This window comes from Acinetobacter sp. A47 (assembly GCF_000805455.1).
Classification (GTDB): Bacteria; Pseudomonadota; Gammaproteobacteria; order Pseudomonadales; family Moraxellaceae; genus Acinetobacter.
The window spans coordinates 514595-566926 of the sequence record NZ_JSUS01000001.1; the positions used below are offsets into that span (position 1 = coordinate 514595).

A 52332-nucleotide genomic window follows, 5' to 3' on the forward strand; every position below is an offset into this window, starting at 1 on the left:
CAAATTAACTAAAGATTATTAATAAACTTTCAATAATTTATTAATAATCCCCCTAGTGTAGAAATAGACTTCCTTGTATACTCGATTTGATTGCTTTCATTAGAACAATAAGCATATTAATAAATTAAGTTAAGAGGGAAGTCTATGCTAGATCAATTGCGTGCAATGGGGGTCTTTGCCTGTGTTGTTGAAAAAAGTTCTTTTAGCGGCGCAGCAAGAGACTTGGGAATTACAACCAGCGCGGTTAGTCAACAGATCCGTTCTTTAGAACAAGAAATGGATGTCACCTTACTTCATCGTTCAACACGTAAACTGAGTCTGACTGAGGCCGGGCAGGCATTTTTTCTCAGCTGTCAGGAAATGCTGGCTGCAGCCGAGCGTGGTAAAATCCGGATCAATGAATTGCGTGATGATCTGGTCGGCGATTTGCGGATTGCGACAACGCCTGAACTGGGAGCGTTGCATGTGATTCCTGCATTGTCACACTGGATGTCTGCCCATAAGGGACTGGCGATTCATTTTGAAGCAGATCACCGTTATATTGACCTGATTGAAGAGCGGATTGATATCGCTGTCCGGATGAGCTTAAAAATGGATGATCATCAATTATGTGCCGTACCTTTGGCGCGTGTTGATCAGGTACTGGTGGCTTCTCCAAGTTATCTGAATCAGGCCCAACCGATTACCCGCCCTGAAGATTTGCGTCATCATGAGTTACTCCCGGTTACCTTGATGCAGAATTATCAACACTTTGCTTTCCGTCATGGCGTTAGCGGTGAAGTTGTAAATGTAGATATGAAAACCCGTCTGAGTAGCAATAATGTCTTTGTGGCAAAAGCGCTCTGTCAGCAGGGACACGGAATTGCCCGCATTCTATATATGGATATACAAAAAGAACTGGTCAATGGTTCGCTGGTTGAGGTTTTGCCAGACTGGCAATTGCCTGCCTACACTTTACATGCCTTAACTTCCAAGCGTGAACAATATCCAATGAAGGTTCATCGTTGTATTGATGCACTCAAGCAATATTTTGCCCAGTTGCCTGGTGGACGTTCCTTGCAAGGGGTAGCTTAAACAAAAAAGGCCATGTTTTAAGAAACATGGCCTTTTGCCTTATTTAGATTTCTTTTTCTGTTTTGGTGTGAGCGCTTTTGCCTCAACCGTATTGTCTTCCTCGGTTTTTACCTTGACCTCAAGGTCATCTTTCTTGGTTTTTTTACGCTTTTTCTTTTTCTTCGGTTCATCCTCTTCAACTGCTTCACCATCTTCAATCGCCTGCCAGTATTCTAGCTGTTCCATAACAGCGGCATAAATCGAATTTTTGGTATAGCGGCCTTTTTTATCCAGGGTGCCAACCGGGCGTGCCATCAGGATTTCTAAAGCCTGATCAATCGTATCAATCGCATGTACATGGAACAGACCGGCTTGTACGGCTTCAATGACGTCCTGACGTAACATCAGGTGCTGCATGTTCTGACGCGGGATGATCACGCCCTGTTTGCCAGTCAGGCCCTGCAGTTTGCAGGCATCATAGAAACCTTCAATTTTGGCATTGACACCACCAATTGGCTGCACCTGACCCAGCTGGTTCATTGAGCCGGTAATGGCCCATGACTGGTCAATCGGGATCTGGCAAATGGCCGAGATCAGTGCCGAAAGTTCGGCAACGGTCGCACTGTCACCATCAACCTGTCCATAGCTTTGTTCAAAGGCCAAAGCTGCAGAGAAGTGCAGGATCTGTTCACGACCAAAGTGTGCTTTGAGAAAACTCGACATGAGTAGCACACCTTTGGCATGCAGGGAACCACCGAGTTCAACGCTACGTTCAATATCAAGAATATCCCCGCCACCTTGATATACGGATGCGGTCAGGCGAGAAGGCAGACCAAACTCCACATCTGCATAATGGATCACGGAAAGGGCATTGATCTGACCGAGGCGATGACCTGAGGTCTCGATGAGCTGCGTACCCCGGGACAGGTCTTGCCAGTACAGTTCACGTAAATAGCCTAAGCGGTATTGACGGTGATGCAGGGCCTGATTGACATGCTCTTCAGTGACGATCTTGTCACCTGCTTTAAATGCATGATGATGTGCTTCGCGAATGAGGTCACCCAGTGTGGATGCATGCAGAGATAACGAACTTTGGTCTTCGGCCTGACGGCTTGAATCTGTCAATAACGCTGCCAGTGCTGTACGGTCGAAAGGCAAGAGCTTGTCTGCCTGAACATAATCTGCAATCAGCTGCATATAGGCCTGCTCATTGCTGTCATTACGTTGTAATGTATCTGTAAAGTCGGCACGGATTTTAAAAACACTGCCCAGTTCCGGTTCGACTTCCAGAATTTCATAATAAATTTCCGGCTCTGCCAGTAAAACGACTTTAATATCAAGCGGTACTGATGCGGGCTCAATGGAAATGCTACCGGTCAGAGTCAACATGTGCTCTAAAGATGATAGCTTGAGTTGCCCCGATTTTAATGCCCGTTTTAACCCTTGCCATGCATAAGGCTGTTCAAGCAGCTGTTCAGCTTCCAGCATCAGAAAGCCACCATTGGCCTGATGTAATGATCCTGGACGAATCAGGGTAAAGTCAGTGGTAATGGTGCCGTTATGTGTGAGCTGTTCAACATGGCCTAACAGGTTGTAGTGGGTCGGAAAGTCTTCAAAAATGACCGGTGCACCACTATTTGGCTTGTTGGATACAATCACATTGGCCTGATAGCGTGACGGAACACGGTTGAAGAGTGCAGGAGTAAAGTCATCTTCTTCCTGTTCCAGAATCAGCTCGACATTGTCAATAATATCTTCTGCATAATGCTTTAAATATACATCAAGGCCTTGTACGTCCTTATATTTGTTCAGGATTGACTCGACCCGGGGAGTGACCACCTGTGTTGCGATATCACGATTCAGACTAGAGACCTGATCACGTGCATCATCTTCAAGATCACCAAGATGTAAGCCGAGGCGCTCCAGTTTTTTCTCCATATAGCGGATATTTGACGAGATTTCAGCACGCTCCTTGCTGCTGAGCGTATTCAGTTCATTCTGGGTCAGCTCATGATATTCATCATCCTTAAGCTGCATTGGAATAAACACATGTTTGTCATTACGTGAAATCAGTTTTAAATCGAGTTCTTCACCTTCTTTGGTTAGCTCGACCAGCGCCTGTTGCTGTACATTTCCGGTATCTTGACGGATACGCTCGATGCGGTTGTGATAACTTTCGGCACTAAAACGGCGCTCTAGCTGTTTAAGGATAATCTGCCAGGCCTGTTGTAGCACATTCTGGAACTTGGCGCCTTGTCCTGCCGGAAAGCGTAAAGCAATCGGTTGTCTCGGGTTTTTAAAATTATTGACATATACCCAGTCATCCGGAGTCTGCATGTTCTTGGCATGTTGCTGTAGCAGACGCTTGATCATGGTGCGCTTACCCAGCCCCGCTGTGCCGACGGCAAAAATATTATAGCCGGAATAGGGCAAGGCAATACCGGCTTCAACCGAGGCGCGTGCGCGGTCTTGCCCCAGAAAGTTGTTGAGTGGTTTAATACGTTTGGTTGAGCTTGGTATTTCTGCCAGATCTGGAATATGGGTAAGTTGGTCTGCACGTAGTGCCGTTTTTATCAGTGTTGGTTGTATATCCGTCTGTTCAAAAGCGCTTGGAAAGGAATTGATCTTCGCTGTAATTGTGTTTGTTGGTGTTAAAGATAAAGTTGTTGCAGTCATTTGATCAAGTTTTTGGGTCACTGTTGCTATCCAACACATAAACGTAAGTTGAGTAATTAAAGGTATACAGTTTTAGACCTAAAGATCAAGCGAACTTGTGTTTTTTATCGACAAAACAAAACAATGATTGCATAAAGCAACTTGCAAGCCAGGGCAAGAAACGATTGAATAAGCACACTTAATAGATTATTGGAAAATAATAACCAATGACAACGCAAGCCACCGGGTGGGCATCGGCATTTAAAGCCTTTTTAGATCGCCGTGCCCTGATTATGTTATTTCTTGGTTTCTCTGCGGGGATACCGATTTTATTGATTTTTTCTAGCCTGTCTTTGTGGCTTGGTGAAGCCGGTATTGATAAAAGTGCCGTGACCTTTTTTAGCTGGGCTGCTTTGGGCTACTCCTTTAAGTTTGTTTGGGCGCCTTTAATTGATGAATTGCCTGTCCCGTTCCTGACCAGAAGTCTGGGGCGCCGCCGTGCCTGGTTATTGATTGCCCAAAGCCTGATTATCTGTGCAATCTGTATCATGGCTTTTTCTGATCCTGCCCTTGGAAAAAGCTACCTGATTCAAATGGCTGTAGGGGCGGTGTTACTGGGGTTTTCTGCAGCAACACAGGATATTGTCATTGATGCATACCGGATTGAGCTGGCTGAAACCGAAATGCAGACAGTTCTGGCATCTACTTACAATGCCGGTTACCGGATCGGGATGATCGTTGCGGGAGCTGGTGCCCTGTTTCTGGCGGCTTATCTTGGCACGGCCAAAGGCAACTATATTTATGAGGCTTGGAAATATACCTATTTAACCATGGCTGCGGTCATGGCGGTGGGTATCATAACGACGCTATGTGTGCGTGAGCCACAGGTCAGTCGTGTCCATAAACACTACAAATCTACAGATTATTATCGTCTGGTTCTGGTCTTTTTTATTGCAGTCGCTACCTTTGTGGTGAGCTATGTCTACTCGGGCAATGTGACTGAGGCTATTGCAAAATCGGCAGGCATTAAAGATACGGCTACCTTGTTTGGTCTGGAAGCACTCCGCTTTTTAACCGCTACCGCCACTGCATTGCTGATCGGTTCCGGGCTGGTCAAAATAGGTGTGGTAAACCAGCAGATGGCAAAAGAAACTTGGGTCGCGCCTATTCTGGATTTCTTTAAACGCTATGGCGTAAAGCTGGCACTGGTACTGTTGCTGCTGATTGGCTTTTACCGCATCTCCGACATTATTGCAGGAGTGATTTCCAATGTGTTCTATCAGGACCTGAACTTTAGTAAAGAGCAGATCGCGGAAGCGGTGAAAATCTATGGCGTTCTATTTAGCCTGATTGGTGGTTTTCTGGGTGGCCTATTGGCACAACGCATGAACATTATGAAACTGATGTTTGTGGGGGCCGTGCTGGCAAGTTCGACCAATTTGATTTTTATTGGTCTGGTAAAATCAGGAAAGCCGCTGGATCAGGTTGAAGTGCAGGTGGGCGACCAGCATTATCGGGTACAAGCTGATGAGGTGGGTTACTGGAAGCTAGAAGTGCCAAACGAGACCTTGTTAAGTGCCCAGAAGATTCAGGTCAGTACGCAATACCAGCAACAGGCTGAGAGCAAAATTCAGCTTGAGCTTCCTTATCTAATCACTGCGCAGCAGCCGCAAATCCAGTTATTGCCGATTAGTAATGATGACCAGTTAACGCCAAAAGAGTTGAAGCAGAGTCTGGTGATCAAGGGGCAACTGGCAGGGATCAAGGCTGAAGACTTAAATGCAGAACGTCCGGTTATTTTAAAACTGGATGAACAGGAATTTGTTGCCAAGCTAGACTCAAATGGGTTATTTACAGGAGCAGTGGATGGCAAGCTTTTGCAAAGCTCTGCGAGCAAGACCATTACCGCCTTGGCCAATTTGAAAAATGACACAGGCCAGCAATTGCTGGCAGCACGACAATATCGTATCAATACCGGCCCACAGGCTGATGCGCTAGATATCGACATTCAGCCTGTGGCGGTGATTGATCCTGGGCAGGCTGGAACTGTTGAACTCTCCGGTAAAGTGATTAAGAGCTATAGTTCTTTATGGTTGTATCTGGCCATTATTATCGACAATTTAGCCTCAGGTCTGGCGGGCGCTGCATTTATCGCCTTCCTGTCTAGCCTGACTAGCGTATCATTTACAGCAGTTCAATATGCGATTTTCAGTTCTCTGATGACCCTCACGCCTAAATTGCTAGGGGGCTATTCAGGCACAATTGTCAGCAATATTGGCTATCCGAATTTCTTTTTAATGACGACTTTAATTGGTATCCCAATTTTAGTTCTTGTGGTTTGGGTTGCGAAACTTTTACGTGACCATGAAAACCAGACAACACAGCAGAAAGGTGAATAACTATGCGCATGTTACATACGATGCTACGGGTAGGTAATTTAGAACAGTCTTTAAAGTTCTACACTGAGGTGCTTGGTATGAAATTGCTACGCCAGCGAGACTATGAAGAAGGACGTTTTACCTTGGCATTTGTTGGTTATGGCGATGAAAAAGACAATACCGTACTTGAGCTTACGCATAACTGGGATACAGCTAGCTATGACTTGGGTAATGCTTATGGTCATATTGCCATTGGTGTAGACGATGCCTATAAAGCCTGTGAAGAAATCAAGGCGCGTGGCGGTAAGGTGGTACGTGAAGCAGGGCCTATGAAAGGCGGTGTTACCGTGATTGCCTTTGTTGAAGATCCTGACGGTTATAAAGTCGAGTTGATCCAGCAAGATAAAGATGCCTATAACAACTGATTCTTGCCTGATGGGTCGAAGATTTTTGACCTAAAACACTGGCTTTATTGAAATAGCCCAGTATGATGAGTAATTTGATCAAATGGTTGAATTATTCGCCATATTGGGCTTTTTTGTTATTAGCGTGGATAGGGATCGTTATGTTGAAATTACTGGCATTGGATCGTTTTACAATCTTACTGGTTGTGATGGTGATACTGGCAACTTTTTTTCCGGTTTCAGGTCAGGTTGCCCATTATTTTAATATTCTTACAACAGTTGCAATTGCCATCCTGTTTTTCCTGCATGGGGCGAAACTTTCGCGTGAAGCTGTGGTTGAAGGCATGCTGCACTGGAAAATGCATGCGGTGGTATTTGCCTTTACTTTCTTGATTTTTCCAGCAATTGGCTTATTGGCCAAACCTGTTCTGGAGCCGTTATTAGGCCAGCAACTGTACTGGGGTTTCCTGTTTATGTGCTTCTTGCCATCTACAGTGCAGTCATCAATTGCATTTACCTCAATGGCCAAAGGCAATGTGGCTGGTGCCGTATGCAGTGCGTCTTTTTCTAATATTATCGGTATGTTTATTACCCCGGTTCTGGTCAGCTATTTTATTTTAGGTCAAAGTCAGCATGGTTTTGATCCAACCCAGTCCATTATCCAGATTACCCTGTTATTGCTGGTTCCTTTTGTGTTAGGGCAGCTATTACGTCCTTATGTGTTTCCTTATATGGTAAAAATGCCAAGTCTGGTCAAGGCTTTCGATCAGGGTTCGATTCTGATGGTGGTATATGGCGCATTTAGTAGCGCCGTCATTGCGGGTCTGTGGCATCAGGTAAGCGGTCTGACCTTGCTTTATCTGATTCTGGCTTGTTCGGTATTATTAACGGTTGTGATGCTGCTGGCGCTTTATTTGCCTAAATGGTTGGGCTTTACCCGGGCAGACCAGGTGACCATCTTTTTCTGTAGTTCCAAAAAGACGCTGGCCAGCGGGGTACCAATGGCGCAGATCCTGTTTATCGGGCAGCCTTTGGGCATGATTGTATTGCCGATTATGATTTTTCATCAAATCCAGCTCATGGTCTGTGGCATCATTGCGAACCACTGGTCAAAATCAGCCCAAGAATAGTTCGCAAAATTTAATTTATTGGCGTATAATGCTTGCCACTTGTTGGCTTTGCTCTGACCATTAGAGTCTCGGTGAGTCAAAAGAAATGGTCTGTTGTGGTGTTGATCTGCACGTGTGAAGACACGTTGCTTTCCTCGGATTGAGAGTGATCAATTGCGACAACAGCTTAAGCCTTTCTTACTAAATAGGAGCATCGACCATGCGCGCCGATATTCACCCTAAATACGAAAAATTAGTTGCTACTTGTTCATGTGGTAACGTTATCGAAACTCGTTCTGCTCTTGGTAAAGAAACAATTTACCTTGACGTATGTTCAGCTTGCCACCCATTCTACACTGGTAAACAAAAGAATGTGGATACAGGCGGCCGTATCGACAAATTCAAACAACGTTTCTCTGGTATGTCACGTTCTATCAAACGTTAATATCAGGAAAGAAAAAACGGGCAATATGCCCGTTTTTTTATGCCTGTAGATTATTGGACTGAGGAACATTTGCAGCAGCTCCTCAATCCTGAGAAAGGGTTATTGATCCTGTACATCAGTAAGGCGATCCAGTTTTTTCTGGAAATAGTTACCTTGCAAGAAGCGTGCTTCGACATTCCAGGCATTGGCAAACAGGTTCATGTCATTGAGTTCGGTCAGGAAAATTTCAACAGGTTTCTGCCCGATAAAATGCAGGATCTTCTCTTGCAAGGTGGCCATGTCTTTTTCCGAGTTGAGCATTTGGGTCAGTTTGCCGTGCAGGCTCAAGTACTGAACATCAATTTGTTGCAGCATGGAATCACTATAGAGCGAATCGCCAAAACCACGGATAGAAATCTCGGCGCCGTGCTGGCGCAATAGCGCGATTTGTGGCTGTGCCTGTGACAGGTTTTGCTGCAAGGCCTGTTCAGAGAACTGCAAGATTAACGGATGAGCCTGTTTGCTTCCAATAATGGTTAACAGTTTGGCGACCAGTTCAGGCAGCTTTTTATCATTTAACAAGACATGATGGTTCAGGTTTACAATCAGTTTTGCTTTTGGATATTGGGTAATGAAGTTGTGTAACTGTTTGCAGGCTTCCACCAGAATCCAGCGGTCAAGCTGGATGGATAATTCCGGGTCGTCTTTAAGGTCGCCAAGGTCGTTTAAATCCTGCCACTGGTTATTGTAGATAAATCCGCCAGAAACTTCATAACTATGGGTGTGCTGATCCTGCTTGTCATAGAGCTGCTGATATTTCAGATGGATGTCGCCTGTCTCCAGTTTCTTTTTGAGTTCCTGAAGTAGGGTTAACTGTACAGCAACAGGAATATGTTCTGTGGTCAGGCCAATATCGGCATCGATTTTCGGACTGTTAAAGACCGGCAGGGGAACCATAAATGCCTTGGTTAATACCTGTTCAAACCGGACCTCATCGGCAATAGGCTGGGCAATTTCACAATAGCCTAATTTCAGGTGCAGCGGGAAAGTGTAGTGATCGGTCACGACCAGCTGTGGTTTTTGCAAGCTGTTTAAACCCATCAGCAGAGAGTTGAGAACACTTTTTGATTCTGCCTGAAAGAGGGCTACATAGAGACCATGTTCAACCTGGCACACCGGTACATTGATCTGTTCTTTAATAAAATGAGGAATATTGGCGAAATAGGCTCTGGTACCGCGCCAGTCTGTCTGGAAAACTTCACTTGGACAATTGCTTAGGCTGAACAGCACCAGTGCATTGGCATTGGCCGGGTGATTGGTCAGCTGGCGGTTAATATGCTGTAAGGCGGCCGTCAGGCTAGAAACTTTTTCTGTAGTGGCAGGAGCTGACGGAGACGTAGCCGCTTGAGTGCCGGAATTGCATTCAATATTCAGCTGGACTTCATCTTCATTGCCTGAAGGCAGAAATTCCAGATGCAGCGGATTATGCTGAACGGCTGGGTTCTGGGTGCGGAGCTCAAAGCGGCCTTGCTCAAACTGCCCTTGGGAAATCTTTTTAAAACGCAGTTTAAACTGGCTTAAATCTTCCGGCTGCAGTACATCCAGGATAGGTAGCCCGACCAACTCATCGGCACTGGCAAAACCAAACAGGCTGGCATATTCGTTATTGACATGGAGATGGATGCCTTCCTGCAAGATCGCTACCGCTTTATGGCTTTCGGCGACCAGCGATTGTGCCTGGGTCTGTGCAGCTTCCAGTTCATTGAGCAAACGATGTTCTGCCTGTACTAAACGGCTATAAGAAAGCGCACGGATAATACTGATATAGAATGTTTCTGGCGACTGGAGGTTCAGGACATCATAGATGCCTTTATGGATATAGGCCTCATATTGGCTGGCATGATAGTCTTCCGGTTCAAGCAGCAGAACTGGCAAGCTCGGTTGTGACGAGGCCTGAATCAGGGAAAGTGTCTGTTCGATTTTCAGGTCGTAGGCCCGACCGAAAATGACAATATCCCATGGCAGGTTTAACTGCTTTTCAAAGGTTTTGAGGTCATCCAGCAAGGTGGCTTTTATTTGATGATCATGTGCTGTAAACAATGCTGAAATCTGATTATAACGAAGCTGGTTGTCATCAATAACCAATACGCGTGTTTCAGTCCGTTTTAGTTTTTTAGAGAGTAAAGAATTTCTCACTTTAAAGCTTCCCATAAATCTTGATCAATGGTGTCCATATTCTTTTGTGCCATGTATTTCTGAAGAATCGGTTGTTCCTCATCATTCAGCAGTTCAAAATCAAATTGAACAAAACTCTGGGTTATTAATTGTGCGTTTAATAAATACACTTTTACTTCCTCTTTCCCCAATCTTAAATGAACAGCCTGGTGTTCTCGAAAAATTTGTGAACCTGGTAAAATTAAAGTTGTTTTGGTTTCATCCAAATTCTGGTTTTTTAATAAAAGTGTCGGATGATAATTGCTGATATGGCGGTCTGCCTGAACTCGTACCGAGCAGGGGAAGATGTCCTGTGCCAGTACTTCCAGACCGAGTTCCAGACTTTTTTCGGTCGATTGCTTGAGCCAGCGAATGACACCGCCACGCCAATGCCCATGTGATGTTTCCTTAACTAAAATGTATTCACCTGTTCTTAAGTTCTTTGGTGCCTCCCCGGACCATTTGATCCGATAACCGTTTACGCTGATGTCGAGTATGTCTGCCTGATAGATCGCCTTACTTTCACGGCTTAAACGTTGTATGGCAGATTCCTGATTGTCCGATACGTTTTTTTTGTCCCAGGCCGACATAAAGCGTGATTCATTTTGCAGGCCATAACTATGATCTAGCAACAAGGTTTCAGAAAAATTCTTGGCTTTGGACAGATAGAAGTGTGCAGTCAGCAAACCAAAGCAGATATGCAGTTGTGCTGAATATTCATAGCGTTCATGCCGGCGTTCTGCCGTGGTACCAAGAATGGTTTGGACATGGAACTTTAATGCAGGGGTTAAATAGATCTTCTCGTTCTTGGATACATATTCGGCATTTTTATGTAAGGTCGCGGTGACATGATCCAGAAGACTATGGGTACTGATAAAAATATTGGGATTAAAGCCGGAGCTTTGTTTTTTATTATAAATGGGCGGGTGATCTTTGGTCGTGTCGACGACATATTTGGTCAGGTCTGTTTCCTTGGTCAGGATCTGAACCATTTTTGCCCAGTCAAAACTACACTGGAATAAAGCCTGAATCTCGGACTGACGGATTTGATTGGTATTAAAAATATCCATCAGGATCAATTGTGCATAGGCTTGCGAGATATTGCTTAAGGCATTCGGTTTACCTTGTATCTGATCCAGATTGGTGTGCTGATATTTATGGGTTACTGCAGCATCATAAAGCTGATGAGCAATAAGCCATTGGCCGGCAACAGGTTCGCTATACAACATATGTTGTTGATAGAGCAGTTGGGTCAGTTGCTGCAAGGACTGGAAGGTCGCCAGCGTTCGTGCAGTTTGCAGGTTTTTTTTCTGGTTCAGCGCAAAGATGGAAAATTTTTGCTGGTCAAGCTGATCATTACTGCGACGTACAATATTGATGTAGATTGCTGCGAAGTAACACCGCAAGAGCATGGCCAGTTCAATGATGTGTTCATTACGATCCGAGCTGATCACGCCCTGGTTAAAGAAATTCTTTTCCAGGCTGCCCAGTACGTTTTCAATAGTCGGGTGCAACACCTGAATCAGGTCAAAACGCAAGGTTTCAGGGCATTCAAGTTCACTGAGTTCAAGCAGTGCTGCAAATAATGCTTTGGAGGTATCACCCAACTGCATGATGGATAAATTGGAAATCCATTCATTTAGACTTTTTGAATTGGTATCGCAAAAGCTGAGCTTGTCTCTTCTCAAGACAGTTGGAATTTGAAAAATATCCGAAAAAGCATTATTCATCATTGTATTATCAATCTCAGAACGTTTGAACCCCAAAAAGCGGTGTTTTATTTTTCTCGCCCGCAATTTCCCTGACAAGTTTAGGAACCAGATAACCCGGTAAACTTGCTAATACATCGCTGTAGATTTGATCTATCTCTGAAGATCTTAAATCAAAATGCTGAGCACCTTTGACTTTATCCAGAACATGCAGGTAATAGGGCATTACCCGTGCTTCGAATAAACGGAAACTCAATGCATTTAAAGTTTCTGCAGAATCATTCACACCTTTGAGTAAAACCGCCTGATTGAGCACGGTGATATGGTGAAGTGATAACTGCAATAACTTTGAGCAGGTGAAATCATCAAGTTCAGCTGCGTGATTTGAGTGTACCACTACTACAATGCGTAGCCTACTGTTTTTTAATATAGAAATCAGCTCTTCATCAATCCGGTTCGGGATCACAATTGGAACGCGTGAATGAATTCTCACTATCTTGAGCTGGGGGAGAGAAGCCAGGCGTTCCAGCCACAAGGCAATTTTGCGGTTGTTCAGGGTAAGAGGGTCTCCGCCACTGAAAATGACCTCGTTGATCTGTGGATTCTGTTCAATATAAGCCTTGATATTGTGCCAGTCGTCATTTTTCGGCAGATTTTCCTGATAGGGAAAATGACGGCGAAAACAGTAACGGCAGTGGATGGCACAGGCACCGGTCAGGGTCAGTAAAAAACGCGACTGGTACTTGTGCAAGACACCGGCCATCTGGTTGGCTGCTTCTTCGCCAAGTGGGTCGGTAACAAACTCGGGATGCTCTTGCAGTTCCAGATGATGAGGTAAAACCTGTAGCAGCAGCGGATCGAAGGGATCGCCGATGTTCATTTTTCCGACGAATGCACGCGGAACGCGCAATTTAAACTGTTCAGAAGCCAGAATTGCGCCTGATAATAGCTGGTCGGTAGATAACTCAAGCAGATTTAACAGCTCTAAAGGATCAGTAATTAGGTCACTGAGTTGCGTTTGCCAGTTTTGCTCTTGATGTAAATAGTTTATCATGCCATACGTTAAAAATAGTGTTAGCCGCAGCTGTGTGCCTAGTCTAGCATTGGGGCTTGTTTAACGTTCATATATGAATTGCGTTATTGGCTAAAATTTAATCATGCGAGGCGTGAAACGCAGGGAATGGCTATTCCCTTGCCAAGTTTCATAACGAAGTATGAGGAAATTTTAGCCATAACCCTACGGGACAGGGAGATTTTTTGTCGCTACTGCGTTATGTATGGTTCATTTAGAAGAACTAAATTTCACCATCCATGCCTTGTATCGTTGAAAAAATCTCCTCTGTCGCAACCAAATATGAATATTAAACAAGCCCATAAGATTTGAGTTTTAAGTTTGGAGTGCGCCTTTCATGGCCTATTATTCTACAAATGATTTTAAAGCAGGCCTCAAGGTTATGCTTGATGGTAACCCATGTTCAATCATGGAAAATGAATATGTAAAACCAGGTAAGGGTCAAGCGTTTAACCGTGTTAAATTACGTAACCTTCGCTCTGGTAAGGTATTAGAAAAAACATTCAAATCAGGTGATTCTCTAGAAGCAGCTGATATTGTAGAAGTGGAAATGGACTACCTCTACAACGATGGTGAAATGTGGAACTTCATGGATCCTGTAACTTTTGAACAGATCGCTGCTGATAAAACAGCAATGGGCGATGCTGCGAAATGGTTAAAAGACGATTCAAATGAAAAATGTACCATCATGTTGTTCAATGGCGTACCTTTAACAGTAAGCCCGCCGAACTTCGTTGTACTCAAGATTGTTGAAACCGATCCGGGTGTACGTGGTGATACTTCTGGCGGTGGCGGCAAGCCTGCGAAACTTGAAACAGGTGCTGTGGTACGTGTTCCATTATTCGTACAGCAAGATGAAAGCGTTCGTGTCGATACACGTACAGGTGATTACCTGGAACGCGCATAATTGATTGAAGGTAGCTTTGCTACGCAAGATATACAATTATGGAAGGGGATGATGAACAATCATCCCTTTTTTTATGCCAAAGTATTAGATAAATAACTGTAAATAGAAGGTAAACTTACAAAGATATTTTTTCTACAGAAAATATGGAAAGGGAAATCTAATAGGGTTTGCTGACATTTCAGCCATGCATTGCATTATCTTGCACCGCTGTCATCACAGCTCATTATTTAGAGTGGCTAAATCACATTCAACATGGCTTTTGCCATCTAAACGTCCTGTATCCCAGATGGCTTTTGCCGTAATGGAGGCGAGCGCTCGTAAGGTGAAATATCAACGGACCCTAACCACGCGTTATGTATTTGAGAGGTTTTGAATGGAGACAACACAAACAGGGTCAACACTTCCCTCAAAACTCCTTTGGAGTTTGGTTGCCATTGTCGGGGCGATTTCATTTGGGATATTGGCGGTCAGTCGTGGTGAACATGTCAATGCAGTCTGGTTGGTACTGGCTGCGGTCTGTGTATATAGCATTGCTTATCGGTTCTATAGCTTATTTATTGCAAACAAGGTTTTTGAGTTAAATCCGAAACGGTTAACCCCGGCGCATCGTCTGGCCGATGGTCTGGATTATGTTCCCACCAATAAATATGTTTTATTTGGTCATCATTTTGCCGCGATCGCCGGTGCAGGCCCACTGGTCGGCCCGATTCTCGCAGCGCAAATGGGGTATTTGCCGGGAACGATCTGGCTTCTGGTCGGTGTGGTACTTGCAGGTGCAGTACAGGATTTTCTGGTGCTGTTTATCTCGACACGACGCGACGGTCGCTCATTGGGTGAAATGGCCAAGCAGGAACTGGGCACTTTTGCCGGTGTGATTGTAATGCTGGGTACGCTTGGCGTGATGATCATTATCCTCGCCGTACTGGCACTGGTGGTCGTCAAGGCGCTGGCGCATAGCCCTTGGGGGGTCTTCAGTATCGCTGCGACGATACCGATTGCATTATTCATGGGCATCTATATGCGTTATCTGCGCCCGGGAAAAATTGCCGAGGTGTCGATCATTGGTTTTGTATTGATGATGGCAGCAATTGTCTACGGTGGTGATGTTGCGAAAGATCCATATTGGGGGCAGCTGTTTACCTTAAGTGGAACACAACTGACTTGGGCATTGATCATTTATGGTTTTATCGCTTCGGTATTACCGGTTTGGCTGTTGCTGGCGCCACGTGATTATTTATCAACTTTCCTGAAAATCGGTGTGATTGCAGGACTGGCAATCGGGATTATCTTTGCGATGCCGGATTTGAAAATGCCGGCGGTCACGCATTTCATTGATGGCACAGGCCCTGTCTTTGCGGGCAGCTTATTTCCTTTCTTGTTTATTACTATTGCCTGCGGTGCAATTTCGGGTTTCCATGCCCTGGTTGCATCAGGCACAACGCCTAAACTGGTCGATAACGAAGTCAATATTCGCATGATTGGCTATGGCGGCATGTTGATGGAATCATTTGTCGGGATCATGGCAATGATCTGTGCCACTGTGCTTGATCCGGGCGTGTATTTTGCAATCAATGCCCCGGCGGCCATTCTGGGTACAACGGTGGATAGCGCAGCAGAGGCTGTGCGGAATCTTGGCTTTGTGGTGAGCCCGGAAATGCTGACAGTATTGGCCCAAGAGGTAGGAGAAAGCTCAATCCTGTCCCGTACCGGTGGTGCACCGACCTTTGCAATCGGTATGGCGCACATTATTTCAGAAATCTTTAATAGCCGTTCCATGATGGCATTCTGGTATCACTTCGCCATTCTGTTTGAAGCGCTATTTATTCTGACCGCGGTAGATGCAGGAACACGCGCATGCCGTTTCATGGTGCAGGATACCGTGGGGATTGTGGTTCCGGCGATCAAGCAATCAAGCTCGTTCTTTGGAAATCTGGTGGGAACCTTTGTTGCTGTTGCCGGTTGGGGGTTCTTTGTGTATCAGGGTGTGGTTGATCCATTGGGCGGTATCAATTCGTTATGGCCACTGTTTGGTATCGGCAACCAGATTCTGGCCTCGATGGCATTGATTTTGGGTACCGTGATCCTGTTTAAAATGAAGAAAGAAAAATATGTGTGGGTGACCATTGTCCCAACTATTTTCCTGTTCATTACCTCTATGACGGCGGGCTGGCAAAAGATTTTCCATGAAAATCCGAAGATTGGTTTCCTTGCTCAGGCAAATCGTTTTTCTGATGCCATTACACGCGGAGAAGTTCTGGCCCCAGCCAAGACAGTTGCAGAAATGCAGACTATTGTGATGTCGAACCAGATCAATGCAGCGCTGTGTGGCTTCTTTATGGTCGTGGCGATTGTGATGGTGATTGCTTCAATTGGGATTGTACGCCGTGCACTGGCAAGTCCAACAGCCACTGCCAATGAAGCACCGGCAGTTTATGCTGAAACACCAGTGACTGCGAACAGCATCAAGGGAGAGTAAGTATGGATTTTAAAATTGCGCGGCAAGGTGGCTCGGTGATTGTAAAGATCATCAAGTTTACCATCATGTCTCAAAAACACCTGATTTTATCTCCGAAAAACTGGTCACGTATTGCTGTGTTATGGCAGCGTCTGCAACAGAGTTTTCGTTTGATGGTGGGCGTGCCGGATTATGAAACCTATCTGGCCCACATGAAAGCACATCATCCAGACCTCACCCCGATGGATGCAAAGACCTTTTATCGCCATTGCATTGATGCCCGTTATCCGGCAGCAGGGGGTAACATGAAAAAGTGTCCATGTTAGACTATTAACATGGGAAAAATAGCGTATTGAAAGATACGCTATTTTTTTTGCCCGGATAATCGTTTGGACTGAGCCTTTAAACGGGGACAGATTAGGCAATAAATATATGTATATCAAACATTATCTTTAACGATTATGTGCGAATTAATCAATAATTCACCAACTGTAGCAATAAAATCATTTTCCTCTTGACGCTGGTGATAAATCTGCATAAGATGCGTTCCACAAAGCGGATGTGGCGGAATTGGTAGACGCACTAGTTTCAGGTATTAGCGAGTAAAATCGTGGGAGTTCGAGTCTCCCCATCCGCACCACCATACTATGATAAAAATAACTTACATTTGATTGACGCTGATTGAGCGTATTAAACCCAATATATCCTTCGATTCCAGTCTTTTTATCCAGTCTTCAATTCTGGTTTAATCTTTTTGCTAGTCCGGTTAATTTGAAATTTTCATTTCTGTCTCAGGTATTTGATCCTTTGTAAAAGAACTAAAACAGTGTATGTTGAGCTTACACTGTTTTATTTTGGGGAATAGAATAATGTGGGGGATAGAAAATTCATCGCTACAAGAAAAAACACAGCAGAACCGGGCATTACAACAAGACATACAAAGCTTTGCCGGGAAAATTGAACAATTCCTGTTTGAAGTCAACCAGCTTATTTTAGATAAACCACAACAGACCAAGCTGGCGCTGACCTGCTTGCTGGCAGGTGGTCATGTATTGTTTGAAGATTTACCGGGACTGGGCAAAACCACATTGGCCAGTGCTTTGGCGCGTTTGGCCGGACTGCATTTCCAGCGTATTCAGTTTACCAATGACATGCTGGCCAGTGATGTCATTGGCATCAATATCTTTAACCAGAAAGAACATGCGTTCGAGTTTAAGCAGGGGCCGGTTTTTACCCAGATTTTGCTGGCTGACGAAATTAACCGTTGTAGTCCCAAAACACAAAGTGCCTTGCTTGAGGCAATGGAAGAGGGAGCGGTTACCGTAGAGGGTATTCATTATGAATTGCCACAGCCATTCTGGGTGTTGGCCACGCAAAATCCGCTATTTCAAAGTGGTACCTATGCCTTGCCTGAGTCACAACTTGACCGTTTTCTGATGCGGTTATCGTTAGGATATCCTTCTCGACAAGCAGAAAAACTATTGCTGCAGCAAAGCTCAAGACATGTCCTGATTCATCAACTGACTGGTGTTTTTAATCAGGCTGACATTTTACATTTGCGTGAACTGGCCAAACAGGTTTTTCTGAGCGAGGCTGTCCTTAATTATATTCTGGATCTGGCGGCTGAAACACGTAAACAACGTCATGGATTGTCGACTCGTGCAGTATTGGCACTGAAAGCCGCAGCGCAGGCTCATGCTCTGGTTGAAGGACGCAGCTTTGTAATGACAGACGATGTACAAAGTGTATTTGTTGCTGTGGTAGCGCATCGTTTAAGTCTGGGTGAAGCTGAGGCTAGACTGCTGTTGCAATCGGTCGATGTCTTATAGTTGAGAGATGACCATGCAAAATGGATTTAAGCAGCAGCTACAGCAATGGCTTGCGAAGCGCTTTCAGATCGAAGACCGAAAGCGCTTATTGCAAAAGGATGTGCTGGTTTTTATTCATCAACAAGGTTTTTTGTATCTGCTGCTGATTGTCATTACCTTTATTGCAGGAATCAACTATGCCAATAACCTGATTCTCGGGTTTTGCTTTTTAATGAGCGCCATGCTCTGTATCAGCTTTTATCTGACCTTTAAGCAACTGCATGGCCTGCAGATTGAACTGGCGCTTACAGAGGTCGGGCAAGTGGGACAGCCACTGTTGTTGAAAATAGTATTGAAACAAGCGCTTCCCTCAATCCGCTATTTATATGTGCAGTGGCACGATCAGACGCATTTGTTTTATCTGGATCAGGCCCAGCAAAGTCTGGAGCTGGCCGTTTTACCAGAACAACGTGGCAGATATGAGCTGGGCGCATTGAAAGTTTATGCAACCTATCCTTTAGGATTGGTCCGTGCATGGACGTATTTATACCCAAAACAAGAATTCTGGATTGCACCCAAGGCCAATGATTGGCAAAAAGAGCATAAAAGTCAGCCAGTTGCAGTGCAGGACAGTCTGGATGAGTTTAAAGAGCTCAGAACTTTTCAGCATGGGGATTCTTATCAGAATGTGGCATGGAAGCAGGTTGCACGTGGGCAGGGTTTCCTGATCAAGATGTTTGAAACACAGACCAATCATCAACAGCTCGATATTGATTATCGGCAAATTCCAGCGCTGGGTCATGAACAGAAATTAAGTGTGATGATGGGGCTGATTGAACAGTGTGAACAGCTGGGAAATAACTATACGGTGATTTTGCCGCATGTCAGACTGGAAAGTGGGCAAGGACAAAGCCAGTTGATGAAAGCCAGACTTTTACTTGCGCAGGCTTAAACATGACCAAAGCGATCTATTTTTGTGTGTTAGCTGCTCTCGGGCTGATTCTGGTCGGACAGGTGAGCTTTGTGCCTGTTACTCTGAGTGGATTGTGGGGCATTATCTGGCTGGCTTTGCTGTGGCGTTATAACAAGCAAAACATCAGGCCGCTGCCGAAACTGCTTTTGCTGGCATTTATCAGTTTGTCGGTGGCATTGATTTATATGCAGTATCAAACCTTACTGGGGGTCGAGGCGGGTGTGGCATTCTTGACGGCCTGCTTATTTGCCAAAAGTCTGGAAGCTAAAAATACCCGTGATGTATTGATTGTGTTTAACTTTGCCTTATTTGTCGGGGCAAGTTTACTGTTATATAGCCAGGCTTTCTGGATGGCAATAATTGTATTCATGACTTTCATCATGTGCCTGATGGGTTTGTACAGGTTGCAAACCGGTTTATTTCAACAACGCAATCAGGGCAGTAGACAACTAAGGCAAGATACGGCACAGATCCTGAAATTTGTCGGTATTGCCGCACCATTTTTTATTCTGCTGTTTATGTTCTTTCCTCGTTTACCTCCACTTTGGGCGATTCCGGTTCAACAGAAACAGGCAACTACAGGGATCAGTGAGCGGATGTCACCCGGGGATATTGCACAATTATCTCAATCATCTGCCTTGGCTTTCCGTATTATTGCACCGATGCATGATTTGCCCAGCCGACCTGAATTGTACTGGCGGGCTCTGGTGCTAGACCAGTATGATGGCACCACCTGGAGCAGTAGCTTTGAGAATCAGCAATTAAAGCAATACCCGTCATCATCGCGCCGTGTATCTTATCAATATGTACCTGCCGACGATCAGGCCAGCTGGATTATGGGGCTGGAATATTCGATTCCTCAAGAGCGTTATTTACAGCTTTATCAAGATGAGAGTATCCGTCCCGTTAAGCTGATTAAACGCAATCAGCCTTTACAACTGCTCTGGCTGGGCAGAACGGGAGCAGAAGCGGTTCCTTTATCACCACGCCAGATTGCATTGAATACCCGTTTTGATCCGGCGAGAGATAAACAGGCACAGCAACTGGCTCATCAATTATTTCAGCGGCATCAGGGACAGCCGGAAAAATACCTGCATTCGGTGTTGTCCTGGTACAGGAAAAATGGTTTTGTCTATACCTTGACGCCAGGCATATTGGGTGGCGACCGGATAGACCAGTTCCTGTTTGCCAGTCGCAAAGGATTTTGTGAACATTATGCTTCCAGCTTTGTGATGATGATGCGCTATGTGGGGATTCCTGCGCGCGTAGTAACAGGTTATCAAGGAGGACAACTGGCACCAGATGGACAAAGTTGGGAAGTTCGCCAGCTGGATGCACATGCCTGGAGTGAAGTTTATCTGGATGGGAAATGGCAAAGAGTTGATCCTACCGCCATGATTGCACCACAACGGATAGATACCGGGATGCAGGATTATCTGGCACAAGACCGGAATATCTGGGGCGAAGGGCAAACGCAGGCTTGGCGTTTGCAGCAGTTTAAATTTTTGAAGAATGTACGTATCTGGAGTGACTATCTCAGCTATCAATGGCAAAGCAAAGTGGTCGGTTATGATGTAGAAAAACAGAAAAACTGGTTATCCCGCTTGGGGCTGGATTCAAGTTATGGCTATGGGATTGCACTGTTTGTTGGTCTTGGCAGTATTTTATTGATCTATGCGGGCTGGTATGGCTGCAGACAAAGACAGCAGCAAGATCAGTATCAACGCTTGATTAGGCAATTTGAAAAACACCTGCCCAAACATTTGCATAAATTCCCGGCTGAAACCTTTCAGCGCTGGATGCAACGGATCGCAATGAGGGTAGAAGATCGGGCGCCATTTGAACAAGTGACTGTGTTATATCAAAAAATCATATTTTTAGAGCAAAAAGATCAAAAAAATACCAGAGAATTTAAACGGTTGCTTAAAGACTGTTCGGTTGTTCTCAAACAGTCGCAAAAATACTTGTGAAGTAACAAAAAAATGAATATTATGCTTCTCATTCTAGGTGTATAGCTCAGTTGGTTAGAGCGCTACGTTGACATCGTAGAGGTCTCCAGTTCGAGTCTGGATATACCTACCAAAATTATAGCTTTATCAGCTACTTAGAAACCGCCTAAAAAGGCGGTTTTTTTGTTTCGGGGAACTGATTCACGCTCTAATGTGCATGAGTGAGCAAATTCTCCGGATTTAGACTTTAAAAGTTAGTGAAAACTCCCCCCTTTGTAGCTTCGGTTCTGTATCTCCTTCCCGATAGTGCTGTTTTAATTTTCCAGTTAAATGTTTGCTTGGCACCACAGTAGATGGTATTCAAAAAATACGTAGGGCGAAAAGCGTAACAGGACGGTTTCAGTTGTTCCGACTAATCCTGTGATAGCATTGTTGGATGGATTGCTTGTTAAATATTGGGGTAAATACTTCTATAACTGATCTGACAAGATTGGCTTAAAGATAGAGATGACGCAAATTGTCAGAAATAGACAGAACCGTATAGACAGAATAACGCTATAATTTGTAAAATGCCCTAAATTTAAGCGTAAGCCTATAACAAGATGTTGAACAATATATTTCAAGCCTTAGACAGCTTAGGGCTTACTGCACAAAAACGTGCCTTACATATTTTATTTTCAAATCAGGATTTAAATACGCAAGTCTTTTTACAGCGTATTGATGGGCAACACCAAATCAATGCAGGGATTCAAGCCGAACTCATCTGTCTGTCGACCAATGCCACCATTCCACTCAAACAATTTATTGGCAGTCAGGTTGCCGTTGATCAGGTCACAGATACAGGACAACTATTCCGTACCACCGGCATTATTACTCAAGCATTGCAAGGACAATCGGATGGTAGCCTGACGGTCTATAAGCTGACTTTGCAAGATCCGACCGCACTGTGGCATAAACGCCGCAACTCCCGTGTATTCATGAATAAAAGTGTGCGGGACGTTGTTGAACTGGTGTTTAAGGAGTGGCAACAGAAAAGCCCGCTCTTTGCCGCCAGTCTGACGCTAGATTTAAGCGGGCTGAGTCAAGACTATGATATTCGCCCATTTATCATGTCACAGAATGAAAGTGATTATGATTTTCTGACCCGCCTGATGCGTAGCGAAGGGATCAACTGGCTGATTGATGAAGCGCAACTGATAGTACCGAATTCAAATAGCAGCATTCAGCCGCAGCGATTAAGACTGATTGATGACAATGCCCAGTATCAGGCGCTGGATCGTCGTAAAGTACAGTACCATCGTAGTAGTGCAACGGAACAATTTGACTCGATTACCAGTTTTATCGGCAACCGTTCCTTACAACCGACTTCGGTGTATGTGAACCGTTGGCAGCCTGATGCCTTAGACATGGATGAAGGCACCGGTTCGGTCCTTACCACGCAGCAGCATTTAGAACAGCATGATGCAACCCGCTTGGCGCTGGAAGATGCATGGCACTTTAGCCCTGCATGGATGCAAGACCTGAACCAGGAAGATGGTGCAACACCTTCAGGCAATCAGCAGGTTGAACGTTTCAATCAAAATCTCAGTCATTACCATAATGCACAGGCCAAGCAATTTATTGCCCAATCGACGCTACGTGACGCACAGGTGGGCTACTGGTTTGAGTTGCATGACCATCCTGAAATTGATCAGCATGATGGGGCAGACAAGGAATTCCTGATTACAGCCAAGCATTTCTATAATCAAAACAACTTGCCTAAAGATCTGCATCAGCAAATTGACCAGCTCTTGGCACAGAGTCAGTGGCAACCTAAACAGTTCAATATAGATAACACAGAAGAACGCCAAGCCAATCAACTTACCTTACAACGCCGTCAGATCAAGATTGTTCCGGCATACAATCCTCAGCAGCATCGCCCCGAAGCGTATCCGCAACGCGCCAAAGTGGTCGGGCCAAGTGGTGAAGAAATCCATGTGGATGAATGGGGACGCATTAAAGTTCGATTCCTGTTTACCCGTGCAGAAGACCATAGCCATGATGGCGGCGCAGGTGCTAATGACAACGATACTGACTCTGCATGGATCGATGTACTGACGCCGTGGGCAGGTGAAGGCTACGGCGCACGTTTCTTGCCACGTATTGGTGAGATTGTGGTGATTGATTTCTTTGATGGCAATATTGACCGTCCTTATGTGGTAGGGAGGATTCATGAAGCACAACGTAGTCCGACCAAGTTTGACAATGCCGGCAAGCTGCCGGATACCAAAAAACTGGCCGGGATCAAATCCAAAGAAGTCCAAGGCGAAGGTTTTAACCAGTTACGCTTTGATGACACCACGGGCCAGATCAGTGCACAACTACAAAGCAGTCATGCTGCCAGTCAACTGAATCTGGGTAAACTCAGCCATCCCAAAGACAAGGCTGAAAGTGAAGACCGAGGTGAAGGTTTTGAGCTGCGGACTGATCAATGGGGTGCGGTTCGTGCAGGTCAAGGTTTGTTGCTGAGTACGCAGAAACAGGATCAGGCCCAAGGGGAGCATCTCGATGCGCAGCCAGCCAAGCAACAGATCGAAGGCAATCAAAGCAATGCCAAAGCGCTCAGTGAAGTGGCCAAGAACCAGCAAACGGATGAAATTGAATCACTTGATCAGCTAAAAGACTTTGCTGATCAGATTCAGGACAAGATTGCGAAATTTGAAAAAGCGTTATTGCTATTGAATTCACTTGCCGGAATTGGCCTCAGCACTAATGAAGATATTCATCTTTCAGCAGATGGGCAGATCAATCAGATTGCGGGCGATAGCATTAACTTGAGTACGCAAAAGAATCTGGTTGCTCATGTACAGAACAGGATTAGCCTGTTTGCGGCACAGAGTGGCATCAAGCAGGTCGCTGCCAAAGGTAAGTTTGAGGTACATGCCCAATCGGATGGCATGGACTTGCTTGCCAAGCAAGGGATTCAGATTATTTCCACCGAAGACCGCATTGAAATTACCAGTCCAAAAGAAATTGTATTTACTGCGCAAGGTTCGCAACTCAAGCTGAATGGTTCAGGGATTTTTCCGACTACAGGTGGTAAGTTTGAGGTGAAGGCGGGGCAGCATTTGTTTATGGGTGGGGCGAGTGCAATGGCCGAATTTCCAGCTCTACCCATTATGGATAACAATCGATTTATAGAACTTAATTATCACTATGATGATTTGACTCCGATTAAAGGGGCTGCATATAAAGTCATTTTAGAAGATGGCTCTATTTTAAGTGGTGTTCTAGATGATAAAGGTTATGCCAAAGTTGAGGGTGTACCAATGGATAAAAAATATATGGTTGAGTTTGGTGAAGACCCTATCGAGTGGGTTCCACCACCATTAGAAAATATTAAACCGAATGATGCTGAAAAAGAGAAAATGCAGGCAGAATTGAAAAAACTAGAACAAGAATACTATAAGAACGGTGGTTTTGAATGAGTGTTGTAGATGATGCAATTGAATTTTTAGAAGATTTAATTATGGGGGATTTTAAAGAGAATCCCTCAAATATGTCTATTATTGCCAATGCGGTTATTGGTTTGATTCCAATTGCAGATCAGGTTTTAGATGTCCGAGATGTTGCTGGCATGGTTTGCCGAATTACGAACAAAGGACCAGCAAATTGTACAATTGATGATTGGGTAGATCTATCATTCGCGGCTATTGGGTGTATACCAGAAGTTGGAAGCCTATTTAAAGGTGTGTTTAAACCATTATGGAAATCACGTAAAGTCGTTAAAAAAATTGATGCAAAGACCTGGAGTTCTATTGATCGTATGCTTGGTATGAGTAAGGGTAGCTCAATCAAGTATTTAAAAACTTTTCCTTGGGCTCAACGTAAAGCTCAGGCTTTACAGCAGTTGAACATTGCATTTAATTCTTTAGATCAATTACTAGCATATTTGTCTATTCCACGTTGGTGGATACCTGATAACCTTGAGCTATTGGCAAGAAGAATGCGTCCGAAAGTGAAGCAGGTCCGTGATCCGATTAAAAAAGGATTTGATATGGGCTTTAAAGCGATGCAAGACTTTGTAATCGATATGATTGGGGAGGAAGGATATAAAGTCGTTAATGCAGCTGCAACGATAGCACTTTCTACAGGTAATAAAACAAAGAGTTCACATGAGAAATCTAAAGTTAAACTAGTTGGAAATAATACTCAGAAAAAAGTAAATGGTGGTTCTACAGCCAGTAAGAAAGTAGATAATAAAGCTACGGGTAGTGCAGTAGCGGGCAAGAAAGTTGATGCGAAAAAGCAAGAAGTAGATAAAAAGAAAGTAGGCGGTGAGAAACGTGCTGATCACGATAAAGTCAATGGTAACGAGCGTCAGACTGTTGAAAAAGGATCGGGAAATAGGGTTAATGCAACTCAACATACTATTGATAAAATTGGAGATTTTACAAATAAGTTAAAAGGAATTCTTGGTGAACATATGGCTGATTATCATTGTCAGCAAATTAAAGGATGGGGAAAGGATACAGCGAAGCATGATGATGCTAATGCGATTAACTCGCATAAGTTAAATGATGGCGGGAAAATGGTTCAATTACTGGAAATAAAATCTCGTGGTCGTGGAATTGATGGTGTGTGGAAAACTAATAGTGGTAAACCGTACGCAATTATTGAGGCAAAACTTAGTGAGAGTCCTATTAAAAGTCTTGGTGAACTATTAAATGATGCTAAAGATAAAAATGGCGCAGATATGACTTCTGGCATAGAAGAAATGAAAGGAACAAAAAAGAAAAAAAAGAAAAAAAATAAGAACACTAATACAAACTCAAAAGGTGGGAGCGTAGATGTTGGTGGAGAACGAAGTAGAAAAGATAATGGTAAAGTTATGCAAATGAGTCATAACTGGATTCAAACAAGACTAAGATCCACTCGACTGGTGCTAAATGATCTTTTTGCCAAAGAAGATTTATTATCTGACACAAATAAAGTTTATAGTCGTTGTGTATTATTTTTCTCAATTCCACAAATAGCCAATCATTTAACAGCCCTTTCACAAAAAGCTTCAGGAGAAAAGATTAATCATGAAATACACATTGCACATGAAGTTACAAGGGAATGGGGTGATGCTGCCATAGCAAAAGAGGCAGACAATAAGGCAAAAGTTTTTGATAAATCACGTGATAAAAGAACTAGATAAAGGTACTTTTTATGAGTTTTTTAACTGAAAGAAGACAACAGTTTTTAACTGAAGTAAATTTTCATGGCACTAGAGATTTAACTTTACGTGTAATGCAAAGACAAAAAGAGAATTTGAGTAAACCAGAAGGTAGTGATGTTGGATGGCATTTATCAATGTGGTTTGGTATTGCTGAAGGCACATTTAATAATTTTATATTGTCATATACTGCTGGTGAGCCACTTGAGAATCTACGTTATGCCTTAGAAAATGTAGTTGTTGCTTATGAAAATTACTTAAAGGCATTAGTACAAAGTAGTGGTGATACTGATGAAATGGCATTTCCGATTCGGTCATTTGATGGTTATTGCCCTTATATATGGTTAATAAGTCTATGTTATTTATTGCATCGACAGGATTTATTACCAAGAGTTGCTCGTTTAGTGGATGGTGAAGATGAGGAAAATGCAGGAGAAGATGTTTTAATTGAAGAAATGCTTGCCTATGATGATAGTTTAGAAAGGTATGAAACTGATACTATTTTAGGAGTTAAGCCTTATAGTCTCTTATTTAAAGCTTTCTGTACACACGATAAAAATAAGTCATTACATAAGATTAATGAGTTTCTAAAGAAATGGTACAAAGATTTATCAGCAGCTCCTTGGCACGACAGTCATTTAAGTGATGATGGATATTTCGGGTACTGGGCTTTTGAAGCAGGTGCAGCAGTCTACTTATTGGAAATTGAAGACGATAGCAGTCTTTATCAATATTTATATTATCCGAAAGATTTAGTTCAATTTGTGAAGACTTTTGTACCACCAAAAAATGATGTTAGTAATAAAAAAGGAAATCAATTTAGATGTGAAGCTGGTCAAAATTGTCCAAAAACAGGCGATTGGTATAGCCCAGCAAATAATATGGAAAAGCGTCATTTCAAGCAAGGCGAAATAATGCCTGAGATTAAAAACAATCCGTGGGGATTGACGATTTGGTATTTAGAGAATGATATTTGATTAAATAATTCTAGAATAACCATCCTCATTTGGATGGTTTTTTACATTTAGTAAAGCTTTAAAAATTAAATAAAGGTTAAACAGTTCAATTGGTTTTCAAATGGCAGCAAAGGAGCGTCTAGCTGGTATGGATAAAGCGGCAGCTCAGGCTCAGGCTAAGGGGATGGGGAAAGATGCGATGGATGTTGAATTGAAGCGTTGTAAGTAATGGAGAGTAGTAAGATGAACCAAGAAGATATTGATTACTTTTACGAAAAATATGGTCAGCCAATTGATAAAGTCGAAGCTACAGAGAACATAATAAAAAAATATCGGGGTAAATTGCCTGAAAGTATTTTAGAGCAATGGCGATTGTTTGGTTTTGCAGGCTATCTAAATGGTTTGTACTGGATTACCAATCCAGATGATTACGCTGAATTAATTTATGACTGGCTGGAAGAGACACTATTGCCTGATGATGATGTTTATCATGTTTTAGCGCGTACCGCATTTGGTGAGCTGTTAATTTGGGGTGAGCGTAATTATGGTAGATATTATATTAAAACAATGGAAGGCATTCTACATGACAATGGAGAACAGTTAGAAAGCGCTGAATTTTATGGCAGTGACTTTTTCTTTCTTGCTAAAAAAACTTATATGGATTACACCGATAAAAACGGTAAAAAGCTATTTGATCGTGCGGTGAAAAAACTTGGTGTTTTAAAGACAGATGAAATGTATGCATTTGAGCCTGCACTTGCTTTAGGTGGTGAAGAGTCGTTAAGCCATTTAGCAAAAGTTAATTTACCAGTCCACATGAAACTATTAAAGCAGGTAACTCCACTAAGAATGAGAAGCTTTGAGGATCTTACAGCGGCTCTATATGGTACATCGTATAATGTGGAAGATTTAACAAGTGGGCAAGATGCCGAGTCACAATATAATCATTCAGTTAAAGCTGGGGAAATTTGTCCGAGAACTGGCTATTGGAAAACACCCGCACAACCAGATTCACGACAATATTTTGAGCAGGGGGAGATTCTTCCAACTCTTGCCGAGCTAGATTGGGGAGAGGTGTATTGGTATTGGGATGGTGAGAACTAATTAAATGCCCCAAAGGGCATTTTTGTTTTGCTCATATTTATAAAAGTTAGGTAAAGCAAAGGTCCATAAGCGTGTATGGAAAAATTTGATAGATTTTTAGTTAAAACATTACGCTAATTCGGAGGGAAAATGAGTGATGAAGACTTTGAATATTTTTTAGAAAAATTTGGGCAACCTCAGCAAGCAATTGCAGTAACTGAAGATATTCTAAAGAAATATAAAGGGAAACTTCCTGACCAATTATTAGAATATTGGAAAGAAGTTGGCTTTTGTTGCTTTAAAGAAGGATTGTTTTGGATTACCAATCCAGAAGATTATGCAGAGGACATTTATCATTGGCTAGAAAGTACTGATATTTTAGATGAGGATGTTTGGCATGTGATTGCTAGATCAGCATTTGGAGAGCTTTATTTATGGGGAGAAAAAAATTGGAAAAAATATGATTTAAATATTTCAAATGGTCAAGTATTTCAGAATAGCGTTGGCTTTAATGATAAAAAACATACAAGTAATGAAATTGTTAGAAACTTCTTTGCTTTTTCTGATGTAGATGAATTTGACAAAAAAGATGACAATCTCAAACCTCTATTTGAACGTGCTGTAAAAAAATATGGTCCTCTCGCCAGTAATGAAGTATTGGGCTTTGAACCTGCCTTAATACTTGATGGTAGTGCTTCATTAAAAAATCTAAAAAAACTTGATATTCATGTTCATATGTCGATACTCAAAGAGTTTACCCAAGTCTATAAAACAGATCTGGAGGGCTTAGGGAAGATGTTATATGGAGAGAATGCATCATTTAGTAAAGCTATTGAACAGGTTGATCAACAGAAAAGAAAACAGCTTAAAATTAGTGTGCAAGGTGGACAACAATGTCCACAAACTGGCTATTGGAAAACACCAGCTCAACCAGATTCACGACAATATTTTGATCAAGGTGAAACAATGCCTGAAATTCCGAATAACCCTTGCGGTGAAACCATTTGGTATTTAGATACAGAGACGAACCATTGAATCATTTAAGTACAAAAGATGTCAGGTTTATTCAGATAGATATTGGGCTTCAGCTAGTAGGCCTAACTATAAAATCTTATGTATTGCTTTTGAATAGATGTTAGAACAGGTTAAGCTGTTGCAATTTTGTTTTTAATTGTTGATTTTAATAGATAACTGATAAAAACCTACTTTTTGTAGGGCATTTCCTGAGTAAAATATGAAGATCGTAGTCTCATGTCAGCTGTTTAAGGATATAAACAGTTTTACGATGACGTTTTGGAATGGTGTTTTTTTATAAATACTCAAGCACGATAAAAGGTGCTATGAGCTTAGTGAAGTTAATGAAAAATTTTATTTTAACGGGTCTAACTGCAATTGTTGCAGCATTTTCCACCCATACAATGGCTGCAAAATTTGTTGCAGGACAAGACTATACCGTAGTAGAAAATCCGGAAAAGACATCGGTTCCCAATAAAATCGAGGTAAGAGAGTTCTTCTGGTATGGCTGTACCTACTGTTATAAATTAGAACCGCATATGCAAGCCTGGCTAAAGAAAATTCCAGACGATATTTATTTCCTTCGTACTCCGGCAGCAATGAACCCGATGTGGGAGCAGGGTGCTCGTGCTTATTATGTCAGTGAAGCGCTAGGTGTGCGTAAGCGTACACATCTACTATTATTTCATGCCAATTTTTCAGGTAACCAGAAAGTTTTGCAAAAGGAAGCATTTGCGAAATTCTTTACCCGGTACGGCGTGCCTGAGAAAAAATTTAATAGCATGTATGATTCTTTTGCAATCACTGCAAAAATTGCCGAATCTAATCAATTGGCCCGTAAATACCAGCTTACCGGTGTTCCGGCGGTCGTTGTAAATGGTAAATACATTGTACAGGGTGGTGATGAAAAAGTTGTGCAAGTAGTTGAATATCTGGTAGAAAAAGAGCGGAAAAACAAATAGGATTTTTCGTGTATGTCGGTTTAAAAAAGATGCTTGACCCGGACAGTTGTTGGTGCTAATTTAATCAATAAGGAAGTCATATACTATTTAGGATTTAAGAGAAATCTTGCCTAAATGCAAAAAGATATGATGACCTGAATACACAGCTAACAACGAACGAAACAATCCAGATTGTTTTTAAAAATGTTCAAGGTTGTAGAAAAGCCCGTTAATCGGGCTTTTTTAATGTCTGGCTTTTAATGTCTCTAGGCCAGATCTGATGACTTCAAGCTTGGCAGGATACCCGAGACTTTATGCTGTTATTTATTGCTCTACTTGTTGTGATAGGCTTGGTTTTATTCATTCTCTGGGTAAAGAAAACCAGTGCTAGTCAAGTTTCATCTGACCCTGATCACTCATATTCGCCAATGCCTTATATCAATGATTCATCTCAACATCATGCTTCCAGACCTACAGATCACTGTAGTATAAGTGACAGTAATAGCCCGGATTCTGGGGGCTGTGATGGTGGGGGAAGTAGCGATTAAAAAGCCCGTACCCCCGAGGGAGGAGTACGAGTTAAACCGGGATTTAAGGAAGGTCAAACCAGATCATCTGGCTGTCTTGTAGCGCAGTAATGGTGGCTGTTTCATCAAATAGCAAGGCATCACCCGCTTTCACTAAATGATCGGCAATCATTACTTCACCTGAAATCACATGCACGTAGTTCACTTTTTTCCGTGCCGTAATGTCTAGATGTTGATCCTTTTCAATGACCGCGGTTTTCACCTCAGCATTTTGACGGATCAGCATCGGTGCAGATTCATCACCTGCGATCAGGTGCCATTGGTTTGGATGGTCTTTCGGATTGAGCTGAATTTGCTGATAGGTTGGCTCGGCATCTTGTACATTCGGCTGAATCCAGATCTGTAACAGATGCACCGCTTGATCATGCTTGTTCATTTCACTGTGAGTGACACCTGTACCTGCACTCATCAATTGCCATTCACCAGCATTGATCTGGCCTTCATTGCCCATACTGTCTTTGTGGGAAATGGTGCCATCCAGCACACAAGTCAGGATTTCCATATTGTCGTGCGGGTGAGTACCAAAGCCATTATGCGCTGCAATGGTATCGTCATTAATCACACGAAGCGCACTGACTCCCATATATTTCGGGTTGTACCAGCTACCAAATGAAAAGCTATGATAGGTGTCTAGCCAGCCAGCTTTGACATGGCCACGATTTTCACTGCGATGTAGATAAGCATTCATCTTGCATCTCCTAATTTTTATGTTCTGCTTGATGCTTATATTATCGATTCATAATGCAGTTAAATAGGGTTTTAATGCGACGTGTTGTTCTATAAATGCAATGATGCTGAAGATGCTATGACCCTGAGCCCAATAAAAAAGGCTGAATAAAATATTCAGCCTTTTCAAGTTATTAAACGAGTTTAATATGCTTTTATTTTGTCTTGTTCTCAAGCTGTGGAATTGCCGAACCCTGACCAACAGCAAGCAGGCCTGTGTCGGTATAAATTCCAAGTTTTGCGCGGGTATCGGTAATGTCGAGGTTACGCATGGTTAACTGACCGATACGATCCATTGGAGTAAACATTGAATCACCTTTCTCCATGGTTAAACGCTCAGCTTCATAAGTGAGGTTAGGAGATTCGGTATTCATGATGGTGTAATCATTACCGCGACGTAATTCGAGTGTCACTGTACCTGTAATCGCTTTCGCAACCCAGCGTTGTGCAGTTTCACGAAGCATCAACGCTTGTGAATCGAACCAGCGGCCCTGGTAAAGTAAGCGACCTAAACGTAAACCGTTGATACGGTATTGTTCAATGGTATCTTCGTTATGAATACCAGTCACTAAACGCTCATAGGCGATATGTAGCAAGGCCATGCCCGGTGCTTCATAGATACCGCGAGATTTTGCTTCAATGATACGGTTTTCGATCTGGTCAGACATCCCTAGACCATGACGGCCACCGATACGGTTTGCTTCTAAAATCAGTGCAACCGGGTCTTCAATGCGTTGGCCATTCAGTGCAACCGGCATACCTTCTTCAAAAGTAATGCTCACTTGTTCTGGCTGGATTTCAACATCATCTTTCCAGAATGCAACACCCATGATCGGATCTACAATTTTGATGCCTGCATTCAGGTATTCCAAATCTTTAGCTTCATGCGTTGCGCCCAACATATTCGAGTCAGTTGAATAGGCTTTTTCTTTTGACATTTTATAGTCAAAGCCGTTGTCGATTAAGAATTGCGACATTTCGGCACGGCCACCTAACTCATCAATAAACTGTTGGTCTAACCACGGCTTATAGATTTTAAGGGCAGGGTTGGTCAATAAACCGTAACGATAGAAACGTTCAATATCGTTACCTTTATAGGTTGAGCCATCACCCCAGATATTAACGTCATCTTCTTTCATGGCGGTGACCAGCATGGTACCTGTCACTGCACGACCTAAAGGTGTGGTATTGAAATAAGGAACACCGCCTGTGCTGATATGGAACGCACCACATTGAATCGCAGCAATCCCTTCAAGCGCAAGTTGTAAACGACAATCGATTAATCGAGCTTTGACTGCGCCGTACTGTTCAGCTTTCTTTGGAATAGCATCATAGTCATCTTCATCAGGTTGACCCAGATTTGCAGTGTATGCATAAGGCTCTGCGCCTTTCTGTTTCATCCATAATAAAGCTGCTGAAGTGTCTAAACCACCAGAGAAGGCAATCCCTACTTTTTTACCTACTGGTACATGCTGCAAGATCGTTGCATTATCAGTCATTGCTAGTCCTAACTATTTCGAAATAGGCACCCTAATACTTCGGTGACCAAAGAGAATTTATACGCCAAGTACTATATCACTTTTCAAATCGATTTTTTTTCTGTAAGGAAAGGAATTCTTTTTTTTTGATTTGAAAAATAGATTAACATCGGAAAAATATAAAGTTTTACGATAAACATAACGTTTTTATGAAGATTCTAAACAGGATGAAAGAATAAAATACTAGAAACACAATCAGATACTCTCTGCATTACATCGCATTGTCGCGTTTATCTTGATACCAGATCTCGTTTATGTGATTTATAATTTATTTATGCACATGCCCTAATACTTTATGGTGTTCTCTTCGGGCGTATAGCCTTGATCGCTATACATTTTCTATGTGCGAAAACTGTTCAGACGGGAACTGCTGGTAGTCGCAACGGTTCGATTTTAAGGACAGTCTTTATGCTCAATATGTTTCCTTTAGGAACGGTTGTGGCTGTTGTCATGCTGTTTTTCTCTCTATTCAAATGGGATAAAGATTCGACCTTTAAACTGCCAACTGAACTACAAAAAAGTTAACGATGTCCATAAAAATGAGCTTAAAGTGCATCATTTAGGCCAATAAACTGCTTTTCAATCGGGGTAAATACATGGTCATTGCGTGCAATCAGATAGAGGCCAATATCCCGATATGGTTCAGGTGTTTCCCGATAATATTGAATCTTGTATTTCTCGATCAAAGACTTGGCGATCATGGAAATCCCCATACCCAACTGGGTAAAGTGAATTAAGGCTTCATGATCATAAATGTGGGTGAGTTCACCCTTTTTGAGATTGTAGTCGCTATAGATGCTATCCAGAGTTGTGGCATAGCAGCATTGTTCAGAGGCCAGCAAGATATTTTGATGATTCAGACATTCTTCAAGACTGTCGTGGTTAATCATATTTTTGCCAATAATCACCAGTTGATCATCCGCCTTTTGAATATATTGCAGGTTCTTCTGTTTTGGATGACCCAGCACATAGGCCATATCCAGATTGCCTGCCAGAATTTCATCTTCAATATAGCCTGTAGAGCCCGTTTTCATGGTAATCGAGAGGTCTGGATAGGCTTCATACAGTTTGCTAAAAGACGGATAGAATCGCATCCCTCCCAGACTGGTATTGGTACCAAAACGCAGTACACTTTCTTGCTGGTAGATTTTATTTTCGGTTTCTTCCCAGGTGAACATCATCTTTTTATACTGGGTGTATAAGTGCATGCCGGATTCGGTCAGTTCAACGCCTTTGGGTCTGCGGATAAATAACTGGCGTTTGTAGTGATTTTCAATTTTCTTGATTTTTGCGGTCATGTTGGACTGTAAATAATTGAGCTTGTGTGCCGCTGCGGTAATGCTTTTCAGTTCAGCCACAGTCACAAAAGAACGGATATCGTTAATATCAATATTCACGGCAATTCCTCAATTATTCCAGCTTCATGATTGATCGGGAGAAAAAACAAAAAAGTACGCTGAACAGGTATCAAAAAAAATGATGGTTCTATTAAAACATAGCATTATTCATGATGCCATTTATTTTATACACTACAATAACTATCCAAGGGTTGAGTACAACACGTGAATATCCGAGTCGTAAGCGCAATTGCATTGTTATGTCTGGTCTGGGGTTCTTTATGGGGACTGGTCAAACATAGTTTACAGGTCTTTCCTCCATTCCTGTTTATTTCTACGCGTTTGATTCTGGCTGCGTTGACCTTAATGATCATGCAGCGGATTTTAAAGAAATCGATTTTGCCAGAACGTAAGGAGTGGAAGCCCTTGATGATTTTAAGCTTGCTGATCTGTCTGGGTTTCTATGCCACGCAAACCTTTGCGATGCAGTTCGTTGATTCGGGCTTGTCGGCTGTACTGGTCTTTACCATGCCAATTTTTATTGGTGTGCTGGCCCATTACTTCTTAAATGAACATTTAACAATCCAGAAGGGTGCAGGACTGATTTTGGGGACATTGGGACTGATCGCCATTCTTTGGCCGCAACTGCAGCATATCCATATGAATATGTCATTGTTTGGGCAAATCCTGTTAATCGGTTCTGGTTTTTTCTGGGCCTTATCAACGATCTATATCAAAAAGAATTTCGCGACGTATGACAAAATCAAGCTGACCATTTGGCAACTGTTGCTAGGTGGTATTGTTATTCTTGTCGGTGCATTAGCTTTTGAACCTATAGAGATGCAGGTTTGGCTCAACCCTTTAAATGAATCTGCCTTATTTTATATTGCAGTGGTTGGGACGGGTTTTGCTTTTGTACTGTGGAACTGGATCGTGAGCCAGGTGGATACTTTTGTTGCTTCGATCTCAATCATGTGCATTCCAATTCTGAGTCTGTTTTTTGGTTCTTTGCTCTGGCATGAACCTTTAACCTTTAATATTTTACTGGGTGCGGCCTTGATCTGTCTGGGCATTGTGATGAGTTCGCTCAAGGTGAAAAAAACAAAAGACCGTTTGGCCTATTCGGGTGACCATTCACATTAAATGATTTGTCCTGTGACCATGCTCAGTGTTGGTAAAAAGCAGTCGGTAAAATGGCTGCTTTTTTATGTATCTCTCTGGAAGACAAGTTTTAGGTCGCTACAGTATATTGACACTTTCAACCATTAAAATTCGAGATTCAGTCATCCCAAATCAATAAAAAAGGATTAAAGTACTATGCAACAAGTTGCAAAGCCAAAATTAAAGAAGGAATACCATGACTAGCTATGCAAATATCTTGAAACCTTTACATTTGGGTTTTACCACGATTAAAAACCGGGTTGTGATGGGCTCAATGCATTCCGGTTTAGAAGATCGTTTTTTTAATTACCCTAAACTTGCGGCTTATTTCGGCGAGCGTGCAAAAGGGGGCGTTGGCTTAATTATTACTGGCGGGATTTCTCCAAACCGTCAAGGCTGGTTATTGCCCGCAGGCGGCACTATGAATAGTCTGGCCGATATTCCGCATCATCGTCTGGTCACGCATGCAGTACATAAGCATGGCGCAAAGATTCTGATGCAGATTTTGCATTCTGGCCGTTATGGCTATCATCCATTTTCAGTTTCATCATCTCCGATACAGGCACCGATTAATCCGTTTAAACCGCGTCAGATGTCTGAGGCGCAGATTTTGGCAACGATTGAAGATTATGCCCGTTGTGCCAGTCTGGCTAAAAAAGCCGGCTATGACGGGGTGGAAATCATGGGGTCAGAAGGGTATCTGATTAACCAGTTCCTGAGCAGTCATGTCAATAAACGTAGTGATCGCTGGGGTGGCGATATTGAAAACCGTATGCGTTTTCCGGTTGAAATCGTTAAGGCGATTCGTGCCAAAGTCGGGGAAAAGTTCATTATTGCATTTCGCCTTTCCTTGCTGGATCTGGTGCATGATGGCAATACCATGCCCGAAGTGATCGTGGTTGCCAAAGCCTTGGAGAAAGCCGGGATTACCTTGCTCAATACCGGGATTGGCTGGCATGAGGCACGTATCCCGACGATTGTGACTTCTGTACCTCGCGCAGCATTTGTCGACTATACCGCAGCCGTGAAGCAGCATGTCTCGGTTCCGGTGATTGCATCGAATCGTATCAATATGCCGGATGTTGCTGAAGAAATCATTGCTTCAGGTAAGGCTGATATGGTGCAGATGGCACGTCCATTCTTGGCAGATCCGTATTGGGTCAATAAAACCGCCACCAATCGTGTTGATGAAATTAACACCTGTATTGCCTGTAATCAGGCTTGTCTGGATCATGCCTTTAAGAATCAACGGGTCACCTGTCTGGTCAACCCTCAGGCCTGTTTTGAAACAGAACTGGTATATGTCAAAACCAGAAAACCAAAACGTATTGCGGTTGTGGGAGGTGGTGTGGCCGGTATGTCTGCTGCAACGGTAGCTGCAAGCCGCGGTCACGCCGTGACACTATTTGAAGCCAATGATGAGGTTGGCGGACAGTTTAATCTGGCCAAAGTGGTGCCAGGTAAAGAAGAGTTTCATGAAACCATTCGTTATTTTAAAGTGCAGCTGAAACAGACCGGTGTTGATGTACGTCTTAATACACGCATCAGCCGTGAACAGTTAGAGCGTGAAGGTTTTGATGAGGTTGTGGTTGCAACCGGGGTAGTGCCACGTGCCTTGAAGATACAAGGCAGCACCGCACCGCAAGTCTTGTCTTATGCCGAGGTTTTACGTGGTGCTGAAGTAGGACACAAGGTTGCAGTGATCGGTGCAGGCGGGATTGGCTTTGACGTATCAGAGTTTCTATTAAAACCACCTCATCAGCCTCAGCCGCAACCTTTGGCAGAGTGGCAACGTGAATGGGGCGTTGACCCAAACCCGGATTATATTTCTGAAGGGGGCATGCAGCATCCGGAAGTTGAAACACCTGTACGCCAGATTTATTTACTGCAACGTAAAACCACACCGCTGGGCATTGGTTTGGGTAAAACCTCCGGTTGGGTACATCGTGCCCAGCTGAAAAAACATGCAGTACGTATGCTGCGTGGTGTGCAGTATAAGTCGGTGACTGCAGAGGGCTTATGGATTGAACACAATGGTCATGATCAATTATTACGTGTAGATACCATTGTGGTATGTGCCGGGCAAGAGTCGGTCAGGGATTTAATGCCGAAAGAGGGTGAAAGCACGTTGGCAAACTATCATCTGATCGGGGGAGCGAAGTTGGCGGCAGAGCTCGATGCCAAGCGTGCGATTCGTGATGGTGCTGAATTAGCCGCTAAACTGTAAAATTGATGAAACATTATGCATTTGAATACATTACAGTTAAATTTCTCTTGTATAAAGAGGGCAAGCTTTGTATTCTTACGCACATGGAAGCGTGGCAGAGCGGTTTAATGCACCGGTCTTGAAAACCGACGAGGGTGTGAGTCCTCCGTGAGTTCGAATCTCACCGCTTCCGCCAAATATCTAAATAAGCCCTTGTTACTGCAAGGGCTTATTTTTTTTGTCTATTAATTTATCTCTTTAGTGGCTATCGTATAATGACATTTTTCTTTCCAATCTATCTACAGGTGCTATAGCGAGTCTGACAAAAGCCTCTATGACCCGATTGGGGGTGAAAAAAACACTGAATGCAGCTGCTGGCTCAAGACGTATGTCACTTCATTCGCAGCGGGGTCGTATTAATTCATGTTCTTCGGATGATATTCCAACTGGTAGTACGACTGGGGAAGTATTAACAGCGTCTGCACCAGCTTCGCCAATAAAAGCTTTATATCCAAGTAAGGCCAGTGTACAGGTTAAGGCTCCATTTGTTAGTACTACATCACGTACTTTACATTTCGATAATATTGATACATTTAACAGGGCAGCCAATAATCCAACTCCAAATACCTCTTATAAATATGGTGGTGTTACGTGGACTACAGATAATTTAAGTCGCGTATCAACACTCGAGGGATATGCAGCTATAAATCCTGCTAATAACCGTTCAGGAATAGATGGCCTTTCAACAACAGTTTTAGGTAAAGGTCCTGATGCTGTGACGTGAGATATTGGTTTTCATTTATGGGCAGATTGGTTCAGTGGACCAACCAATAGAGTTAACATTGTCCCTGGAAATGGAAGACCATTAGTTTTATCTGATGGTACAAAGTTGAAAAACTTAAATCAGGGAAGGTATAGGGCAGATTTTGAGATCCCTGTAGCTGAAATCTATAGGCAAACATTCTGTAAAGATTGAAAGTATATATAAGCGCAATAATTTTACATCAAGACCTGGTAGCTTTGTGGCAAGTTTTCAGAGATCGAATGGTGAGTGGGAGCGTATTAGATTTGAAAATAGAACGGGTGGCTAAAAATGAATTTTTTAAAAAGAGCTGAGTTAGTTAATATCATTGTAAATGAAATAATTTATGTGGCTCCAGTCAATTGGTCAAAGATTGTATATTATACAGAGCGATTTCGAGATGAAAAAATTGGATTAAGAAATAAAGATATTGCACGATGTTGGCTAGGGAATGAAAAGATACCTCATAATAATTCTAAGGGACCACCTTTGAAGTCTTCAGTAGAGTTATTTGATGCTATAGATGCACTATTTCTATACTCGGAAGAAAATGTAGAAATATGGAATGGCTTTGGTGTGGCTATTGATAAAAATCGTAAATACATAACTCAGTTTTACTATGGAGATACCCCACTTTTAGATAATAAAACAGATGACTACATAGAAAGGCTTGATGCTTTAGCTGAGATGAGTTAGGTATATTCTATTACATCGTTGCGCCCTTGCTGAGCGGGATATTCTGTTCAGCATGCAGCACAACATGGCAATGGTAAGCAAGCCCAATACATGCAGATTATCTTTCACAGCTTAATTCTATCTGTATGGAAAATAATTCTAAGGTTAAAACTGACCGTTTTCAGGAAACACGCATTAACCGATTAGAAAGCCATCCTATCCAAATACAAGTATTTAATGCGCCATTTAAACCAGATATTTGTGAATTTACCTTGAACTATGATGCAACTGAAGATTACGAAACCGTATTTTTTATCAGTGATATGATGTTAAAACTGTATAACCGTGCTGGGCAAAGAATAGGACTGTCTGAATATCATGTCTCTCGAGGTGATGGGCTTGATCTTACAAAATGTCAAGGTAACGATGTAAAAATTAATCGAGTGATCGATGGACTTTTAGATACAAGAAAGAAGTAGGAATTACTTCTTTCTTTTTTGAGAACCTTGCTGAATTAATGCAGCCCATTTTAATTATCAATCATATCTTTGACCCGAACTTCAGCTAAATAAACTTCGGACTAAGAATCCATACCAATATCACGATGATGAGGTTTGCACTTTCCATCTTTATCCTGGCGTTTACCTACTATCATACGCAAACTCCAGACACGGGATACCCTTTGACATTCAAGTAAAATCCATCAACCTCTCCTACAGCATATGCAGTGCTCCGATAATCAGTGCCTGCATACTTTGAATAAATTCATTCTCCATTTCTGCTTCTTCAATTTCACGATGATCTGCGTTAACAGGTGCTTTGCCGGCTACTGAATAAATGGTGTCAGCCACTGCAATACAGTGAAAGGCAATGGTTGCAATTAACCAGCGGGCCTGATCCTGAGTAAGTTGATAGGCTTGAGCAACGGTCTGGTGATGTTGCTCTATCTTGGTGACCATTGACGGTGTTGAAGCCATTCTACGGATTAAGTAGGGTGTAAAACCTGGGTTTGATTTAACCAGTTCTCGCAGTGAATGCATGAAAATAATTAAATATTCTTTTAATTCGATCTGATTTGGAGATTCTGGTAAAGGGATCTGCCATCTTAAAAAAATTTCTTCTGCAATTAGATACTTAAGTTCTTCTAGGTTGGCAACATGTTTATATAAAGCCATATGGCTGATACCTAGCTCAGCGGCAACACCAACAAAAGTAATATTCAGTAAACCTATCTTTATACCTGCATTCATGATGCGTTCATGGGTGATTGTACGTGGACGTCCACGAGAAGATGACTTGGCTAGAGAAGGCATAATTATTCCAGATAATCGATTTTTTCATGTTGCCATGTGACGGAATTTGGGTCAAATCCGTTTACTTTGCTGAATTAGTTTACTACAATGCAACTAAATATATTGATATTGATTCTCATTTGTATTTTTAAAACAGATTTACTGTCATTTTCTAAACAGATCAGAACTTGGCGGGTCATGAATAATCAAAACAGGTTTTTTATGTTATGTGTGCAACTGATATAAAAGCAGGGCAGCCTCAACCGGCCAGTCCATTAAGCTTTATCCTGAAACCCATACGAACATCTTTATTTTTAGCTTCGTTTATTGCAGCACTCGGGGCCATGCTGACTTTAGTGCCCCTGATTGGCGTTGCCTGTTTGGTTAAAGCCAGATTTGCCGGTCATGGAGCCATGGGCATGTTGAATGCAGATTTGTCTAATGCTTTATGGATAGGGCTAGGTGGTTTGGGAAGTTTATTGGTAGGCATGTTATTGATCACCCTGAGTGAATTCATTGCACATTTGGCAGATCATAAAATCACTGGGATATTACAAAAAAACATTACTCAACATCTGACTCAACTGCCTTTGGGGTGGTTTACACAACGAAGCTCGGGGGAAGTAAAGCAGGTTATTCAAGATGATATAGGACAGCTTCATAGCTTGACGGCGCATTTTTATCCAGCTGTTGGTCGAGCGTTAGGTATCATCATTATTGCGGTCATTTTTCTGTTTTATATCGATTGGCGCATGACAGTTCTGTCATTGCTTCCCTTCATCGGCTTTATATTTTTTTTACGCAAGGCCATACATGCCAGCGAACAGAATATCCAGGATTTTGCGTCCCAAATGGGGCAGATTAATAGTGCTTCTGTTGAATTTACCCGTGCAATTCCGGTTGTAAAAACCTTCGCGCAAAGTGGACAGGTTTCGCTGGGATACCAGCAGGCTGTTCGTACTTTTGCACATGCATTTAAAGTATTTACCCGGCCGCTGGTCAAATCGATGGCACATGCACATGCCATGATCTCACCCATCACGATATTGGGTGTGGTCATGCTGGGTGGGGCAATTTTTATATATCTAGGCTGGCTTGATGCCATCGATATATTGGCATTTGTCTTGATTGCCCCTGCAATCTGTGCGCCCGCTTTATTGTTACATACCTTGTTGCATGATTTGCAAGCCAGTCAGGGTGCAGCACAGCGAATATTGGCATTGTTAGAAAAACCGGTATTAGATGTCCCTGCAACAGCACAATCCCTTTTACCTGCAGACCGGACAGTCTGTTTTCATCAGGTGAGCTATGCCTATAATCAAGCGCATCAGGTGTTATCTGACCTGAATTTCTCGCTGCAAGCTGGCACCTTTACGGCCATCGTCGGTCCATCGGGAGCAGGAAAGTCAACCATAGCGCAATTGATCTTACGTTTTTTTGACCCGAGCCAAGGCCATATTACCTTGGGCGGTGTAGATTTGCGTCATATTCAACCCGGCATGCTGTATCAGCAAATTGGATTTGTGTTGCAAGACACGCAGCTGATTCATGCCAGCATATATGACAATATTGCTTTAGGCCGATCCAGTGCAACCCGGCAAGAAGTCGAACAAGCGGCCAAAGCTGCCAATATTCATGACCGGATCATGCGTTTACCCAAACAATATCAAACCATGATCGGTGACGAGGTTGAATTGTCTGGTGGTGAACGCCAACGGATCAGCATAGCCAGAGCAATTCTGCTTGATCCCCCCATTTTCATACTCGATGAAGCAACAGCCGCAGCGGATATCGAAAGTGAAATCGCCATTCAAAATGCGCTATCAACTTTTGCTCAACACAAAACCCTTTTAGTGATCGCACATCGCTTAGAGACCATTATGCATGCAGACCGTATTCTGGTACTCGATCAAGGGAAAATCATTGAGCAAGGCACACATACGCAGCTTCTAAGCCAGCAAGGCTTATATGCCAGATTGTGGTCACATCTGGTCCAGCCTACCCGACAATCAACCGGAGAAAGCTTATGCTGAAAACATTTTCTCAATTGCTGGGTGATGATCTTTCTGTTTTCCATCGTTATGTTGCGATTGCCCTGATCTATAGCCTGATTTGTGGTCTGAGCATTTTGATGTTGGGGGGGATTTTATCCCGATTAATCCTGGGCGATATGCAACATATTGGAGCTGGGTTGGGGCTGTTATTTGCCGGGATTGTATTGTGCTGGTATTTACGCCGGATTGTTGAAGAAATGGGTATCAAGGTTGGGATTGCGCTATTGCAACATGCCCGTTTAATTCTGGGCCAGTATGTCGCAAGTTTACCTGTCGGCTGGTTTACTCCTCAAAATACAGCAAAGTTTAATCATCTGGTGACACAAGGCATGATGTCAGTTGCCCAGCTCCCGGCACATGTTTTTACCCCCTTAATTACAGGTGTGATTACGCCGTTGGTGATTATTGTCGGCTTACTGATGATATATGGCATTTTAGGATTAATTGCGTTGTTGGCGATTCCTTTAATTGCTGGCGTATTCTGGTTGAGCTCAAGCATTGCAAAATATGCCGATGAAACATATCAGCAGCGTTTTGCTGAAACCAGCCAGCGTATTGTGGAGTTTGCCCAGTCCCAATCTGTTTTTCGCGCTTTTAGCGGCGAGGGAAATAGCCAGCGTTTTCTTGATCAGGCAATTGATCAGCAACGTCAGGCCAGTTTGAAACTGATTTTACTCTCATCATTATCTTCAGTATTGAATACATGGCTAATTCAAGCTGTTTCCATACTGCTTCTTGTGACAATGCTCATGCTTGTGAATCAGCAGCTGACAGGGCACTGGTTCAGTCAGGAGTTGCTGAGTATCGCCGTATCGTTGTTATTTATCAGCCGCATTATTGATGCATGGTTGGAAGTTGCAAGTTATAGCGAAGTCTTGCGCAGTGCAGATAGCCAGTTACAGGAAATGCGCGATATTTTAAATCTCCAGGGCTTGACTGAAGGCAAAAAAACGCAACAGCTTGCAGATGCTTCAATTGAGTTTAAACAGGTTGATTTTCAATATACGCAAGACGGGCAAAAGATATTACAAGGCATCAGTCTATTGATTCCTTCAGGGAAAATGACGGCATTGATCGGGGCATCGGGTTCAGGAAAAACCACTTTGGCCAAATTGATAGCGCGTTTTTTTGATGTCAGTCAAGGACAGGTTTTGCTGGGTGGGGTAGATGTCAAGCAATTACCTTATTCACAGCTTAGCCAGCAGATCAGCCAGATTTTTCAAGATAATTATTTATTTGCCGGCACCATTGCCGAAAACATCCGCATTGGCCGGCCCGATGCAACAGATGCAGACATCATGCGGGTTGTTGAGCAGGTAGGCATCTCTGAAATGATTGCCCGATTGCCTGAGGGGCTTGAGACCCGGACGGGTGAGGGCGGAGCGCGTCTTTCAGGAGGAGAGCGACAGCGTATTGCGATTGCAAGGGCATTACTTAAAGATGCACCGATCTTGTTGGTGGATGAAGCAACGGCTGCGTTGGATATGGAAAATCAAGCAATTATTGCCGAGGTGTTAAACCGCTTGCGTGGCGAAAAAACCATTCTGGTCATTGCCCATCAGCTTTCAACCATTGCAACGGCCGATCAAATTGTGGTCTTGGACAATGGACAAATACTTGAGCAAGGCACGCCGGCACAACTGCGTTCAGTTGATGGTTACTATGCCCATTATTTACAACAACGTCAGCGCGTTAAGGGATGGTCGATTGGAAAGGACATACACGCTGGGGTAGTTCACGAATGCCCGTAGCTTTATGGTTTATTTTTGGTCTGCTTTGCCTTACCTCACTTTTACTTGGGGCGCAGCAACTTGACTTTGGCGGCTTGTGGGCCATGTCTGACAATACAGGGTTAACCCTGACGGCCAGCCGTATTCCGCGTTTGATTGCCATTATTCTGACGGGAATTGGCTTATCTGTATGTGGCGTGATTTTACAGCATATTGTCCGTAACCGTTTCGTTGAACCCGGAACCACGGGTGGACTGGATGCAGCAAAACTCGGGATTTTGGTATCACTGACGCTCATTCCAGCAGCAGGTACATTGAGTAAAATGCTATTTGCAATGCTGTTCTGCCTGATGGCCAGTCTGGTCTATATCGTAATTATTCGCCAAATCCGCTTTAGGAACAGTGTATTGGTTCCTGTGATCGGATTGATGTATGGCAGCATATTAAGTGCATTGGCAGAATTTTACGCCTATCAGAATAATATGATGCAGAGTATGCAAACGTGGCTGATGGGAGATTTTTCGCGCGTTGTTCAGGGGCACTATGAAATTATTTATTTTATTTTGCCCATTATCCTGTTGACCTACGTTTTTGCACATCGTTTCACTGTGCTGGGCATGGGTGAAGACATGGCATCAAGTCTGGGACTGAATTATGCCACTATGACAGCAATCGGTCTGGTACTGGTGGCTATTACGGTTTCGGCAACCGTGATTACAGTTGGTGCAATTCCATTTGTAGGATTGGTGATCCCGAATCTGGTGGCTTTGAAGTATGGGGACAATTTAGCAAAAACCTTACCTGTCGTTGCTTTGGCTGGCGCTTCACTTCTTCTGCTCTGCGATATTGCTGGACGTACGATCCTTTATCCATACGAGGTTCCGATCGGTCTCACGGCGGGCGGTGCAGGGGGAATGATCTTTCTGATGCTGATTTTGCGAGGGTTGCGCTGATGAACAGAGGCAAACTTGGCGCAATGCTATGTGCAACGGTTGGACTCGCAACGGCTTTTGTATTGATCGGCTCCGGTCTTGATATGGACTATGTCATTCCCCAGCGATTATTGAGACTTGTTGCGATTGTATGTGGGGGAATTTGTGTTGCTACAACCTCAATTATTTTTCAGACCCTTGTGGGTAACCGGATCCTGACCCCCTCCGTCATGGGCTATGAGGCTGTTTATCTACTCTGGCAGGTGATGCTGCTATTTATCTTTGGTACGCAAGGGCTGTTATGGCTTGGCTTCACTGCTCAATTTTTTATTTGTATTTTTCTGATGCTGTTTTATTCGTGGGCACTTCACCATTGCCTATTGTCACGTACACATAAGGATATTTTTCAGCTTTTGCTATTCGGCCTGGTCTTGACCATGGTGTTAGGCACCGTCACTCAATTTATTCAATTAAAAATTAGTCCGGGTGAATTTTCTGTTTTTCAGGGCTTGAGTTATGCGTCATTTAACCGTGTTCAGCCAGAAATCCTGATCTATGCCCTGATTACAGTGGTTCTGGTGTTATGGCGGGTGCGCCGTACATTAGCTGTTCTGGATGTCATGCGTCTGGGGCGGGATCAGGCGATGTCACTCGGGGTTGACCATCACCACTACGTAAAATTTTATTTGGCTTTGATTGCAGTTCTGGTGGCAATTTCAACCAGTTTGATTGGCCCTACCGCATTTATGGGCGTGTTTATTGCCAATATTGCCTATGTTTTTGCAAAAACGTATCAGCATAAATTTACTCTGGTGATCGGATCTATGGTCGCAATCGCAATTTTTCTGATGGCTCAGATTCTTGTTGAACATGTATTTAACTACAAAACTACGGTCAGCATTTTGATCAATTTGGTGTGTGGTCTTTATTTTCTCGTGTTGATGGTTCGTGCCAGGGGGATGACATGATCAGTGTCCGTAATCTTTATAAATCTTATGAGGGTAAAAATATTTTGTCTGATGTGACAATCGACTTTCCTGAAAAGCAGTTAACTTCTTTGATTGGCCCCAATGGTGCAGGCAAATCGACGTTATTGATGATGCTGGCAAATTTGTCTAAACCCGATCAGGGAACGATTTTATTCAATTCAAAAAATATTCAGGATATTCATCTCTCGGATTATGCCAGATCGGTGGCAACCCTCAGACAGTCACCGGGAATCAATTTGCGTATGACGGTGAAAGAACTCATTGCATTTGGTCGCTTTCCTTATAGTCGGGGTTCACTGACTTCATACGATCATCAGGTGATTGATGAGGCAATCCGGTTTCTAGCATTAGATGCCTTGAGCGACTGTTATCTGGATGAACTCAGTGGTGGCCAGCGGCAAATGGCATTTCTGGCAATGACCATTGCCCAGCAAACTGAGGTGCTGTTACTGGATGAACCCCTCAACAATCTTGATATGAAACACGCCGTTCAGATTATGCAGGCCTTACGTCGTCTGTGTGATGAACAGGGGCGTACCGTGATTTTGGTGATTCACGATATCAACTTTGCGGCGAATTATTCAGATCATGTGGTTGCATTAAAAAACCACAATATTTATTTGAGTGGCCCCACCCAAAGCGTGATTACAGCATCGCAGTTAAGTGATCTGTATGAACTTGATTTTGACATTACATATAGTGAGCGTGGCTATATGTGTAACTATTTCAACTCATCTGGAGCTTGAATACATGAAGTGGAAAAGTAAATATCAGCGGCTTGCTGTTGCCATGCTGGTTGCATTGAGTAGCGCAGGTTGTCAGGAAAAACCGGCACAACAAACAAAATCTAAAGATCAACAGGTCATCCGGTTAAATACCGCTGTTGTGATTGAACATGCACTTGGCAAAACCCGGCTAGATTATCGGCCACAGCGAGTTGCTGTATTGGACATGAATGAAGCAGATTTTCTTGATCAGCTTGATGTTCCCCTGGCGGGCATGCCCAAGGACTATGTGCCGCACTTTTTAAACAAGTATCGACAAGATAAAAGTGTTGAAGATCTGGGCGCTATCGTTCAGCCCAATATAGAAAAGATTTATGCATTAAAGCCTGATCTTATTTTGATGACACCATTGCAAGCAAACCAGTATCAAACCCTGACTAAAATTGCACCGGTTTTGCACTATGACATCAATTTTAATAACAGTCAGCGGCATCATATGGACACCATCAAAGCGCATATGATCAGCTTGGGGAAAATTTTTGATCGGTCAGAACTGGCGCAACAAAAAGTGGCTGAGCTGGATGAAAAAATCAGGCAGGTTCAACATATAACTCGCAGCCGGCCCGAAAAGGCAATGGTGGTTCTACATAATAATGGCGCATTTAGTCATTTTGGCGTTCAGTCTCGTTATGGTTTTATTTTTCATGACTTGGGTGTCAAGCCTGCCAGTACTGTTGCAGATACCAGCTTGCACGGACAGCCGATTTCCAGTGAATTCATACAGCAAGCAAATCCCGATATTTTATATATCGTAGACCGTACTGCGGTCATGGAACATCGCCCAACAATTAATGCAGAAAATCTGGGCAATCCTTTACTGCGTCAGACCAAGGCCTGGAAAACCGGCAAAGTCGTTTTTGTCGACGCAGATGCATGGTACACCACTGCAGCAAGCCCAACGTCCATGATGATTCTTATGGATGATGTACTCAAGGGGTATCGACTATGAATTGACTCTTTTTAAGATACATTTATAGCCAGATCAGCCTCTAGCCAAAAACACATACCGTCCACATCTCCAGATCACATACTTTTTATCAAAAAAAGTGTGCTCGGGAAACGTGTGTTTAAAAATCAATGGAAATATAGATATGCAATTTCATAATAGCTTGGTATTGACTGATAAAGCACAATCTTTCACTTGTTTACAGTCGAGATTTAAACTGAAACACTTGATCTCTGCCCAGAGGATGTTGGGTTTGGGACTTACACTGAGTATCCCGATGACTTGCGTGCATGCAGAGGGGGTAAATGAAACGGGCCTGTCTCCATCATGGTCACAACAATTACCGACCATTAAGGTACAAGCCCGACAACAGAATAAGACGACTTTAGCAGGACAGATCGCATCGCAAAATAATTTAGGTTTTCTTGGCAATAAAGACTTTATAGATACACCTTTTAATAGTATTGGTTACACAGATCAATATATCGAGAACCAGCAAGCCAAAGATATAACTGATGTCATTGCAAAAACCGACCCCTCCGTCTTTACCAATGGGGCAAGTGGTGGATGGAGTGAAAATTACTTTATCCGGGGATTTGCCTCGAGTACCAGCGATATGTCGATGAATGGAATGTTTGGCATGACACCATTCTACCGAACCTCTCCTGAAATGTTCGAGCGAATCGAGGTACTGAAAGGCCCATCGGCTTTATTAAATGGCATGCCTCCAGCAGGTTCAGTGGGTGGCGTGGTAAACCTGGTGACCAAACGTGCAGCTGATGCACCATTAAGCCGTTTTACCGCGACCTATATGTCAGACTCGCAATTTGGCGGTCATCTCGATCTAGGCAGACGTTTTGGTCAAGATAATGAATTTGGGGTGCGTTTCAACAGTGTTTATCGTGACGGCACTGGTGCGACAAAGAAACAAGATAAAAAGACCCGGCAATTTTCTTTAGGTCTCGACTGGCGTGGTGAAAATGCCCGTCTTACTGCAGATTTGTATAGTGCCGAAGATCGTGTAGAGGGAGTCAACCGCGGGATTAATCTTGCTTCGGGAATAGGGATTCCAAAACCGCCAAAGCCAGATACCTTACTTAATCCAGATTGGTCATTTGTTGAAACCAAAGACAAAGGAGCAATGATACGTGGTGAATATGAAATCAATGATCAGTTGATGGCTTATGCAGGTTATGGACAGAGCAAAACGGATTATAAATATAATGGTGCTATGTCTGCCACAGTACTTGACCAGCAAGGGACTTTGCAAACCAAAATAGGCCAGCTGGCATTTGATCTGGAAAAGAAATCGGCAGATGCCGGTGTGAAGGGGAATTTCCAGACGGGAACAGTTGCTCATCAATGGGTAGCCAATGCGACCTATTATGAACATGATCAAAATGATTATGGGGTCAGAAATGTTGCTGGCGCTGAAAGGGTGACCAATTTATATGATCCGGTATGGGGCAAACCGGTCCCGTTTAATACGCCACCTATTTCTAGGAGTTCATCTCGTCTTAGCAGTTATGGTATTGCAGACACCTTGTCTTTTGCTCATGACACAGTTCAACTGACACTGGGAGTACGTCAGCAGGATGTGGTGAGCGAATCCTTTGATATTTCTACAGGCAAACGTATGTCTCGTTATGACAAAAGTGCGACAACACCAGGGGCAGCCATCTTATTTAAAGTCACCAATGACTTATCACTTTATGCAAATTACATTGAAGGCTTAAGCCAGGGAACAACTGCGCCCTATACTGCGGTAAATGCGGGGGAGGTATTCGCGCCGTTTAAAACCAAGCAGAAAGAGTTGGGATTAAAAGTAGCATTAGAGCAATTTAGCAGTACCTTAAGCGTATTCGAAATTGAAAAACCAAGTAGTTATACTGACCCTGTGACCAATATTTTTACGGCAGATGGTGAACAGCGTAATCGGGGGATTGAATGGAGCTTTCAGGCAACACCTGTTGAACATTTCCGTTTACTCGGCGGTCTGGCCTATATTGACCCTGAACTGACCAAAACAGCAGGCGGAAAAAATCAGGGCAATACAGCAACAGGCGTTGCAAAACAGCAAGCCAAGCTGGGGCTAGAATGGGATACACCGATGCTACAAGGCTTAACCCTGACCGGAAATGCAACGGCAGTGTCCAGACAATATATCGATCAGGAAAATACCTTGTCTGTTTCAGGCCGGACACTATTTGACTTAGGGGCAAGATATCAATCAGCGTTGGCACAGTGGCCATTGAGCATTCGTGCCAGCGTCAATAATGTTACCAATAAAGCCTATTGGGGCATGCCACAATTATCCAGTTTAACGCTGGGGGCACCGCGAACATATATGCTGTCTGTTTCTCTAGACTTTTAATCGATAACACTTGATTATTTTATTCAAAGTAACGTTTCATCACTGCTTTAATAGATTGTAGGGTGTTTATCGCCCTACAAACCTTATAGTATTTATCTTTTATATATCAATAAAATACAATTTATTAGAACGAAAATTTAACTTTCAGTTTGCAAATATTACACTGAAAGCTGCTGAATGAGCTGATCTTATAACTTGAGACCTTCACTGGAATTTACAGGAAAATGATGATGTCTAAGCAGCGTATATTTTTAAATTCTCTGCCTGTTTTGGGGCTGTTGATCATTAGTGCCATGAGCAGTGCAACTTTTGCAAGTTCAGAGCAGGCATGGAACAAACATCATGAAGAGATAAAATCGGCGTGCATAAAAGCCAGTCAGCTTAAAAATGCCAGGGCGGTGAGTAATGTGATGTTATTTGATGATCGGGTTGGTTATTCTGCATTGCTCATCCAGGGAAAATATCCGCAGCCGCATATGAAAAATAAAACTGGCCAAGAGCTCTGTTTATGGCATAAGACTACGAAGAAAGCTTATTTAAGTGAAGTAAATATGAAAGCACGTTAAACATGTACAAGACATTAAAGGGGGAAAATATTGTGTAAATCTGAGCTTTTGGGAAGAATGTTCAATAAAACAAGCGGGATATAAGTCTGGAGTAACAGAGCAATCGCGATCAAAATACTTATAAAGCTGGTCTGGACTAAATGCAATTCAAAATAATTACAAGATGTTTTTGATACATATAAAATCAAAGTTACAGTTCATATACAATGTAATTTGATATGTGTTTTTTTTGTTGGTTTAATTGAAGTAAATAATAAAATAAGGATAATTACCATTTTCAATTTACCTGTATTTTAAAATATCCTGAAGTTGCATGCTTTAGCATTATTTTAAATAAATTGAATATTTTAAAGGGGTTAAATATGCTCACTAAAGATCTTGAAGATTTTAAAGCTTTTTCACGTAAGCTGAATGCTTATGCCGCTACCTTGAAGTTTCATAAATTTGATAGAGAAAGTGTCGAACAAGTTGCCAAGAATTTAAGTGAAGAAATTGATCGTTTTGTTGGCTTATATCCTGACCATAAAATAATTAAAGAACTGGCTCTTGAATTGAAAAGTATATATATAAAAGCCTTTTATGAAAAAGCAGAAATAAATCTGTAAATTGATATTCTACTTTTAAGTACCTTATTTTAATATCTGGATTAAAAATTTTTATCTATATCGAAAACATTATCTTGTCAGTAGTTTTGCAGAGTAATGTAAAAGATTGAAAATAAAGTTCCTGTCTTGTTTTTTTTTAAGCATAAATTCTGCCTGTGTTGTTTATAAATAACTCAGGCAGTATGTTGCTTTATATTGTGAATTTTAAAATATTAAAATTCTTTAAATGTCCATAACATATTTTATTTAGACCCGGTTTTCTTGGTTTGTTAAATTAAAGAAATTTATTTTGGCGGTTTTATGTTCTTTAAAAATATAAGTTTTTTAATTTTCTGCTTTTCAGTGAGGAGTATATTATGGATGGCTCTCAGGTAGATCGAATTCTACATAATCCAAAGTTTCAGGAAATGGTCAGCAAAAAGCGTACATTAAGTTGGACATTAACAGCAATCATGCTGTTTATCTATGTTGGATTTATGCTTTTGGTTGGCTACAACAAAGAATTTTTAGCAAGTTCATTTAGCGGAGGTGTCACCACATGGGGCATTCCTCTGGGTTTAGGCATTATTTTCCTTGCGTTCATTTTATGTGGACTCTATTCCTATATTGCCAACAATAAGCTTGACCAGCTAAATGAAGAAGCCCTCAAGGAAGTTGAGGCCATTGCACATGAAAAAGGGATGCATTGAGATGAAAGGAACTTCATGCAAGGCGATACTGTTT

At 42.7% G+C, this 52332-nt stretch carries 41 protein-coding genes, 3 tRNA genes and 1 pseudogene (1 of these 45 running past the window's edge); 36 read left to right on the forward strand and 9 right to left on the reverse strand.

The window, feature by feature from the left end:
• Both OC23_RS02480 and OC23_RS02485 read left to right on the forward strand, forming a co-directional pair.
• Window positions 1-8, forward strand: the 3' end of a protein-coding gene (locus OC23_RS02480) for a peptidoglycan DD-metalloendopeptidase family protein (protein ID WP_038342506.1). The gene continues 817 nt to the left of window position 1, outside the view; 8 of the gene's 825 nt are visible here — the last part of the coding sequence; the start codon falls outside the window, past its left edge; its stop codon occupies window positions 6-8.
• 136 nt (window positions 9-144) lie between these two features.
• A complete protein-coding gene (locus OC23_RS02485) occupies window positions 145-1074 on the forward strand; it encodes a LysR family transcriptional regulator (RefSeq protein WP_038342507.1) in 930 nt (309 codons plus the stop codon).
• A gap of 39 nt (window positions 1075-1113) precedes the next feature.
• Here the strand turns inward: OC23_RS02485 and OC23_RS02490 are convergent, their stop codons facing one another.
• Window positions 1114-3750: a Lon protease family protein gene (locus OC23_RS02490; protein ID WP_038342509.1), complete on the reverse strand. Its 2637-nt coding sequence runs from the start codon at window positions 3748-3750 to the stop codon at window positions 1114-1116.
• A gap of 185 nt (window positions 3751-3935) precedes the next feature.
• On the opposite strand from OC23_RS02490, the gene OC23_RS02495 reads away from it, so the two are divergent.
• From OC23_RS02495 to rpmE, 4 genes are all read left to right on the forward strand, one after another.
• Window positions 3936-6107 (forward strand): AmpG family muropeptide MFS transporter, encoded by a 2172-nt coding sequence (locus OC23_RS02495; protein WP_038342510.1) that lies wholly within the window; start codon window positions 3936-3938, stop codon window positions 6105-6107.
• A gap of 2 nt (window positions 6108-6109) precedes the next feature.
• Complete coding sequence (gene gloA / locus OC23_RS02500; RefSeq protein ID WP_038342511.1) at window positions 6110-6511, forward strand: lactoylglutathione lyase; 402 nt, start codon at window positions 6110-6112, stop codon at window positions 6509-6511.
• 134 nt (window positions 6512-6645) lie between these two features.
• A complete protein-coding gene (locus tag OC23_RS02505) occupies window positions 6646-7620 on the forward strand; it encodes a bile acid:sodium symporter family protein (protein WP_171194737.1) in 975 nt (324 codons plus the stop codon).
• Window positions 7621-7819: 199 nt separating this feature from the next.
• Window positions 7820-8044, forward strand: a complete 225-nt coding sequence (gene rpmE / locus OC23_RS18655; protein WP_004652835.1) for a 50S ribosomal protein L31 — start codon at window positions 7820-7822, stop codon at window positions 8042-8044.
• A 99-nt stretch (window positions 8045-8143) separates the two neighbouring features.
• Here rpmE and OC23_RS02510 read toward each other — a convergent pair whose 3' ends face one another.
• Genes OC23_RS02510 through epmB form a run of 3 tightly spaced genes read right to left on the reverse strand, consistent with a single transcriptional unit; the run spans window position 8144 to window position 13000 of the window.
• Window positions 8144-10234, reverse strand: coding sequence for an EAL domain-containing protein (locus OC23_RS02510; RefSeq protein ID WP_038342514.1), 2091 nt, complete (start codon window positions 10232-10234; stop codon window positions 8144-8146).
• The gene (locus OC23_RS02515) at window positions 10216-11970 is read right to left on the reverse strand and encodes a hypothetical protein (protein WP_038342516.1); all 1755 of its coding nucleotides are present in this window, start codon (window positions 11968-11970) and stop codon (window positions 10216-10218) included. Before OC23_RS02515 ends, OC23_RS02510 begins: the two co-directional genes overlap by 19 nt.
• Window positions 11971-11983: 13 nt before the next feature.
• A complete protein-coding gene (gene epmB / locus OC23_RS02520; protein ID WP_038342517.1) occupies window positions 11984-13000 on the reverse strand; it encodes an EF-P beta-lysylation protein EpmB in 1017 nt (338 codons plus the stop codon).
• A 355-nt stretch (window positions 13001-13355) separates the two neighbouring features.
• Between epmB and efp the strand changes: the two genes are divergently transcribed.
• From efp to OC23_RS02590, 14 genes are all read left to right on the forward strand, one after another.
• Window positions 13356-13925 carry an elongation factor P gene (gene efp, locus OC23_RS02525; protein WP_038342518.1) on the forward strand — a complete coding sequence of 190 codons (570 nt, stop codon included), beginning with the start codon at window positions 13356-13358 and terminating at the stop codon, window positions 13923-13925.
• Between the two features lie 373 nt (window positions 13926-14298).
• The gene (locus tag OC23_RS02530; RefSeq protein WP_038342519.1) at window positions 14299-16401 is read left to right on the forward strand and encodes a carbon starvation CstA family protein; all 2103 of its coding nucleotides are present in this window, start codon (window positions 14299-14301) and stop codon (window positions 16399-16401) included.
• A 2-nt stretch (window positions 16402-16403) separates the two neighbouring features.
• The gene (locus OC23_RS02535) at window positions 16404-16706 is read left to right on the forward strand and encodes a YbdD/YjiX family protein (RefSeq protein WP_038342521.1); all 303 of its coding nucleotides are present in this window, start codon (window positions 16404-16406) and stop codon (window positions 16704-16706) included.
• A 229-nt stretch (window positions 16707-16935) separates the two neighbouring features.
• Window positions 16936-17020: transfer RNA gene (locus OC23_RS02540), tRNA-Leu, on the forward strand.
• Window positions 17021-17249: 229 nt separating this feature from the next.
• A complete protein-coding gene (locus tag OC23_RS02545) occupies window positions 17250-18209 on the forward strand; it encodes an AAA family ATPase (protein ID WP_038342522.1) in 960 nt (319 codons plus the stop codon).
• Window positions 18210-18222: 13 nt separating this feature from the next.
• A complete protein-coding gene (locus tag OC23_RS02550; RefSeq protein WP_038342523.1) occupies window positions 18223-19140 on the forward strand; it encodes a DUF58 domain-containing protein in 918 nt (305 codons plus the stop codon).
• Window positions 19141-19142: 2 nt separating this feature from the next.
• Window positions 19143-21131: a transglutaminaseTgpA domain-containing protein gene (locus OC23_RS02555; protein WP_038342524.1), complete on the forward strand. Its 1989-nt coding sequence runs from the start codon at window positions 19143-19145 to the stop codon at window positions 21129-21131.
• Window positions 21132-21166: 35 nt separating this feature from the next.
• Window positions 21167-21243, forward strand: a tRNA-Val gene (locus OC23_RS02560).
• A 469-nt stretch (window positions 21244-21712) separates the two neighbouring features.
• Complete coding sequence (locus tag OC23_RS02565; protein WP_038342525.1) at window positions 21713-24577, forward strand: type VI secretion system Vgr family protein; 2865 nt, start codon at window positions 21713-21715, stop codon at window positions 24575-24577.
• Window positions 24574-26292 (forward strand): hypothetical protein, encoded by a 1719-nt coding sequence (locus OC23_RS02570; RefSeq protein WP_038342526.1) that lies wholly within the window; start codon window positions 24574-24576, stop codon window positions 26290-26292. Before OC23_RS02565 ends, OC23_RS02570 begins: the two co-directional genes overlap by 4 nt.
• 11 nt (window positions 26293-26303) lie before the next feature.
• The gene (locus tag OC23_RS02575) at window positions 26304-27287 is read left to right on the forward strand and encodes a PoNe immunity protein domain-containing protein (RefSeq protein ID WP_038342527.1); all 984 of its coding nucleotides are present in this window, start codon (window positions 26304-26306) and stop codon (window positions 27285-27287) included.
• Between the two features lie 222 nt (window positions 27288-27509).
• Window positions 27510-28370, forward strand: coding sequence for a type VI secretion system immunity protein, TaeI family (locus tag OC23_RS02580; RefSeq protein ID WP_038342612.1), 861 nt, complete (start codon window positions 27510-27512; stop codon window positions 28368-28370).
• Window positions 28371-28499: 129 nt separating this feature from the next.
• Window positions 28500-29384 (forward strand): type VI secretion system immunity protein, TaeI family, encoded by an 885-nt coding sequence (locus OC23_RS02585; protein ID WP_038342529.1) that lies wholly within the window; start codon window positions 28500-28502, stop codon window positions 29382-29384.
• 323 nt (window positions 29385-29707) lie between these two features.
• On the forward strand, window positions 29708-30325 hold the full coding sequence (locus tag OC23_RS02590; RefSeq protein WP_038342614.1) for a thiol:disulfide interchange protein DsbA/DsbL: 618 nt from the start codon (window positions 29708-29710) through the stop codon (window positions 30323-30325).
• A 570-nt stretch (window positions 30326-30895) separates the two neighbouring features.
• On the opposite strand, the gene OC23_RS02595 is transcribed toward OC23_RS02590, so the two are convergent.
• From OC23_RS02595 to OC23_RS02610, 3 genes are all read right to left on the reverse strand, one after another.
• Window positions 30896-31579 (reverse strand): pirin family protein, encoded by a 684-nt coding sequence (locus tag OC23_RS02595; RefSeq protein WP_038342531.1) that lies wholly within the window; start codon window positions 31577-31579, stop codon window positions 30896-30898.
• 193 nt (window positions 31580-31772) lie between these two features.
• Window positions 31773-33116 (reverse strand): argininosuccinate synthase, encoded by a 1344-nt coding sequence (gene argG / locus OC23_RS02600; RefSeq protein WP_038342533.1) that lies wholly within the window; start codon window positions 33114-33116, stop codon window positions 31773-31775.
• 584 nt (window positions 33117-33700) lie between these two features.
• Window positions 33701-34552 (reverse strand): LysR family transcriptional regulator, encoded by an 852-nt coding sequence (locus OC23_RS02610; protein WP_038342534.1) that lies wholly within the window; start codon window positions 34550-34552, stop codon window positions 33701-33703.
• Window positions 34553-34717: 165 nt separating this feature from the next.
• Here OC23_RS02610 and OC23_RS02615 point away from each other — a divergent pair, with 165 nt between their 5' ends.
• The 6 genes from OC23_RS02615 (at window position 34718) to OC23_RS02635 (ending at window position 39815) form a co-directional block, all read left to right on the forward strand.
• Entirely contained in the window at window positions 34718-35635 is a 918-nt protein-coding gene (locus OC23_RS02615) for a DMT family transporter (RefSeq protein ID WP_038342536.1), read from the forward strand.
• Between the two features lie 214 nt (window positions 35636-35849).
• Complete coding sequence (locus OC23_RS02620) at window positions 35850-37880, forward strand: NADPH-dependent 2,4-dienoyl-CoA reductase (protein WP_038342538.1); 2031 nt, start codon at window positions 35850-35852, stop codon at window positions 37878-37880.
• A gap of 85 nt (window positions 37881-37965) precedes the next feature.
• Window positions 37966-38055: transfer RNA gene (locus tag OC23_RS02625), tRNA-Ser, on the forward strand.
• Between the two features lie 153 nt (window positions 38056-38208).
• Window positions 38209-38643 (forward strand): hypothetical protein, encoded by a 435-nt coding sequence (locus tag OC23_RS18975; protein WP_152607786.1) that lies wholly within the window; start codon window positions 38209-38211, stop codon window positions 38641-38643.
• Between the two features lie 309 nt (window positions 38644-38952).
• Window positions 38953-39357: a hypothetical protein gene (locus OC23_RS19375; protein ID WP_038342540.1), complete on the forward strand. Its 405-nt coding sequence runs from the start codon at window positions 38953-38955 to the stop codon at window positions 39355-39357.
• 125 nt (window positions 39358-39482) lie between these two features.
• Window positions 39483-39815 (forward strand): hypothetical protein, encoded by a 333-nt coding sequence (locus tag OC23_RS02635; RefSeq protein ID WP_227505525.1) that lies wholly within the window; start codon window positions 39483-39485, stop codon window positions 39813-39815.
• Between the two features lie 104 nt (window positions 39816-39919).
• Here the strand turns inward: OC23_RS02635 and OC23_RS19380 are convergent.
• Together OC23_RS19380 and OC23_RS02640 are read right to left on the reverse strand one after the other, a co-directional pair.
• Window positions 39920-40059 (reverse strand): annotated as a pseudogene (locus OC23_RS19380) (integrase); the annotation flags it as partial.
• Entirely contained in the window at window positions 40050-40586 is a 537-nt protein-coding gene (locus OC23_RS02640; RefSeq protein ID WP_264673646.1) for a TetR/AcrR family transcriptional regulator, read from the reverse strand. The gene OC23_RS02640 and the pseudogene OC23_RS19380, both read right to left, overlap by 10 nt.
• A gap of 269 nt (window positions 40587-40855) precedes the next feature.
• Between OC23_RS02640 and OC23_RS02645 the strand changes: the two genes are divergently transcribed.
• From OC23_RS02645 to OC23_RS02690, 10 genes are all read left to right on the forward strand, one after another.
• The gene (locus OC23_RS02645) at window positions 40856-42661 is read left to right on the forward strand and encodes an ABC transporter ATP-binding protein (protein ID WP_038342542.1); all 1806 of its coding nucleotides are present in this window, start codon (window positions 40856-40858) and stop codon (window positions 42659-42661) included.
• Window positions 42655-44433 carry an ABC transporter ATP-binding protein gene (locus tag OC23_RS02650; RefSeq protein WP_038342543.1) on the forward strand — a complete coding sequence of 593 codons (1779 nt, stop codon included), beginning with the start codon at window positions 42655-42657 and terminating at the stop codon, window positions 44431-44433. Before OC23_RS02645 ends, OC23_RS02650 begins: the two co-directional genes overlap by 7 nt.
• Window positions 44424-45365 (forward strand): ABC transporter permease, encoded by a 942-nt coding sequence (locus tag OC23_RS02655; protein WP_038342545.1) that lies wholly within the window; start codon window positions 44424-44426, stop codon window positions 45363-45365. The genes OC23_RS02650 and OC23_RS02655 overlap by 10 nt, the downstream gene beginning before the upstream one ends.
• Entirely contained in the window at window positions 45365-46312 is a 948-nt protein-coding gene (locus OC23_RS02660; protein ID WP_038342546.1) for an iron chelate uptake ABC transporter family permease subunit, read from the forward strand. Before OC23_RS02655 ends, OC23_RS02660 begins: the two co-directional genes overlap by 1 nt.
• On the forward strand, window positions 46309-47079 hold the full coding sequence (locus OC23_RS02665) for an ABC transporter ATP-binding protein (protein ID WP_038342548.1): 771 nt from the start codon (window positions 46309-46311) through the stop codon (window positions 47077-47079). The genes OC23_RS02660 and OC23_RS02665 overlap by 4 nt, the downstream gene beginning before the upstream one ends.
• A gap of 4 nt (window positions 47080-47083) precedes the next feature.
• A complete protein-coding gene (locus tag OC23_RS02670; RefSeq protein WP_038342549.1) occupies window positions 47084-48067 on the forward strand; it encodes a siderophore ABC transporter substrate-binding protein in 984 nt (327 codons plus the stop codon).
• Window positions 48068-48209: 142 nt separating this feature from the next.
• Entirely contained in the window at window positions 48210-50438 is a 2229-nt protein-coding gene (locus OC23_RS02675) for a TonB-dependent receptor (RefSeq protein WP_038342550.1), read from the forward strand.
• A 227-nt stretch (window positions 50439-50665) separates the two neighbouring features.
• The gene (locus OC23_RS02680) at window positions 50666-51004 is read left to right on the forward strand and encodes a hypothetical protein (protein WP_152607790.1); all 339 of its coding nucleotides are present in this window, start codon (window positions 50666-50668) and stop codon (window positions 51002-51004) included.
• 362 nt (window positions 51005-51366) lie between these two features.
• Window positions 51367-51609: a hypothetical protein gene (locus tag OC23_RS02685; RefSeq protein ID WP_038342554.1), complete on the forward strand. Its 243-nt coding sequence runs from the start codon at window positions 51367-51369 to the stop codon at window positions 51607-51609.
• A gap of 356 nt (window positions 51610-51965) precedes the next feature.
• Complete coding sequence (locus tag OC23_RS02690) at window positions 51966-52298, forward strand: DUF485 domain-containing protein (RefSeq protein WP_038342555.1); 333 nt, start codon at window positions 51966-51968, stop codon at window positions 52296-52298.
• Window positions 52299-52332 lie beyond the last annotated feature (34 nt).

Excerpts from the sequence above, each read along its gene's own strand:
- OC23_RS19375 (WP_038342540.1), top strand. The coding sequence starts at position 38,953 with ATGAATTTTTTAAAAAGAGCTGAGTTAGTTAATATCATTGTAAATGAA.
- OC23_RS02495 (WP_038342510.1), top strand. The coding sequence starts at position 3,936 with ATGACAACGCAAGCCACCGGGTGGGCATCGGCATTTAAAGCCTTTTTA.
- OC23_RS02530 (WP_038342519.1), top strand. The coding sequence starts at position 14,299 with ATGGAGACAACACAAACAGGGTCAACACTTCCCTCAAAACTCCTTTGG.
- OC23_RS02635 (WP_227505525.1), top strand. The coding sequence starts at position 39,483 with ATGGAAAATAATTCTAAGGTTAAAACTGACCGTTTTCAGGAAACACGC.
- OC23_RS02545 (WP_038342522.1), top strand. The coding sequence starts at position 17,250 with ATGTGGGGGATAGAAAATTCATCGCTACAAGAAAAAACACAGCAGAAC.
- OC23_RS02670 (WP_038342549.1), top strand. The coding sequence starts at position 47,084 with ATGAAGTGGAAAAGTAAATATCAGCGGCTTGCTGTTGCCATGCTGGTT.
- OC23_RS02550 (WP_038342523.1), top strand. The coding sequence starts at position 18,223 with ATGCAAAATGGATTTAAGCAGCAGCTACAGCAATGGCTTGCGAAGCGC.
- OC23_RS02680 (WP_152607790.1), top strand. The coding sequence starts at position 50,666 with ATGATGTCTAAGCAGCGTATATTTTTAAATTCTCTGCCTGTTTTGGGG.
- OC23_RS02515 (WP_038342516.1), bottom strand. The coding sequence starts at position 11,970 with ATGATGAATAATGCTTTTTCGGATATTTTTCAAATTCCAACTGTCTTG.
- gloA (WP_038342511.1), top strand. The coding sequence starts at position 6,110 with ATGCGCATGTTACATACGATGCTACGGGTAGGTAATTTAGAACAGTCT.
- efp (WP_038342518.1), top strand. The coding sequence starts at position 13,356 with ATGGCCTATTATTCTACAAATGATTTTAAAGCAGGCCTCAAGGTTATG.
- OC23_RS02665 (WP_038342548.1), top strand. The coding sequence starts at position 46,309 with ATGATCAGTGTCCGTAATCTTTATAAATCTTATGAGGGTAAAAATATT.
- OC23_RS02660 (WP_038342546.1), top strand. The coding sequence starts at position 45,365 with ATGAACAGAGGCAAACTTGGCGCAATGCTATGTGCAACGGTTGGACTC.
- argG (WP_038342533.1), bottom strand. The coding sequence starts at position 33,116 with ATGACTGATAATGCAACGATCTTGCAGCATGTACCAGTAGGTAAAAAA.
- OC23_RS02675 (WP_038342550.1), top strand. The coding sequence starts at position 48,210 with ATGCAATTTCATAATAGCTTGGTATTGACTGATAAAGCACAATCTTTC.
- OC23_RS02580 (WP_038342612.1), top strand. The coding sequence starts at position 27,510 with ATGAACCAAGAAGATATTGATTACTTTTACGAAAAATATGGTCAGCCA.
- OC23_RS02690 (WP_038342555.1), top strand. The coding sequence starts at position 51,966 with ATGGATGGCTCTCAGGTAGATCGAATTCTACATAATCCAAAGTTTCAG.
- OC23_RS02655 (WP_038342545.1), top strand. The coding sequence starts at position 44,424 with ATGCCCGTAGCTTTATGGTTTATTTTTGGTCTGCTTTGCCTTACCTCA.
- rpmE (WP_004652835.1), top strand. The coding sequence starts at position 7,820 with ATGCGCGCCGATATTCACCCTAAATACGAAAAATTAGTTGCTACTTGT.
- OC23_RS02570 (WP_038342526.1), top strand. The coding sequence starts at position 24,574 with ATGAGTGTTGTAGATGATGCAATTGAATTTTTAGAAGATTTAATTATG.
- epmB (WP_038342517.1), bottom strand. The coding sequence starts at position 13,000 with ATGATAAACTATTTACATCAAGAGCAAAACTGGCAAACGCAACTCAGT.
- OC23_RS02555 (WP_038342524.1), top strand. The coding sequence starts at position 19,143 with ATGACCAAAGCGATCTATTTTTGTGTGTTAGCTGCTCTCGGGCTGATT.
- OC23_RS02510 (WP_038342514.1), bottom strand. The coding sequence starts at position 10,234 with ATGGGAAGCTTTAAAGTGAGAAATTCTTTACTCTCTAAAAAACTAAAA.
- OC23_RS02585 (WP_038342529.1), top strand. The coding sequence starts at position 28,500 with ATGAGTGATGAAGACTTTGAATATTTTTTAGAAAAATTTGGGCAACCT.
- OC23_RS02645 (WP_038342542.1), top strand. The coding sequence starts at position 40,856 with ATGTGTGCAACTGATATAAAAGCAGGGCAGCCTCAACCGGCCAGTCCA.
- OC23_RS02485 (WP_038342507.1), top strand. The coding sequence starts at position 145 with ATGCTAGATCAATTGCGTGCAATGGGGGTCTTTGCCTGTGTTGTTGAA.
- OC23_RS02685 (WP_038342554.1), top strand. The coding sequence starts at position 51,367 with ATGCTCACTAAAGATCTTGAAGATTTTAAAGCTTTTTCACGTAAGCTG.
- OC23_RS02575 (WP_038342527.1), top strand. The coding sequence starts at position 26,304 with ATGAGTTTTTTAACTGAAAGAAGACAACAGTTTTTAACTGAAGTAAAT.
- OC23_RS02650 (WP_038342543.1), top strand. The coding sequence starts at position 42,655 with ATGCTGAAAACATTTTCTCAATTGCTGGGTGATGATCTTTCTGTTTTC.
- OC23_RS02595 (WP_038342531.1), bottom strand. The coding sequence starts at position 31,579 with ATGAATGCTTATCTACATCGCAGTGAAAATCGTGGCCATGTCAAAGCT.
- OC23_RS02620 (WP_038342538.1), top strand. The coding sequence starts at position 35,850 with ATGACTAGCTATGCAAATATCTTGAAACCTTTACATTTGGGTTTTACC.
- OC23_RS02590 (WP_038342614.1), top strand. The coding sequence starts at position 29,708 with ATGAAAAATTTTATTTTAACGGGTCTAACTGCAATTGTTGCAGCATTT.
- OC23_RS02535 (WP_038342521.1), top strand. The coding sequence starts at position 16,404 with ATGGATTTTAAAATTGCGCGGCAAGGTGGCTCGGTGATTGTAAAGATC.
- OC23_RS02565 (WP_038342525.1), top strand. The coding sequence starts at position 21,713 with ATGTTGAACAATATATTTCAAGCCTTAGACAGCTTAGGGCTTACTGCA.
- OC23_RS02640 (WP_264673646.1), bottom strand. The coding sequence starts at position 40,586 with ATGAATGCAGGTATAAAGATAGGTTTACTGAATATTACTTTTGTTGGT.